Origin of the sequence: Kribbella sp. NPDC003557 (assembly GCF_040610805.1) — a bacterium.
Classification (GTDB): Bacteria; Actinomycetota; Actinomycetes; order Propionibacteriales; family Kribbellaceae; genus Kribbella.
The window spans coordinates 440,667-496,617 of sequence record NZ_JBEXMY010000003.1 but is presented as its reverse complement, the minus strand read 5'-3'; the positions used below and the strand labels follow the sequence as shown (position 1 = coordinate 496,617).

General features: G+C 70.1%; 56 protein-coding genes (2 of these 56 only partly in view). 32 read left to right on the top strand and 24 right to left on the bottom strand.

The window, feature by feature from the left end:
* Positions 1 to 498, top strand: the 3' portion of a protein-coding gene (locus ABZW60_RS14240) for a DNA-3-methyladenine glycosylase I (protein WP_355476742.1). The gene continues 63 nt to the left of window position 1, outside the view; the window shows 498 of its 561 coding nt (coding positions 64-561); the start codon falls outside the window, past its left edge; it ends in the stop codon at positions 496 to 498.
* Positions 499 to 689: 191 nt separating this feature from the next.
* Here ABZW60_RS14240 and ABZW60_RS14235 read toward each other — a convergent pair whose 3' ends face one another.
* The 3 genes from ABZW60_RS14235 to ABZW60_RS14225 are packed head-to-tail and all read right to left on the bottom strand — an operon-like array spanning position 690 to position 4,511.
* On the bottom strand, positions 690 to 2,810 hold the full coding sequence (locus ABZW60_RS14235) for an alpha/beta hydrolase-fold protein (protein WP_355476740.1): 2,121 nt from the start codon (positions 2,808 to 2,810) through the stop codon (positions 690 to 692).
* Between the two features lie 47 nt (positions 2,811 to 2,857).
* Positions 2,858 to 3,649, bottom strand: a complete 792-nt coding sequence (locus tag ABZW60_RS14230; RefSeq protein WP_355476738.1) for an enoyl-CoA hydratase-related protein — start codon at positions 3,647 to 3,649, stop codon at positions 2,858 to 2,860.
* A gap of 43 nt (positions 3,650 to 3,692) precedes the next feature.
* On the bottom strand, positions 3,693 to 4,511 hold the full coding sequence (locus tag ABZW60_RS14225; protein WP_355476736.1) for a PaaX family transcriptional regulator C-terminal domain-containing protein: 819 nt from the start codon (positions 4,509 to 4,511) through the stop codon (positions 3,693 to 3,695).
* Positions 4,512 to 4,678: 167 nt separating this feature from the next.
* On the opposite strand from ABZW60_RS14225, the gene ABZW60_RS14220 reads away from it, so the two are divergent.
* Positions 4,679 to 4,846: a DUF3117 domain-containing protein gene (locus tag ABZW60_RS14220; protein WP_355476735.1), complete on the top strand. Its 168-nt coding sequence runs from the start codon at positions 4,679 to 4,681 to the stop codon at positions 4,844 to 4,846.
* 142 nt (positions 4,847 to 4,988) lie between these two features.
* On the top strand, positions 4,989 to 6,509 hold the full coding sequence (locus tag ABZW60_RS14215) for a leucyl aminopeptidase family protein (RefSeq protein ID WP_355476733.1): 1,521 nt from the start codon (positions 4,989 to 4,991) through the stop codon (positions 6,507 to 6,509).
* A gap of 16 nt (positions 6,510 to 6,525) precedes the next feature.
* On the opposite strand, the gene ABZW60_RS14210 is transcribed toward ABZW60_RS14215, so the two are convergent.
* A complete protein-coding gene (locus ABZW60_RS14210) occupies positions 6,526 to 7,506 on the bottom strand; it encodes an alpha/beta hydrolase (RefSeq protein WP_355476731.1) in 981 nt (326 codons plus the stop codon).
* A 73-nt stretch (positions 7,507 to 7,579) separates the two neighbouring features.
* Here ABZW60_RS14210 and ABZW60_RS14205 point away from each other — a divergent pair, with 73 nt between their 5' ends.
* Both ABZW60_RS14205 and ABZW60_RS14200 read left to right on the top strand, forming a co-directional pair.
* Positions 7,580 to 8,131 (top strand): TetR/AcrR family transcriptional regulator, encoded by a 552-nt coding sequence (locus tag ABZW60_RS14205; protein ID WP_355476729.1) that lies wholly within the window; start codon positions 7,580 to 7,582, stop codon positions 8,129 to 8,131.
* Between the two features lie 27 nt (positions 8,132 to 8,158).
* Positions 8,159 to 9,019, top strand: coding sequence for a helix-turn-helix transcriptional regulator (locus tag ABZW60_RS14200; RefSeq protein ID WP_355476727.1), 861 nt, complete (start codon positions 8,159 to 8,161; stop codon positions 9,017 to 9,019).
* Here ABZW60_RS14200 and ABZW60_RS14195 read toward each other — a convergent pair.
* The 3 genes from ABZW60_RS14195 to ABZW60_RS14185 all read right to left on the bottom strand — a co-directional run bounded on the left by ABZW60_RS14195 (position 8,991) and on the right by ABZW60_RS14185 (position 12,019).
* Positions 8,991 to 10,229: a hypothetical protein gene (locus tag ABZW60_RS14195; RefSeq protein WP_355476725.1), complete on the bottom strand. Its 1,239-nt coding sequence runs from the start codon at positions 10,227 to 10,229 to the stop codon at positions 8,991 to 8,993. The two genes, ABZW60_RS14200 and ABZW60_RS14195, sit on opposite strands and share 29 nt — an antisense overlap.
* 70 nt (positions 10,230 to 10,299) lie before the next feature.
* On the bottom strand, positions 10,300 to 11,457 hold the full coding sequence (gene glgA, locus ABZW60_RS14190; RefSeq protein ID WP_355476723.1) for a glycogen synthase: 1,158 nt from the start codon (positions 11,455 to 11,457) through the stop codon (positions 10,300 to 10,302).
* A gap of 19 nt (positions 11,458 to 11,476) precedes the next feature.
* Entirely contained in the window at positions 11,477 to 12,019 is a 543-nt protein-coding gene (locus ABZW60_RS14185; protein ID WP_355476721.1) for a GNAT family N-acetyltransferase, read from the bottom strand.
* Between the two features lie 64 nt (positions 12,020 to 12,083).
* Here ABZW60_RS14185 and glgC point away from each other — a divergent pair, with 64 nt between their 5' ends.
* The 8 genes from glgC to ABZW60_RS14145 are packed head-to-tail and all read left to right on the top strand — an operon-like array spanning position 12,084 to position 20,033.
* Positions 12,084 to 13,367: a glucose-1-phosphate adenylyltransferase gene (gene glgC / locus ABZW60_RS14180; protein ID WP_355476720.1), complete on the top strand. Its 1,284-nt coding sequence runs from the start codon at positions 12,084 to 12,086 to the stop codon at positions 13,365 to 13,367.
* Positions 13,364 to 14,599 (top strand): kynureninase, encoded by a 1,236-nt coding sequence (gene kynU, locus ABZW60_RS14175; RefSeq protein WP_355476718.1) that lies wholly within the window; start codon positions 13,364 to 13,366, stop codon positions 14,597 to 14,599. The genes glgC and kynU overlap by 4 nt, the downstream gene beginning before the upstream one ends.
* Positions 14,596 to 15,894 (top strand): NAD(P)/FAD-dependent oxidoreductase, encoded by a 1,299-nt coding sequence (locus ABZW60_RS14170; protein WP_355476716.1) that lies wholly within the window; start codon positions 14,596 to 14,598, stop codon positions 15,892 to 15,894. Before kynU ends, ABZW60_RS14170 begins: the two co-directional genes overlap by 4 nt.
* Positions 15,891 to 17,393, top strand: a complete 1,503-nt coding sequence (locus ABZW60_RS14165; RefSeq protein WP_355476714.1) for a 2-hydroxymuconic semialdehyde dehydrogenase — start codon at positions 15,891 to 15,893, stop codon at positions 17,391 to 17,393. The genes ABZW60_RS14170 and ABZW60_RS14165 overlap by 4 nt, the downstream gene beginning before the upstream one ends.
* Entirely contained in the window at positions 17,390 to 17,803 is a 414-nt protein-coding gene (locus ABZW60_RS14160; protein WP_355476712.1) for a RidA family protein, read from the top strand. Before ABZW60_RS14165 ends, ABZW60_RS14160 begins: the two co-directional genes overlap by 4 nt.
* A 3-nt stretch (positions 17,804 to 17,806) precedes the next feature.
* A complete protein-coding gene (locus ABZW60_RS14155) occupies positions 17,807 to 18,322 on the top strand; it encodes a 3-hydroxyanthranilate 3,4-dioxygenase (RefSeq protein ID WP_355476710.1) in 516 nt (171 codons plus the stop codon).
* On the top strand, positions 18,319 to 19,314 hold the full coding sequence (locus ABZW60_RS14150) for an amidohydrolase family protein (RefSeq protein ID WP_355476708.1): 996 nt from the start codon (positions 18,319 to 18,321) through the stop codon (positions 19,312 to 19,314). Before ABZW60_RS14155 ends, ABZW60_RS14150 begins: the two co-directional genes overlap by 4 nt.
* A complete protein-coding gene (locus ABZW60_RS14145) occupies positions 19,311 to 20,033 on the top strand; it encodes an alpha/beta hydrolase (protein WP_355476706.1) in 723 nt (240 codons plus the stop codon). Before ABZW60_RS14150 ends, ABZW60_RS14145 begins: the two co-directional genes overlap by 4 nt.
* Positions 20,034 to 20,036: 3 nt before the next feature.
* On the opposite strand, the gene ABZW60_RS14140 is transcribed toward ABZW60_RS14145, so the two are convergent.
* The 3 genes from ABZW60_RS14140 to ABZW60_RS14130 form a co-directional block, all read right to left on the bottom strand.
* Positions 20,037 to 20,981, bottom strand: a complete 945-nt coding sequence (locus tag ABZW60_RS14140) for a Fic family protein (protein ID WP_355476704.1) — start codon at positions 20,979 to 20,981, stop codon at positions 20,037 to 20,039.
* 109 nt (positions 20,982 to 21,090) lie between these two features.
* Entirely contained in the window at positions 21,091 to 21,780 is a 690-nt protein-coding gene (locus ABZW60_RS14135; protein WP_355476703.1) for an O-methyltransferase, read from the bottom strand.
* A gap of 148 nt (positions 21,781 to 21,928) precedes the next feature.
* The gene (locus ABZW60_RS14130; protein WP_130384025.1) at positions 21,929 to 22,711 is read right to left on the bottom strand and encodes a DeoR/GlpR family DNA-binding transcription regulator; all 783 of its coding nucleotides are present in this window, start codon (positions 22,709 to 22,711) and stop codon (positions 21,929 to 21,931) included.
* 119 nt (positions 22,712 to 22,830) lie between these two features.
* Here ABZW60_RS14130 and ABZW60_RS14125 point away from each other — a divergent pair, with 119 nt between their 5' ends.
* Positions 22,831 to 23,706, top strand: a complete 876-nt coding sequence (locus ABZW60_RS14125; RefSeq protein ID WP_355476702.1) for an SIS domain-containing protein — start codon at positions 22,831 to 22,833, stop codon at positions 23,704 to 23,706.
* Here the strand turns inward: ABZW60_RS14125 and ABZW60_RS14120 are convergent.
* Complete coding sequence (locus ABZW60_RS14120; RefSeq protein WP_355476700.1) at positions 23,693 to 24,280, bottom strand: GNAT family N-acetyltransferase; 588 nt, start codon at positions 24,278 to 24,280, stop codon at positions 23,693 to 23,695. The two genes, ABZW60_RS14125 and ABZW60_RS14120, sit on opposite strands and share 14 nt — an antisense overlap.
* Complete coding sequence (locus ABZW60_RS14115; RefSeq protein WP_355476698.1) at positions 24,273 to 25,442, bottom strand: MFS transporter; 1,170 nt, start codon at positions 25,440 to 25,442, stop codon at positions 24,273 to 24,275. Before ABZW60_RS14115 ends, ABZW60_RS14120 begins: the two co-directional genes overlap by 8 nt.
* Positions 25,443 to 25,518: 76 nt before the next feature.
* Between ABZW60_RS14115 and ABZW60_RS14110 the strand changes: the two genes are divergently transcribed.
* The 5 genes from ABZW60_RS14110 (at position 25,519) to ABZW60_RS14090 (ending at position 30,147) form a co-directional block, all read left to right on the top strand.
* Entirely contained in the window at positions 25,519 to 26,049 is a 531-nt protein-coding gene (locus tag ABZW60_RS14110; protein WP_355476696.1) for a CGNR zinc finger domain-containing protein, read from the top strand.
* Between the two features lie 220 nt (positions 26,050 to 26,269).
* Positions 26,270 to 27,523, top strand: coding sequence for an extracellular solute-binding protein (locus tag ABZW60_RS14105; RefSeq protein WP_355476694.1), 1,254 nt, complete (start codon positions 26,270 to 26,272; stop codon positions 27,521 to 27,523).
* A 34-nt stretch (positions 27,524 to 27,557) separates the two neighbouring features.
* Complete coding sequence (locus tag ABZW60_RS14100; protein ID WP_355476692.1) at positions 27,558 to 28,400, top strand: sugar ABC transporter permease; 843 nt, start codon at positions 27,558 to 27,560, stop codon at positions 28,398 to 28,400.
* Positions 28,397 to 29,269, top strand: a complete 873-nt coding sequence (locus tag ABZW60_RS14095; RefSeq protein ID WP_355476690.1) for a carbohydrate ABC transporter permease — start codon at positions 28,397 to 28,399, stop codon at positions 29,267 to 29,269. Before ABZW60_RS14100 ends, ABZW60_RS14095 begins: the two co-directional genes overlap by 4 nt.
* The gene (locus ABZW60_RS14090) at positions 29,266 to 30,147 is read left to right on the top strand and encodes an NAD(P)-dependent oxidoreductase (protein WP_355476688.1); all 882 of its coding nucleotides are present in this window, start codon (positions 29,266 to 29,268) and stop codon (positions 30,145 to 30,147) included. Before ABZW60_RS14095 ends, ABZW60_RS14090 begins: the two co-directional genes overlap by 4 nt.
* Here ABZW60_RS14090 and ABZW60_RS14085 read toward each other — a convergent pair.
* Complete coding sequence (locus ABZW60_RS14085) at positions 30,120 to 31,115, bottom strand: LacI family DNA-binding transcriptional regulator (protein ID WP_355476686.1); 996 nt, start codon at positions 31,113 to 31,115, stop codon at positions 30,120 to 30,122. The genes ABZW60_RS14090 and ABZW60_RS14085 overlap by 28 nt on opposite strands.
* Positions 31,116 to 31,217: 102 nt before the next feature.
* Between ABZW60_RS14085 and ABZW60_RS14080 the strand changes: the two genes are divergently transcribed.
* The 7 genes from ABZW60_RS14080 to ABZW60_RS14050 all read left to right on the top strand — a co-directional run bounded on the left by ABZW60_RS14080 (position 31,218) and on the right by ABZW60_RS14050 (position 38,771).
* Entirely contained in the window at positions 31,218 to 33,977 is a 2,760-nt protein-coding gene (locus ABZW60_RS14080; protein WP_355476684.1) for a sugar-binding protein, read from the top strand.
* A gap of 65 nt (positions 33,978 to 34,042) precedes the next feature.
* Positions 34,043 to 34,264, top strand: a complete 222-nt coding sequence (locus ABZW60_RS14075; protein WP_355476682.1) for a biotin/lipoyl-binding carrier protein — start codon at positions 34,043 to 34,045, stop codon at positions 34,262 to 34,264.
* Positions 34,265 to 34,423: 159 nt separating this feature from the next.
* Positions 34,424 to 35,122: an RNA polymerase sigma factor SigE gene (sigE, locus tag ABZW60_RS14070; protein ID WP_355476680.1), complete on the top strand. Its 699-nt coding sequence runs from the start codon at positions 34,424 to 34,426 to the stop codon at positions 35,120 to 35,122.
* Positions 35,119 to 35,724: a zf-HC2 domain-containing protein gene (locus ABZW60_RS14065; RefSeq protein ID WP_355476678.1), complete on the top strand. Its 606-nt coding sequence runs from the start codon at positions 35,119 to 35,121 to the stop codon at positions 35,722 to 35,724. Before sigE ends, ABZW60_RS14065 begins: the two co-directional genes overlap by 4 nt.
* 3 nt (positions 35,725 to 35,727) lie before the next feature.
* Positions 35,728 to 36,780, top strand: coding sequence for a transcriptional regulator (locus tag ABZW60_RS14060; RefSeq protein WP_355476676.1), 1,053 nt, complete (start codon positions 35,728 to 35,730; stop codon positions 36,778 to 36,780).
* A gap of 6 nt (positions 36,781 to 36,786) precedes the next feature.
* Positions 36,787 to 38,364 (top strand): trypsin-like peptidase domain-containing protein, encoded by a 1,578-nt coding sequence (locus ABZW60_RS14055; protein WP_355476674.1) that lies wholly within the window; start codon positions 36,787 to 36,789, stop codon positions 38,362 to 38,364.
* A 68-nt stretch (positions 38,365 to 38,432) separates the two neighbouring features.
* The gene (locus tag ABZW60_RS14050; RefSeq protein ID WP_355476672.1) at positions 38,433 to 38,771 is read left to right on the top strand and encodes a sec-independent translocase; all 339 of its coding nucleotides are present in this window, start codon (positions 38,433 to 38,435) and stop codon (positions 38,769 to 38,771) included.
* 6 nt (positions 38,772 to 38,777) lie between these two features.
* Here ABZW60_RS14050 and ABZW60_RS14045 read toward each other — a convergent pair whose 3' ends face one another.
* On the bottom strand, positions 38,778 to 39,188 hold the full coding sequence (locus ABZW60_RS14045) for a hypothetical protein (protein ID WP_355476670.1): 411 nt from the start codon (positions 39,186 to 39,188) through the stop codon (positions 38,778 to 38,780).
* Positions 39,189 to 39,278: 90 nt separating this feature from the next.
* On the opposite strand from ABZW60_RS14045, the gene ABZW60_RS14040 reads away from it, so the two are divergent.
* Complete coding sequence (locus ABZW60_RS14040; RefSeq protein WP_355476668.1) at positions 39,279 to 39,860, top strand: helix-turn-helix domain-containing protein; 582 nt, start codon at positions 39,279 to 39,281, stop codon at positions 39,858 to 39,860.
* On the opposite strand, the gene ABZW60_RS14035 is transcribed toward ABZW60_RS14040, so the two are convergent.
* From ABZW60_RS14035 to ABZW60_RS14010, 6 genes are all read right to left on the bottom strand, one after another.
* Positions 39,843 to 40,388 (bottom strand): GNAT family N-acetyltransferase, encoded by a 546-nt coding sequence (locus ABZW60_RS14035; protein WP_355476666.1) that lies wholly within the window; start codon positions 40,386 to 40,388, stop codon positions 39,843 to 39,845. The two genes, ABZW60_RS14040 and ABZW60_RS14035, sit on opposite strands and share 18 nt — an antisense overlap.
* A 15-nt stretch (positions 40,389 to 40,403) precedes the next feature.
* Positions 40,404 to 41,549, bottom strand: coding sequence for an Mrp/NBP35 family ATP-binding protein (locus ABZW60_RS14030; RefSeq protein ID WP_355476664.1), 1,146 nt, complete (start codon positions 41,547 to 41,549; stop codon positions 40,404 to 40,406).
* Between the two features lie 77 nt (positions 41,550 to 41,626).
* The gene (locus tag ABZW60_RS14025; RefSeq protein ID WP_355476662.1) at positions 41,627 to 42,190 is read right to left on the bottom strand and encodes a hypothetical protein; all 564 of its coding nucleotides are present in this window, start codon (positions 42,188 to 42,190) and stop codon (positions 41,627 to 41,629) included.
* A gap of 4 nt (positions 42,191 to 42,194) precedes the next feature.
* On the bottom strand, positions 42,195 to 43,088 hold the full coding sequence (gene htpX, locus ABZW60_RS14020; RefSeq protein ID WP_355476660.1) for a zinc metalloprotease HtpX: 894 nt from the start codon (positions 43,086 to 43,088) through the stop codon (positions 42,195 to 42,197).
* 43 nt (positions 43,089 to 43,131) lie between these two features.
* A complete protein-coding gene (locus ABZW60_RS14015) occupies positions 43,132 to 43,659 on the bottom strand; it encodes a DUF1003 domain-containing protein (RefSeq protein WP_355476658.1) in 528 nt (175 codons plus the stop codon).
* The gene (locus ABZW60_RS14010) at positions 43,649 to 44,920 is read right to left on the bottom strand and encodes a CBS domain-containing protein (protein WP_355476656.1); all 1,272 of its coding nucleotides are present in this window, start codon (positions 44,918 to 44,920) and stop codon (positions 43,649 to 43,651) included. The genes ABZW60_RS14015 and ABZW60_RS14010 overlap by 11 nt, the downstream gene beginning before the upstream one ends.
* A gap of 89 nt (positions 44,921 to 45,009) precedes the next feature.
* On the opposite strand from ABZW60_RS14010, the gene ABZW60_RS14005 reads away from it, so the two are divergent.
* Positions 45,010 to 45,978, top strand: a complete 969-nt coding sequence (locus ABZW60_RS14005; protein WP_355476654.1) for a helix-turn-helix domain-containing protein — start codon at positions 45,010 to 45,012, stop codon at positions 45,976 to 45,978.
* Between the two features lie 97 nt (positions 45,979 to 46,075).
* Positions 46,076 to 49,723 (top strand): S8 family serine peptidase, encoded by a 3,648-nt coding sequence (locus ABZW60_RS14000; RefSeq protein ID WP_355476652.1) that lies wholly within the window; start codon positions 46,076 to 46,078, stop codon positions 49,721 to 49,723.
* Here the strand turns inward: ABZW60_RS14000 and ABZW60_RS13995 are convergent.
* Entirely contained in the window at positions 49,720 to 50,235 is a 516-nt protein-coding gene (locus tag ABZW60_RS13995; protein ID WP_355476650.1) for a hypothetical protein, read from the bottom strand. The genes ABZW60_RS14000 and ABZW60_RS13995 overlap by 4 nt on opposite strands.
* 125 nt (positions 50,236 to 50,360) lie before the next feature.
* Here ABZW60_RS13995 and ABZW60_RS13990 point away from each other — a divergent pair, with 125 nt between their 5' ends.
* The gene (locus tag ABZW60_RS13990) at positions 50,361 to 51,323 is read left to right on the top strand and encodes a CoA ester lyase (protein WP_355476648.1); all 963 of its coding nucleotides are present in this window, start codon (positions 50,361 to 50,363) and stop codon (positions 51,321 to 51,323) included.
* Here the strand turns inward: ABZW60_RS13990 and ABZW60_RS13985 are convergent.
* Together ABZW60_RS13985 and ABZW60_RS13980 are read right to left on the bottom strand one after the other, a co-directional pair.
* Positions 51,320 to 51,895 carry a VOC family protein gene (locus ABZW60_RS13985; protein ID WP_355476646.1) on the bottom strand — a complete coding sequence of 192 codons (576 nt, stop codon included), beginning with the start codon at positions 51,893 to 51,895 and terminating at the stop codon, positions 51,320 to 51,322. The genes ABZW60_RS13990 and ABZW60_RS13985 overlap by 4 nt on opposite strands.
* A 74-nt stretch (positions 51,896 to 51,969) precedes the next feature.
* Positions 51,970 to 52,620, bottom strand: a complete 651-nt coding sequence (locus ABZW60_RS13980; RefSeq protein WP_355476644.1) for a peptidylprolyl isomerase — start codon at positions 52,618 to 52,620, stop codon at positions 51,970 to 51,972.
* Between the two features lie 131 nt (positions 52,621 to 52,751).
* Here ABZW60_RS13980 and ABZW60_RS13975 point away from each other — a divergent pair, with 131 nt between their 5' ends.
* Complete coding sequence (locus ABZW60_RS13975; RefSeq protein ID WP_355476642.1) at positions 52,752 to 54,203, top strand: serine/threonine-protein kinase; 1,452 nt, start codon at positions 52,752 to 52,754, stop codon at positions 54,201 to 54,203.
* A gap of 271 nt (positions 54,204 to 54,474) precedes the next feature.
* Complete coding sequence (locus ABZW60_RS13970; protein ID WP_355476640.1) at positions 54,475 to 55,665, top strand: acyl-CoA dehydrogenase family protein; 1,191 nt, start codon at positions 54,475 to 54,477, stop codon at positions 55,663 to 55,665.
* 70 nt (positions 55,666 to 55,735) lie between these two features.
* On the opposite strand, the gene ABZW60_RS13965 is transcribed toward ABZW60_RS13970, so the two are convergent.
* Positions 55,736 to 55,951, bottom strand: the end of a protein-coding gene (locus ABZW60_RS13965) for a winged helix-turn-helix domain-containing protein (protein WP_355476638.1). Its footprint extends 801 nt past the window's final position; only the last 216 of its 1,017 coding nucleotides appear in the window; its start codon lies beyond the right edge, outside the window; its stop codon occupies positions 55,736 to 55,738.

The following is a 55,951-nucleotide window of genomic DNA, read 5'->3' as shown; positions in this document are numbered from 1 at the left end:
GTCGAGTATCACGACACCGAGTGGGGCAAGGAGATCCGCGACGACATCGGCCTGTTCGAGCGGATGACGCTCGAGGGGTTCCAGTCGGGCCTGTCGTGGATCACGATCCTGCGGAAGCGGGAGAACTTCCGCTCCGCGTTCGCCCGGTTCGATCCGGAGACGGTCGCGAAGTTCGGGGACGCGGATTTCGAGCGGCTGATGGCCGACCCGGGGATCGTCCGCAACCGGCTGAAGATCAACGCGACGATCTCGAACGCCCGTGCGCTGCTCGACCTGGCCGACGGTGAGTTCACCGAGCTGCTCTGGTCGTTCCGGCCGGCCGAGCACCAGGCGCCGAAGACGCTCGCCGACGTTCCGGCGACCACACCGGAGTCCGTGGCCATGTCGAAGGCCCTCAAGAAGAAGGGTTTCGTGTTCGTCGGACCCACCACGGCGTACGCGTTGATGCAGGCCACCGGCATCGTGAACGACCATCTGACCACCTGTATAGCCCGGTAATCTGCGTGCACGTGCAGAAGCCTTTTGCATCTGCAAAAGGGATTTTGGCGGAAACCGAAGACAAACGGCTGAACGAGTTGTGCTCCGGCCACTGAACGTGATGAGGTGTTCAGCGGGCTCCCCGACTGTCAGGTGGTTGTCCGGCCGTGACTCGCCCGGCCGGAACGCGGTCGTGGGGCCCACCAAACGTTTTACGGCAGCTTGTTCGTGCCGTCCGAGGTGAAGGCGGTCCGGAACACGTCGGTTCCGGTCAGCCCGCTCAGCTGAGTGCCGGCGGAGGTCGTGGTGAGGTAGAGATTCGCTTCGGCGTAAGCATCTGCCGCGTCGTCCTCCGCCGTGCCGAACTGTCGCGTCCACGCACGCGTGCGATCCGGTGCGTACTTCGCCAGCACACCGTCGAACTTGCCCAGTGGTGCGACCAACGATCCGTCCGTGAACCCGCCGACATAGACAGCGCCGCCGGCATCCACCGCGACTGCCGCGCCCTTGTCGTTCCCGGTCGTTCCGAACTGGTCCCGCCACGTCAGTACGCCGTCCGCGTCGGCGCGAGCAACCACGATGTCCTTGTCGCCGTTCAACGGCCCCGCGAAATCGCCCGCGGTATAGCCCGCCAGATAGACGCCGCCCGCCGGATCGGCCGCCATACCCCACACCTCATCGGACGCCGACGTGCCGAACTGCTTCGTCCACACCGCATCGCCTCCGGACGAGTAGCGCGCGACAAATCCGTCGACGCCGCCTGCCGGCGTACCGAGTTGGCCGGCCGTCATCCCGGCCAGGTAGACCGAGCCGCCCGACACCGCGACCGCCATCCCCTTGTCCTCGCCCGCGCTCCCGGCCTGCCGCAACCAGACCTGCTTCCCGTCGGCGTCGAGCCGCGCGACGAACACGTCCTTGTCGCCCTGGTTCGCGCCGCCCAGCGCACCCTTTGTGTACCCGCCGACGTACACCGCGGTCCCGTCGACAGCCACCGAGTAGCTCCGATCCGCCACCCCCGGTACGCCGAACTGCGTCAGCCACCGCCGATTCCCGTCGGCGTCGTACTGCGCCACGAACGCGTCGTCGGTCGTGTTCCCCGGATGCGCACCGTCCAGGTCGCCGTTCGTGTACCCGGTCACCACGACACGCCCGTCCGCATCCACCGCGACGCCGTACGCGCGGTCGGTCCCGCTCGTGCCCAGCGACCGCGTCCACGCGCGCGAGCCGTCGGCACCGAACTTCACCAGCGCGACATCCGTCCCGCCCGCGGACGGCTGCCCGTCCAGCGCACCGGCCGCGGCGACCGCCTGGTAAATGTTGCCTGAGGCATCGGTTGCGATCCCGCCGGCGCGGTCGTCGCCCGCCGTACCGGTGATCGCGGCCTGCATCGGTGTCGCGGGCGGCCTGCCGAGGTACTGGAAGATGTACTTCGCGCCGTCGGCGAACGTCGGGCCCCACACGTCCCAGTCGTGCCCGCCGTCGACGACCCGGAACTCCGATGTCAGCGTCGGTACCCGCGACGCCTGGTTGAACACCACGTGCGCCTCGAAGTCGAGGTCGTGCGTGGCGTCGATCGGCTTCGGGTTCTTGTACTCGTCGTCGCCGACCGCGATGTAGAGGTGCGACCGCAGCCCGGTCGCGGCGAACGACTTCAGCGCGGCCGGCCAGTTCAGCTTCAGGTACGTCGCCTCCACGAACGGGTCCTTGCCCTTGCCGAAGGCACCGAACTCGCGGGTGCTCGAATCGCCCGGCGGCAGCGGGACGTACACCGCCGGGCTGAGCGCGATCGCCGCGCCGAACAGGTCGGGGTGCGCGAGCGAGTACCGCAGCGCGCCGGCGCCGCCCATCGAGTACCCGGCGATCGCCCGTCCGGTGCGGTCCGCGATCGTGCGGTACGTCGCGTCGACGTGCGGCACGAGATCCTTGAGCAACGCTGTCTCGACCGGCCGGCCCGGGTCGGCGCCCGTGTAGGCCGAGTCGACGTACCAGCTCGCCCGGCTGCTCCACGGCGCGTCCGGCATGATCGCGATCGTCGGCGGGATCTCGCCGCTGCCGATCAACTCGTCCAGCCGGCTCTTCACCTGCGTCCAGGCACTCATCGAGTCGCCGCGGCCGTGCAGCAGGAAGATCACCGGGTACCGCTGCGCCGACGCGTCGTACCCGGCCGGCAGGTAGACGTTGTAGTTGATGTCCTCGCCGAGCGTCGCCGACCGCACGGCCGCCGGCGCGACGGTGCCGGGCTGGGCGGCGGCCGGCGCCGCGGTGGAGCCGGGTACGACGAGACTTCCGACCAGCGTGGCGGCGGTCAGAACAGGCAGCAGCAGTTTCCTCACAGGTCAGGTTGTAATCGCTTACGTAAACGATTACAAGACCTGGAGGCTCAGCGGCCGGTGAAGGTCGGCTTCTGCTTCGCGACGAAGGCGTCGACGGCGTTGCGGTGGTCGTCGGTGGCGCCGGTGAGCTGCATCCTGGTCGCTTCGAAGGCGATCGACTCGGCCAGCGTGTGGCTCGCCGAGTAGCCGATGGACTGGCGGACAGCACCGTAGGCGACGGTCGGCCCGACCGCGAGCTTCCCGGCCAACTCGGCGACCGCGCTGTCCAGGTCCGCGGCCGGGACGACCGAGCTGGCCAGTCCGAGGTCGAGGGCCTCGGCCGCCGGGATGGTGCGCGGGAAGTACAGCAGTTCGAGCGCCTTCGCCTGGCCGATCAGGCGCGGCAGCGTCCAGGAGATGCCGGTGTCGCACGACAGCGCGATGCCCGCGAACGCGACGTTGAAGCCCGCGGTGTCGGCCACGATCCGGAAGTCGCACGCGAACGCCATCGACGCGCCGGCGCCGGCCGCGACGCCGTTGACCGCCGCGATCACCGGCTTCGGCATCTCGGCGAGCGCCAGCGCGATCGGCGCGTAGTGGTCCGGCACCGTGCTCCACAGCGCGGCCTGGTCGTCGGCCCGCAGCAGCCCGATGTGCTCCTTCAGGTCCTGCCCGACGCAGAACGCCCGTCCGGTCCCGGTCAGCACGACGACCCGCACGGCCGGGTCGTCGGCGGCGGCCTGGATCGTGTCGCGGAGCAGGACCTTCGTCGGCGTGTCGAGCGCGTTCATCGCGTCCGGCCGGTTGAGGGTGACGGTCGCGACACCTTCGGCGACGGCGTACGTGACGGGATCACTCATCGTGGTCAGCTCCTTGACGGTCAGTGAGATTCAGCGGAGATTTTCAGTGCTGGGTCAGACAGTTGTCGACGAAACGCCCGGCCGCGGGGCTCAGTCGTTCGGCGTGGAAATCGAAGAACGCGGCGGCCTTCGTCCCGGCCCAGCCGGCCGGCAGCAGCTCGTCCGGAAGTCCCGGATCCCGGAACAGGAACTTGCGCCATTCGTGCACCAGTTCGGACCGTACGGCGAACGCTTGCTCGTCGCCGGTCTCGGTGCCGGCGGCGTCCACGAGCGCCTTCGCGTCGATCAGCCAGGCCTCGTACGACGCGCCGAGTTCGTCGAGTTTCCAGACCCTTCGGGCGAACGCGGGAGCGCCGCTGTCGACGGGGGCGCGGAACCGGTCCGCGGCGATACCTTCCATCGCGAGGATCTGGTCGACCTCGGCGTCGTTGCGCAGCCCGACCCAGGCGCCGTCGGACAGCGGAGCCCAACCCAGGAAGGAAAGTTGGCCCGCCAGTTGGTCGCGGCGCCGGGCGTTCGGGACCTCGCGCAGGATGCCCAGGTGCCAGTGCCGGTCCCAGTCGCCCGGGCCCTCGGAACCGGCCGCCACCGGCGTGCCGTCCGGCGCGGTCCGGTAGATCCGGGCGGCCGCGTCGTCGAGGCGGCGACGCGCCCGGGCGGACAGTGCGTACCCGGGCTGGCCGTCGATCCGGGCAGGCTCCAGCCAGCCCTGCCGGACCATCCTGGAGACAGCTGTCCGGACCGCGGGCGGATGGACCCCGAGCGGCGCGAGCAGCCGGACGAGAGCGGCGACCGGGGCCTGCGCACCTCGCGCGCGCAGGTGGTCGCCGTACAGGTCGAAGAGGGCTGAACGGGCGTGCACAAGACTCGAGTCTGCCGTATGGTGCACGGCTCTGGCCCGGGATCGGGAATAATGGGGCCTGATACACACTGCGATACGCGCCGACGGCGCATCACCGCAACGGCGCCGGCGACGGAACGTCTGCGCGGTGTCGTCGCTCAACACCGACACTGGGAAGGGGTGCGCGCATGGCGGCGATGAAGCCGCGGACGGGCGATGGTCCGCTCGAGGTCACCAAGGAGGGCCGCGGGATCGTGATGCGGGTTCCGCTCGAGGGCGGCGGCCGGCTCGTCGTCGAGCTCAATGCCGAAGAGGCGACCGAGCTCGGGAACGCACTGAAGGCCGTCGTCGGCTGATCACATCCTCCGGGGGTGACCTTCGCCCCTGCCTTTCACCGACCCCGGTGGGTGCCGCTCTTTTCGGCACCGGCCGGGGTCGTTACGGTTTGCTCTGCCCTATTTGTTCGCCCTGTCTGATCAAACAGTGAGGTTCGACCCAGTGGCTCGCCGCAGCAGCTCGTCTCCTTTTCCCAGTCTCCCGGTCGTCGCCTGGCAGCCCGGTCTGCCGGTGCACGGGTCGTCGACCTGGGTGATCGTCGTCGGTGCCGAGGACGGGCTGCCGGCGGCCGCGAAGGAGGCGGGGGAGCGGCTCGGCGTCGACCTCGACCGGTTGCTCGAGGTGCAGCGCGACACCGGGTTCAGCCCGTCGGCCGGCGCCACCGCGGCGTACCCGCTGCTGACCGGAGACGTCACCGAGATCCTGCTGGTCGGGGCCGGTGACGTGAGCGCCAAGGCCCTGCGACACGCCGGGGCGGCGGTGGCGCGGTTCGGCCGCGGCAAGGACGAACTCACCACTGTTGTTGCCGAAGGCATCGACGATGCGAGGCTGCAGGCGTTCGCCGAGGGCGTGGTGCTCGGCTCGTTCTCGTACACGCAGAAGACGGTCGACACGGGCAAGCCCGCGGTCGGCACGGTGACGCTGACCGACGGGTCGGCCGCCGAGCGGCAGCCGGTGCTCGACCGCGGTGCCGTGATCGGGCGCACCGGCTGGCTGGCCCGGCAGCTCGCGATCACCCCGTCGAACGAGAAGGACCCGGCCTGGCTGGCGGCGCGCGCGACCGAGGTGGCCGCCGCGACCGGTCTCGAGGTGACGGTCTGGGACGAGAAGAAGCTCGCCGCCGACGGTTTCGGCGGCATCCTCGCGGTCGGTCAGGGCTCGAGCCGGCCGCCGCGGTTCGTCCGGCTCGACTACACACCGGCAGGCGCGACCAAGAAGACGCCGTACGTCGTGCTCGTCGGCAAGGGCATCACCTACGACACCGGCGGCCTGTCGCTGAAGCCGCGCGAGGGCATGGTGTCGATGAAGCGCGACATGACCGGCGGCGGCTCGGTGATCGCGACGATGTCCGCGCTGCGCGACCTCGGCGCGAACGTCCGGGTGACCGGCCTGGTCTGCGCCGCGGAGAACATGCCGTCGGGTTCGGCGTACCGTCCGGACGACGTGATCCGGCACTTCGGCGGCCGCACGACCGAGGTGAAGAACACCGACGCCGAGGGCCGCCTGGTGCTCGCCGACGGGCTCGCGTACGCCGTCCAGGAGCTGAAGCCCGACGTCCTCGTCGACATCGCCACGCTGACCGGCGCGATCAAGGTGTCGCTCGGCGCGATGCTGTACGGCGGCATGTTCGCGACCGACGACGCGCTCGCCGACAACCTCGCCGACGCCGGCCGGGTGTCCGGCGAGGAGCTGTGGCGGATGCCGCTGCCGGCCGAGTACGAGGAGCTGATCTCGACGCCGATCGCCGACTCGGTGAACAGCTCGAAGGGCCCGGGCTCGATCACGGCGGCGCTGTTCCTGAAGGCGTTCGCGGGCGACGTCCCGTGGGCGCACCTCGACCTGTCGTCGATCGCCGAGTCCCCGTCCGACCGCTTCGAGTACTCCGCCGGCGCGACCGGCGCCGGCGCCCGCCTGCTCAGCACCTGGCTGGCCTCCGGCACGCCGACGTCCGGTATCGGCTGATCGGTGCTTGCGGCAACTATCTGAACCGGTCCCGGAGGAACTCCACGACGCGGTCGCGGGCCGGGCGCGCTTGCGGGACCAGGCCGGGCATGCTGATGAACGCGTGGCCGGCCTTCGGGTGCTCGCTGACCGCGACCTCGGTGCCGGCCTCCCGCAGGCGTTCGGCGTAGACGCGGCCGTGGTCCGCGACCGGGTCGAGCGCCGGGATCACCACGAGGGTCGGCGGCAATCCGCCCAGGTGGTCGGCGTACAGCGGTGACAGCGGACGCGGATCGGTCCCCTCCGGTACGGCGAGGCGCCGGAAGAACTCGAGCCCCTCGCGGGTGAGGGTCGGCGTGTCGGGGTACTGCGCCACCGAGTCGTAGTCGAGCGCGGTCGAGGTCACGTCGACGCACGGGTTGACCAGCACCTGCGCGCGGAGCGACAGTCCCGCGTCACGGGCCCGCAGCGCGGACAGCGCGGCAACCATCGAGCCCGCGCTCTCGCCGGCGACCGCGACGCGGGTCGGGTCGATTCCCCAGTCGGAGGCGTGCTGGAACACGTGCCGCAGCACGTCCCAGCCGTCGTCGACCATCGCTGTCAGCGGGGTCTCGTGGTCCATCAGCCGGTGCTCGACGGAGATGACCACGGCGGACGCCCGCGCGGCGACGTTGCTGTTGATCCAGTCGCACTGCACCGCGGTGCCCACATAGCCGCCGCCGTGAACGTGCAGGACCAGCGGCAGCCTGCCCGAGTTCTTCGGGCGGTGGACCCGGACCCGGATCGTGCGGTCGGCGAGCCGGACCTGCTGCCAGTTGATCGTCACGCCGCTGTGCGGGATGCCGGTGAGCAGCCGCGCGAAGCGGGAGTTGACGATCCGGCTCGCGACTTCGCCGAAGGCGGCGAGGTCGGCGGGCGTCATCGACCGGTAGTCGGGCTCCTTGCGGACCGAGTAGACCAGGCGGACGCCGAGTGGTGCCCGCTGCGCGGGTGGGGTCAGGGTGGCGGATCTGTGCATCGGGCACCGTCCTCGCGGTTTCGCTACGACTAGTATCGATACTGAAGGTAGCATAACTCGATAGGGTGGGCCCATGGCTCCCAGCGCCCGGCCGCCCGGCCGGCCCCGTTCGAGTGTCGACGCGGAGGTGTTCGCGGCGACGCTGACGACGATCCACGAGCTCGGGTACACCCGGGCCACGGTCGACCGGATCGCGGCGGCGGCCGGGATCGCGAAGACGACGATCTACCGGCGGTGGCCGTCCAAGGGCGCGCTGGTCACCGCGTGCCTGGTCGATGCCTTCGGCCCGCTTCCGCCGGCCGGCCGGGACCGCGAGCAGGACCTGGCCGCGGCGGTCCGCTTCGGGGCACGCCGGATCGCCGAGCCGGGGATCGCGGCGGCGTTCGCCGGCGTGTTCACCGACGCGATCGGCGATCCGGAGCTGCGCCAGATCCTGTCCACCCAGCTGCAGGACCCGTACCGCCAGGTGCTGACCGAGTCACTCGGGTTGTCCGAGCAGCGCGTGCTGTTCTTCATCGACGTCGTGATCGGCACGCTGCTGCACCGCATGGGTATGACCGGCGAGCCGATGGTCGAGTCCGACGTCGAGGCCCTGATCGCGATGCTCCAGCGCGAACTCCGCTAGCGCGCGCCCCGGTCTACCGTGGACGTCATGGAGAGTACGAACGCCTTGGGCGACTACCTCCGGGCCCGGCGCGAACAGGTGCGGCCCGAGGACGTCGGCATCCGGAGCATCGGCGTGCGCCGCGTCCCCGGGCTGCGGCGCGAGGAGGTCGCGCTGCTCGCGGGCATCAGCTCGGACTACTACCTCCGCCTGGAGCAGGGCCGGGACCGCAACCCGTCGGTGCAGGTCCTCGAGGCGATCGCAGGCGTCCTGCGCCTGGACGCGGACGCCACGGCGTACCTCCTCGGGCTCGCCCAGGAGCGCTCCGCCCCGAGGCCACGGCCCCGGGGCGAGGAGGCGCCGGAGAGCATCGTCGAGCTGATCAGCGGGTGGCCGAACAACCCGGCGTACGTGCAGAACAAGTACACCGACGTCCTCGCGGTCAACGCGCTCTGCACGGCGCTCTCACCGAACTACGCCGTCGGCGTGAACCTGCTCTCCGCCGTCCTGCTCGACCCCCGCGAGCAGGACCTGCGCCGGGACTGGGACGAGCTGACCGAGGAGGGCGTCGGCGCCCTGCGCTCCGAGCTCGGCCCGAACGTCGACGACGCCCGGCTGACGGAGTTGGTGGGCGAGCTGTCGGTCCGCAGCGAGCGGTTCCGGCAGCTGTGGGCCCGCCACGAGGTGCGGCCGCGGCGTGGCCGGCTGAGCAAGCTGACCCACCCGGAGGTCGGCGACCTCGACCTCCGGTCGGACAAGCTGACGATCGGCGGCACCGACAACGTCACGCTGGTCGTCTTCCACGCCGTGCCCGGATCCCGAGACGAGGAGTCGCTCGCCCTGCTGGGCAGCCTGGTCGCACCGCGCGAAGAGCCGAGCGTCAGGCCCAGCGAGCATAGGCCCGAATGATCTCCGGGTACGCCGTGAACGCCGTCCCGACATGGTCGACGGCACCCATCGAGTGCACCGTCACATGCGCGCCGCGCGAACGCAGGGAGGTCGCGCACACGTCGGCGTTCGCGGCCACCACGTCGGTGTCCTTCGTCCCGCTGTAGAGGTGGACCGGGACCCGCGGCGTCCAGTCCTGGCAGATCCGGTCGGCCTTCCGCAGCGCCTGCAGGAACCGGCCGGTGGGGTGCTGCAGCCGCGCGGCGAACTCCGGCGTGAACAGCTTCTCCGGCGAGTCCGGCAGCCCGGCCACGATCTCCGCGTCGGAGTGCGTCCCGTCGAACAGGCCCTCGACCGTCTCCGCGTAGGGCGCCCGGAACGCGGTGCGCGGGTCTTCGTACAGCCCGACGGTCCGGTTCCACGCGGTCACGAAGTACGCGAGGTAGTACGTCGCGGTCGGCGGCAGGACGCGACCGTCGAACGCGGCCGGCAGTTCCGTGCCGCGCAGGTCGTACGGCCCGGCGACGGCGCGGATCCCACCGAGGCGGAACGGCCCGACCTCCCCGCGGCTCAGGGCGCGGCCGAAGCCGATCGAGGCCCGGCCGCCCTGCGAGAACCCCGTCACCAGCACGTCATGCTTCAGCGCCACGCCGTGCCGGGCGGCGAACGTCCGCGCGGCGAGCAGCAGGTCGGCCGAGGCCGAGGTCTCGGTCTTGGTGTCGACGTACGGATGCGGGCCCGGCCCTGATCCGAGGCCCAGGTAGTCCGGCGCGACGCCGACCAGCCCCTGGCCGGCGAACAACGCCGTCACCAGCCGGTCCGTCGAGGTGTCGTCGGCGGACGCGACGTCCGCCTTGCCCGCGAGCGTGCCGTGCAGGTACTCCACGACGGTCAGCGCACCGCGCCGGCCGTCCGGCAGCACGACGATGCCGCTGGCCGTCGTCGGTCGCCCGTCGTGATCGACCGTTCGGTAGATCACCCGGTACGCCGTGACGTCGTACGACGCCCGCGGCGCGCCGGGGAAGTCGGCCGCCGCCGCGTCGAGCTGGGCCGCCGTCAGGTGAGCGATCGGGGTCGCCGAGACGACCGCACCGCGCAGACCCAGGACTGTCGAGTGGGCGGGCCGGCTCGTGGCCGGCAGGCTCACGGCGCCGTAGGCGGACAGCGGGAACGCGAGCAGCGCAGCGGTCGCGAGCGTGGCGGCGACAGGTTTCGTCAGGCGAGAAGTCATGGCTCAACCCAACCGCCGCCGGCCGGCTCACAGAATGGTGCGAAGCCCCGGACCCCGGGTGGGGTTTCCCCTACCCGAGCAGGTTCGAGTACAGCTCGACGGTGCGTTGCGCGACGGCGTCCCAGCCGAATTGCGAGACCGCGCGGTCCCGGCCGGCCTTGCCCATCGCCGACGCCCGGGACGGATCGTCGACCAGGGCGTTGATGCCGTCCGCCAGGCCGCGCTCGAAGGTGTCGGTGTCGTTCTCGTCGTACGGCACCAGGATGCCGGTCACGCCGTCGTCGACGACCTCGGGGATACCGCCGACCGCGCTCGCGACGACCGCGGTCTCGCAGGCCATCGCCTCCAGGTTGACGATGCCGAGCGGCTCGTAGATCGACGGGCAGCAGAACGCCAGCGCGTGCGTCAGCACCTGCCGGACCTCTTCGCGCGGCAGCATCTCGGAGACCACGAACACGCCGTCGCGGGCGGTCCGCAGATCCTCGATCAGCGCGTCGGTCTCGGCCTTCAGCTCGGCCGTGTCGGCCGCGCCGGCCAGCAGGACGAGCTGCACGGACGGGTCCAGCCGCAGGCCCGCGCGGAGCAGGTGCGGCACGCCCTTCTGCCGGGTGATCCGGCCGACGAACGTCACGTACGGCCGGCTCAGGTCGACGCCGAGCCGCTCCAGCACGTGCGTCGACGGATCCGGGCGGTAGAAGTCCGCGTCGATCCCGTTCGAGATCACGTGCACCTTGGCCGGGTCGATCGACGGGTAGCAGTCGAGGACGTCGGTCCGCATCCCGCGGCTCACCGCGACCACTGCGTCGGCGGCCTCGTACGCGGTCCGTTCGGCCCAGCTCGACAGCCGGTAGCCGCCGCCCAGCTGCTCGGCCTTCCACGGCCGGCGCGGCTCGAGCGAGTGCGCGGTGACGACGTGCGGTACGTCGTACAGCAGCTTGGCCCAGTGGCCCGCCATGTTCGCGTACCAGGTGTGTGAGTGCACGAGCTGTGAGCCGCCGACCGCGGCGGTCATGGTCAGGTCGGTGGACAGGATGCGCAGCGCCGCGTTCGCGTTCGGGATCCGCGGGTCGTCCTCGGAGTGCGCGGTCGCGCCCTGCCGGGGCTCGCCCATGCAGTGCACGTCGACGTCGACCAGCCGGTGCAGTTCGCGGACCAGGAAGTCCACGTGCACCCCCGCCCCGCCGTACACGTCCGGAGGAAACTCACGCGTCAGAATGGCGACCTTCATAAGCTCCGACCATAGGTCATCAGACGAGGTGTGTCGGCACCCAGAAGCGCAGCTTTCCGTGTCGTTCGTCTTCCAGTTCGCCACCAGCTGCCTCGATCACCTTGCGCGACGCGGTGTTGTCCAGGTCGCAGGTGACCAGGGCCGGGTCGATGCCGAGCCCGGCGGCGAGCGGGAGGGACTGGGCGAGCATCTGGGTGGCGTGCCCGTTGCGGCGGGCCGACGGGCGGACGAAATACCCGATGTGACCGCCGACCTCGACCAGCGCCGGGGTCAGCTCGTGCCGGATCGAGAGCCGGCCGAGGAACTCGACGCCGTCGACGAACCACAGCACGGTCTGGTGCACGAACCCGGCCGGCAGCACCGTCGCCGGATCGGCCTCGGCCCGGATCGACTCCACCATCCGGTGGAACTCGTCCGGGTCGGCGGCCTGCTCCCGGGTCCACTCGACGTCGTCGGCGAGCGACCGGGTGCCGAGCCAGCGCTCATGATCCGGGCCGAGCTCGTCCCAGGCCGCGAGGAACGAGCGGTGAACGGCGACGGACGGAACGATGAGGATCGGCATCCTCACAGTGTCGCGACGCGCGCAAACGCTTATGTACCGAAGCATCGAGAGCTAAGGTGCGGACATGGCAAAGGCGCCCAGTGTTCTCGGAATCGTGCTGGCCGGTGGCGAGGGGAAGCGGTTGATGCCGCTGACGGCGGACCGGGCCAAACCGGCCGTGCCGTTCGGCGGCAGTTATCGCCTGATCGACTTCGTGCTGTCGAATTTGGTCAACGCCGGCTATCGAAATCTCTGTGTGCTGACCCAGTACAAGTCGCACTCGCTCGACCGGCACGTGACGCTGACCTGGCGGATGTCGACGTTCCTCGGCAACTACGTGACGTGTGTCCCGGCCCAGCAGCGGCTCGGCCCGCAGTGGTACCAGGGCAGCGCGGACGCGATCTACCAGTCGATGAACCTGATCAACGACGCGGACCCGGAGTACATCGTGGTCTTCGGCGCCGACCACGTGTACCGGATGGACGCCTCGCAGATGGTCGCCGCGCACATCGAGCGCGGGAACGGCGTGACCGTGGCCGGGATCCGGGTGCCGCGCGTCGAGGCGACCGAGTTCGGCGTCATCAAGACCGGCGCGGACGGTCAGGTGATCGAGGAGTTCCTGGAGAAACCGGCCGACCCGCCGGGGCTGCCGGACTCGCCGGACGAGACGTTCGCGTCGATGGGCAACTACGTGTTCACCCGGGACGTGCTGGTCGAGGCGCTGCGCAAGGACGCCGCGAACCCGGCGTCGCGGCACGACATGGGCGGCGACATCGTCCCGATGCTCGTTGCCGAGGGCAAGGCGGGCGTCTACGACTTCAAGGACAACGACGTACCGGGCGCCCTGGACCGGGACCGTTCGTACTGGCGCGACGTCGGCTCGCTGGACTCCTACCACGAGGCCCACATGGACCTGGTGTCGATCCAGCCGGTGTTCAACCTGTACAACCACGACTGGCCGATCTTCACCTCGCACCCGCAGCTGCCGGGGGCGAAGTTCACCGACAACGCGACCGTCGGCGAGTCGATCGTCTGCCAGGGCTCGATCGTCTCCGGCGCGCATGTGGACCACTCGGTGCTCGGGTCGAACGTGATCGTCAGCGCCGGCGCCGACATCCAGCGCTCGGTGATCATGGACAACTGCAAGATCGGCAAGAACGTCGTGCTGAAGAACGTGATCCTGGACAAGAACGTCATCGTCCCGGACGGCACCGAGATCGGCGTCGACCAGGACTACGACCGGGAACGCGGGTTCACCGTCTCCAAGGGCGGCGTGACGGTGCTCGGCAAGGGGCAGGTCATCGAGCCCCCGAAGGCCACGACCGCCGATGACGCCGATCACGCCGCCGACGAGGTCGCCGAGGCGTGAGCACCGAGGCCGAGGCGCTGCAGCTCGATGCCGCGGATCCCGGGCACCGGGAGCTCTTCGACGTACCGCCGGCGCAGGGCGGTGACTACCCCGAGGTGGCGTACTTCGCCGGCAACTCGTTGGGGCTGCGGCCGAAGGCGACCCGGGCCGAGCTGCTCGAGGATCTCGACTCGTGGGCCGCGCTCGGGGTCGAAGGGCATCGCGACGCCGGCCGGCCCTGGTTGCCGTACCACGAGCTCCTGACGGGTCCGGCGGCGCGGCTGGTCGGCGCGTTGCCGAGCGAGACGGTCGTGATGAACACGCTGACCGTCAACCTGCACCTGTTGATGGTGTCGTTCTACCGGCCGACGCACTCGCGGCACCGGATCGTGATCGAGGACTCGGCGTTCCCCTCCGACAGTTACGCCGTCCGGTCGCAGGTCCGCTTCCACGGGTACGACCCGGAGGACGCGGTGGTCCGGTTGCGCCCGCGGCCGGGGGAGAACAGCCTGCGGACGGCCGATGTCGTCGAGCAGCTCGGCGGCGACGTGGCGCTCGTCCTCCTGGGCGGCGTGAACTACCTGACCGGTGAGCTGATGGACATCCCGATGATCACCAAGGCCGGTCACGCGGCCGGTGCGGTGGTCGGGTGGGACCTCGCGCACGCGGCCGGGAACGTGCCGCTGGCGTTGCACGACTGGGACGTGGACTTCGCGGCCTGGTGCTCGTACAAGTACCTGAACTCCGGACCGGGCGCGATCGCCGGTGCGTTCGTGCACGAGCGGCATCTCGGCGGGGACCTGCCGCGGTTCGAGGGCTGGTGGAGCACGGAGGCGAAGACGCGGTTCGAGATGACGCCGGAGTCGCGACCGCCGGCGACCGCGGACGCGTGGCAGGTGTCCAACCCGCCGATCTTCGCGATGGGCCCGGTGCGGACGTCGCTGGAGATCTTCGACCGGATCGGTATCGAGGTGCTGCGGGAGCGGAGCGTGCGGTTGACGGCGTACCTGGACAGACAGCTCGCCGGCGTGGCCGAGGTCATCACGCCGACGGACCCGGCGCGCCGCGGGGCGCAGCTGTCGTTGCGGGTCGGCGGCGGTGCCGGGGGGCTGTCACGGCGGCTGCGGTTCGAGTACGGCGTGATCGCGGACTCGCGCGAGCCCGATGTCCTGCGGCTCGCGCCGGTGCCGTTGTACTCGACGTACCACGACTGCTGGCGGGCGGCGACGGCGTTGGCCGAGGTGATGGCATGAAGATTGCGATCGTGGGGGCCGGGCTGACCGGGTCGCTGCTGGCGTGTTTCCTGGCGCGGCGCGGGCTGACCGTGACGCTGTACGAGCGCCGGCCGGATCCCCGGGTCGCGCAGGTCGAGCGCGGCCGGTCGATCAACCTGGCCATCTCCGAGCGCGGCCTGGACGCGTTGCGGCGGATCGGCCTGGTCGACCAGGTGATGGCGGACGCGCTGCCGATGAAGGGCCGGATGATCCACCCGGTGACGGGGCCGCTGGACTTCCAGGCGTACTCGGCGTCGGGGGACCGGGCGATCAACTCGATCAGCCGGGGCGCGCTGAACAATGCCCTGCTCTCGGCCGCGGCTGCCGCCGACGGCGTGACGGTCGAGTTCGAGCACCGGCTGGTGGAGCTCGATTCGGCCGCCGGGCAGCTGGTGTTCGCGACACCGTCCGGGAAGGTCTCGGTGACGGCCGACGTGGTGCTCGGCGCCGACGGCGCGGGCTCCGCGGTCCGCGAGCAACTGCTTGCCGAAGGCATCGTCGCGGAGGACGTGGACTTCCTCGACTACGGGTACAAGGAGTTGTCGATCCCCGCTGCGCGCGGTGAGTTCGCGCTGGATCCCGGGGCCCTGCACATCTGGCCGCGCGGCACGTCGATGATGATCGCGCTGCCGAACCCGGACCGCTCGTTCACGTGCACGCTGTTCTGGCCGGCCGGGTCGTTCGACGCGCTGACGACGGCGGACGGGATCTCGGCGCACTTCCGTGAGCACTACCCGGATCTGTTGCCACTGGCGCCGGAGCTGGTCGACGACTACCTGAACAACCCCGTCGGCGTCCTCGGCACCGTGCACACGCTGCCGTGGCAGGCTCACGGGCGGACGGCGTTGCTCGGCGACGCGGCGCACGCGATCGTCCCCTTCTACGGCCAGGGCGCGAACTGCGCGTTCGAGGACGTCGTCGAGCTGGACCGCTGCCTCGACGACACGGGCGGCTCGTGGGCGCGGGCGCTGCCGCTGTTCGAGACGCGACGCCGGGAGAACACCGAGGCGATCGCGGAGATGGCCCTGGCCAACTTCGTCGAGATGCGCGACAAGGTCGCCTCCCCGGTGTTCAGGCTGCAGAAGCAGGTGGAGCACGCCCTCGAGCGGATGCTCCCCGGCCGCTACGTCTCCCGCTACGAGCTGGTCTCCTTCTCGACCACGCCGTACGCCGAGGTCCGGCGCCGGGTCCGCCGCCAGCACCAGCTCCTCGGTGCCGGGGCGGTCGCGCTCGGCGGCGTACTGCTCGGGCTGGTTCGGAGGCGACTGCGGTGAGCTTGTGGACGCCTGAGTTGCTGACCGGACAGCCCGCGGGTGTCGGGGTGCTGCGGCACTTCGTCGGCGGCGCGTTCGTGGAGAGCGCCTCGCGGTTCGCGAAGGCCTCGCCGGTGACGGGGGAGCAGATCTTCGACGTGTGCGAGGCCGACGCCTCGACCGTGGACGCGGCGGTGGACGCGGCTCGTGCGGCGTTGCGCGGTCCGTGGGGGCGGATGAGCGAGCAGGAGCGGGCCGTCGTACTGCGGCGCGTGGCGGACGGGCTCGAGCGGCGGTTCGAGGACCTGGTGGCGGCCGAGGTCGGTGACACCGGCAAGTCGATCAGCCAGGCGCGGACGCTGGACATCCCGCGCGGTGCGGCGAACTTCCGCGCGTTCGCGGACTTCGCGACGACCGTGCCGACCGAGTCGTACGCGACGACGCTCCCCGACGGGCGACGGGCGTTGAACTATGCCGTCCGCAAACCGGTCGGTGTCGTCGCCATCGTCGTCCCGTGGAATCTTCCGCTGCTGCTGCTCACCTGGAAGGTCGCGCCGGCGCTTGCCTGCGGCAACGCGGTGATCGTGAAGCCGTCCGAGGAGACGCCGTCGTCGGCGACCGTGCTCGCCGAGGTGATGGCGGAGGCCGGCGTCCCAGACGGTGTCTTCAACCTGGTGCACGGCTTCGGCCCGTCGTCGGCGGGGGAGTACCTGACCCGGCACCCGGGCGTGGACGCGATCACGTTCACGGGCGAGTCCGCCACCGGTACGGCGATCGCGAAGGTCGCGGCGGACCGGGTCAAGGCGGTGTCCTTCGAGCTCGGCGGGAAGAACGCGGGCCTGGTGTTCGCGGACGCCGACCTGGACGCGGCCGTCGAGGGATCGGTCCGCTCGGTGTTCACCAACGGCGGGCAGGTGTGCCTGTGCACCGAGCGCCTGTACGTCGAACGCCCGGTCTTCGAGCAGTTCACGTCACGGCTGGCTCGGCGGGCGGAGGAGTTGACGTACGGCTGGCCGGCCGACGAGAACACGATGAACATGCCGCTGATCTCCAAACAGCACCGCGACAAGGTCCTCTCGTACTACGACCTCGCCCGGGCCGAAGGCGCCGACGTCCTGGCCGGTGGCGGCGTACCGACCTTCGGCGACGCCCGCGACGGCGGCTGCTACGTCCAGCCGACCGTGGTGACCGGACTGCCGGCCGACGCTCGGACCAATCGTGAAGAGGTGTTCGGGCCGATCTGCCACATCGCGCCGTTCGACACCGAAGAGGAAGCCTTCGCCCTCGCCAACGACAGCGACTACGGACTGGCGGCGACCGTCTGGACCCGCGACGTCGGCCGGGCCCATCGCGCCGGTGCGGCCCTGGACGTCGGCCTCTGCTGGGTGAACACCTGGTTCCTCCGCGACCTGCGCACGCCGTTCGGCGGGGTGAAGCTGTCCGGCGTCGGACGCGAGGGCGGGCGGCACTCGGTGGACTTCTACACCGAGACCACGAACGTCTGCGTGGAGCTGTCATGACCGTCGTGCCCGGGAAGGCCACGCCGCGGGGCCGCTTCCCGCATGTGAAGGTGCAGAACGGTTTCGCGTTCGTTTCGGGGACGTCGAGCCGGCGGCCGGACAACTCGATCGCCGGGGCCTCGGTCGACTCGCTCGGGACCGTGTCGCTGGACATCCGCGAGCAGACCCGGGCGGTGCTGGAGAACATCCGCGACATCCTGACGGCGGTGGGGGCGGGACTCGAGGATCTCGTCAGCGTCACGACGTACCTGGTGTCGATGAACGACTTCGGGGGGTACAACGAGGTGTACGCCGAATTCTTCGACGACTCCGGGCCGGCCCGGACGACCGTCGCAGTGCATCAGCTGCCGCATCCCCAGCTGCTGATCGAAATCCAGGCCGTAGCGGCGATCCCGCACGAGGAGGAGTGACACATGGTCAACCTGGAGTCGACGAACTTTCCGCAGTGGATCGAGGAGAACAAGCATCTGCTGAAGCCGCCGGTCGGCAACAAGCAGATGTTCCCGACCGGGGACGACTTCATCACGATGGTGGTCGGCGGCCCGAACCAGCGCACCGACTTCCACGTCGACCCGTACGAGGAGTTCTTCTACCAGATCTCCGGCGAGCTCAAGGTGAACGTGATGACCGACGACGGCCCGGCGACCGTCGCGGTGAACGCCGGTGAGATGTGGGTGCTGCCGCGGAACATGCCGCACTCGCCGCAGCGCGGGCCGAACTCGATCGGCCTGGTGATCGAGCGGGTCCGCGAGCCGGGGGTGCTGGAGAAGTTCCGCTGGTACTGCGGCAACTGCAACGGGATCGTCCACGAGGTCGAGCTCCAGGTCACCGACATCGTCGCGGACCTGCCACCGGTCTTCACCGCGTTCTACGACAGCGAGGAAGCCCGGACCTGCCCGAACTGCGGCACGGTGCACCCGGGTAAATGACCGTCGACGTCCACACCCACCTGGTACCGCACGGCTGGCCGGACCTCGCGGCCGCGTGCGGCGGGGACGGGTGGCCGTGGTTGCGGATCGACTCCGAGCGGGCCGCGATGATCATGGTCGGCTCGACCGAGTTCCGCCCGATCGGCCCGCAGGCCTGGGATCCGGCCGTCCGGCGGGCCGACATGGATGCCGACGGCATCGATCTTCAGGTGGTGTCGCCGACGCCGGTGTTCTTCGGGTACGAGCGGCCCGCGGCGCAGGCCGTGAAGCTGGCCCGGATCTTCAACGACCTCACCCTGGAGACGCTGGCCGGCGACGACCGGTTCGTGCCGTTCTGCCAGGTGCCGCTGCAGGACCCGGACCTGGCCTGCGCCGAGCTGGACCGCTGCCGGGCGGCCGGTCACGCGGGCGTGGAGATCGGCAACCACGTCGACGACAAGGATCTCGACGACGCCGGCATTGTTGCCTTCCTCAACCATTGCGCGGAGACCGGTACGCCGGTGCTGGTGCATCCGTGGGACATGCCGGGCGGCCCGCGGCTGGACCGCTGGATGGCGCGCTGGCTGACCGGCATGCCCGCCGAGACCCACCTGTCGTTGCTGGCGATGATCCTGGGCGGGGCGTTCGACCGGTTGCCGCCGTCGCTGCGGATCTGTTTCGCCCACGGGGGCGGCAGTTTCGCGTTCTGGCTGGGCCGGCTGGAGAACGCCTGGCACCGGCGCGGCGATGTCGTCCGTGGTTGCTCCGAGCATCCACCGTCGGCGTACCTGGACCGGATCCTGGTCGACACGGTGGTGTTCGAATCAGCGCCTTTGCGGCTCCTTGTCGATACCTTGGGGGAAGACCGCGTTCTGGTCGGCAGTGACTATCCCTATCCACTGGGTGAGCGGCCGGTCGGGGAGGTGGTACGGAAGGCCGGCTTCCTGACCGCGGAACAGCAGCAGATGTTGCTGACGTCGAACGCCCTGCGTTATCTCGGGAGGTCTGAATGAGTGAGGACCGATCGGTACTGTCGCGGAAGGCGCCGGAGCCGGACGAGGAACTGCGGTACGGCGACCACGCGGACCAGGTGATCGACTCCTGGCACGCGAAGGAGTACCGGCCGCTGCTGGTGTTCCTGCACGGCGGCTTCTGGCGGCCGGAATACGACCGGGTGCACGCCCGCTCACTGGGCGCGGCACTGTCCGACCTGGGATGGCCGGTCGTCTCGGTGGAGTACCGCCGCGAGCCCGGCAACCCCGACACCACCACGGCCGACATCCGCACGGCGCTGGACGCGCTACCCGATCTGGTGGACGTCCACGCGGGCTACGTGCTGATGGGCCACTCCGCAGGCGGCCAACTGGCGCTGTGGGCCGCCTCCACGCTCAACCCGGTCCGGCTGCGCGCTGTCGTCGCACTGGCGCCCGTGGCCGACCTGCTGATGGCCGACCAGCGCATGATCGGCGACAGCGCAGTCCAAGCGTTCATCGGCGGCGGCGTCCGGAACGACCTGGACCCGGTCCACCTCCCGGCCTCGATCGCCCCTGTGACCCTGATCCACGGCACGAACGACACCGTCGTCCCCATCGCCATCACCGAGTCCTACTTCGCCGCCCACCCCACAGCCCATTTCCACCGCGTCGACCACTGCGGCCACTACGAACTGATAGACCCCCAGTCCGACCCCTGGCACGACGTAACCACCGAACTGACCCGCCTGACGAGCTGACAGTCATTCCAGATCGGGGATGCGCCGCCAGACTGCGCCGCGCCCCGTTCCTTCGGGACTGACCTTCTGCTCGTTCTTCAGCTCCTCCAGGACGAGCCGGATGGTCTGATCGCTGATTCCCGGCAGGGCCGTGCGGACGTCTGCCAGGCGGAAGACCGGGGCCGCATGCTTCAGCACGTGTGCGCGAACCCGGTCCTGCTTCGTTCCTCCACTCCTGTCTGCGGCAGCCCGGCGGGCAAAGACCTGGTACGCCGACGCCAGGACGTCCACGAAGTACGACAACCACGGCCAGGGATCCGCCTTGTCGTCGTGCCAATCATCGGTGGAACGCAGGAGAGCCGCGTAGTACTCGTCGGCAGAGTCGGCGATGAGCTGTTCGAGAGAGACCCATCGGCAGACCTCGTAGCCGCCGTCGATCAGCAGCGCGTTCGTCAGCGCACGGGCGACTCGGCCGTTCCCGTCGGCGAACGGATGGATGACGAGCAGGTCCAGTACGAACAGACCGACGAGGAGGACCGGATGATGTCTTCCGTAGGCCTGCGCATCCCGGTACCGGGCGATGAGGTCGGTCAGGTAGTCGGCGGTCCGCGCTGCTGGGACAGGCACGAACCTGACCGTTGTACTGCCGTCCGGTGAACGATCGACGACCAGGTTGTCATCTGTCTTGAGCTGTCCTCCTGGGTACGCCGTCTCGGACCAGAGCAACCGGTGGAGATGCAGCAGAAGACCGATGTTCAGCGGGTGCCAGTCTTCCTGGAACAGATAGTCGAGCGCCTTGCGGTAGCCGGCCAGTTCCTGCTCGCTCCGGTTCCGGAGCACCCCGGCCTTGCCTTCGATGATGCGCTCGGCCCGCGCGGCGTCGGGTACGACAACACCTTCGATGGCCGACGACGCGGTGATGCTCTGGATACGCGCGCGGTTGGCGAGCTCGGTCAACAGAGCCGGCAACTGATGCCGGTACAGCGCCTCACTGCTCCCAACCGATGCCGACCAGCAAACGTACTAATCAGGACCGAGATTAGTACGTTTGTAGGTTCTCTTAGTGGGTTCCTGCGCGCTACTTCAGGCGTTTGGCGGCGGTGAGGAGGCCGTCGGAGGTGGGGAGGAGGGCTGAGACCAGGTTGTCGTCGTCGCGGACGGCGCGGATCAGGTCTCGGAGGGCCATGGTGTCGGGGTCGCGGTGGGCGGGGTCGGCGACGCGGCCGGCGGTGAGGACGCCGGCGAAGGCGACGATGCCGCCGGGGCGGAGCAGCCGCAGGGCCTCGTGCAGGTACGCCGTGTTCTCGCGCCGGTCGGCGTCGCAGAAGACCAGGTCGTAGTGACCGTCGGTGAGCCGGGTGACCACGTCCAGCCCGGCGCCGGCGATCAGGCGGAACCGGTTCGACGCGACGCCCGCGTCCAGGAACGTCTTGCGCGCCAGCCGCTGGTTCTCCGCGTCGATGTCGACCGTGGTGAGGGTGCCGTCGGACCGCATGCCGCGCAGCAGCGCGAGCCCGGAGACGCCGGTCCCGGTGCCGATCTCGACGACCGCCTTCGCGCTCACGCCGGCGGCGAGCAGGCTCAGCGCGGCGGCCGCGCCGGGGCCGATCGGGACGACACCGCTGTCCGCGGCGCTCGCCCGCGCACCGGTGACGACTTCGTCCTCACCGGTGTAGTCCTCGGCGTACGCCCAGGACGTCGGGTCGATGCCGGTGGCGATGGCGTCCTCCCAGTGGTCAGCGAAGTGATCTGCGGCTGCGGTACCCATGCTGAACCGAAGCCTAGCGGTTGGAGGTCCGCTTTCCGTGCTGCACGCGCGGAGGCTGCGCACTCTTGCTCATAACCAGCTTGCCCTGATCAGATATGATCGTCTCTAAGAGACGTGACTCACCTGATGAGGGAGGTGCGGAGTGAGCTCAGGCGCGGATGACGTCGATACCGGCTTCCTTGAAGACGGCGAGCTGGCTCTCGTCGGCCTGGGCGTCGGTGACGAGCGTGTCGATCTCGCTGAGCTCGCAGATCCGGGCGAAGGCGCGCTGCCCGAGCTTGGAGGAGTCGGCGACCACGACCACCTTCGCGGCCCGGCTGACGATCAGCTGGTTGATGTTCGCCTCGCCCTCGTGGTGGGCGGTGGCGCCGGTCTCGTCGATCCCGTCGACGCCGATGAAGGCGATGTCCAGGGACAGGTCGGACAGGATCCGGTGCGACAGCGGCCCGATCATCTCGTAGGACTGCGGCCGTGCCACCCCGCCGGTCAGCACCATCTTCACGTGCGGCCGGACGATCAGCTCGTTGGCGATGTTCAACGCGTTCGTGACGAGGGTGAAGGCCGGCTCGCCGTGCTCCGCGGACAGCTCCGGCCGGGTGGCCAGCGTCCGCGCCACCTCGGAGATCGTGGTGCCGCCGTTCATGCCGATCACCATGCCGCGGCGCACCAGCGTGGCTGCCGCCTGCGCGATCCGCTGCTTCTCGGACGCGAAACGCGCAGTCTTGTAGCGCAGCGGCAGGTCGTACGACACCGCGTTGGCGACCGCGCCGCCGCGGGTCCGGGTGAGGAGTTGCTGCTTGCCGAGATGGTCCAGATCACGCCTGATCGTGGCCGCGGACACGTGCAACTGCTCGGCGAGCTCGTCGACGTCGATGGCGCCCTTCTCGGCGAGCGACTCGAGCAAGGTGTTGAGGCGTTCATAACGCTTCACCCGGGGCTCCTCCTTCACACAATCGGTCAGCCGGGTGGCGGCTGGTTGGCACCATTCGATCACGTTCGAGCAGTTTCGACCATGACAAGTGCGGAGACGACATGACGCAGCAGCCATTTGTGAGCACTGAGATCGCCACTCAGCCCGACCTCTGGCGGCAGGTCTCGGAGGGTTTCGCGCAGTACGACAGCGCACAATTCCGGGCACTTCCGAAGGCCGGTCAGCGGGTCGCGGCGGTCGGCTGCGGCACCTCCTGGTTCATGGCGATGGCCTACGCCGCGCTCCGCGAGGACCTGGGCCAGGGCGAGACCGACGCGTTCGCCGGCTCGGAGTTCCCGGCCGGCCGGTCGTACGACGCGGTCGTGGTGATCAGCCGGTCCGGGACGACGACCGAGGTGCTCGACCTGATCCGGGACACCGACCTGCCGACCGTGGCGATCACCGCGACCGCGGGCTCGCCGATCTTCGACCTGGCCGACCAGACCATCCTGCTGGACTTCGCCGACGAGCAGTCGGTCGTGCAGACCCGGTTCGCGACCACCACGCTCGCGCTCTTGCGCGCGTCGCTCGGTGAGGACCTGTCGAAGGCCGCTGCGGACGCTCAGACCGCACTGACCGTCGACGTCGACGACCTGGCCAAGCTCGAGCAGGTCACCTACGTGGGCACGCGCTGGACCGTCGGGCTCGCGCACGAGGCCGCGCTGAAGCAGCGTGAGGCGGCGTCGGCCTGGACCGAGGCGTACCCGGCGATGGACTACCGGCACGGCCCGATCGCCATCGCCCAGCCCGGCCGCGGTGTCTGGGTCTTCGGCGAGGCGCCGGCCGGTCTGCTGGACGACGTCGCCGCCACCGGCGCGACGATCGTGCACCACGCCGACCTGGACCCGATGGCGTCCCTGGTGGTCGCTCAGCGCGTCGCGGTCGCCAAGTCGCTCGCCCTCGGCCTCAACCCGGACCAGCCGCGCAGCCTGTCCCGCTCGGTCATCCTCGGCTGACCGCAGCGGTCATAGGCGCTCTGAGCGTCCAACCCAGGGCGGTGTAGAGCGCGCGCCCGTCCTCTGTCGCCACCAGTACGCCGGTCGTCGCGCCGGCGTACTGCGCGGCGCTCGACAACGCGGTCATGACGCTGCGACCGAGCCCCCGCCGCCGGTGCTGTGGCGACGTCTCGATCTGGTCGAACACCGCAGAGTCCCCGGTGAGCGCGGCCTTCCCGCTTGCCGCCACTGAGCCGTCGGCCGCCGTCACGGTCGCCTCGACGATGGCGCCGCGCCGCCTGTGCGTCAGCTCGTACGCCGGTGGAACCGTTGCCGGAGCAGGGCTCAGACGGCTGGCCATGAGGTACTCCCGCGGCTGGACCTCCCAGCGAGCGTCCAGTGCGACCTCACCGCTGATCTTGAGCCAGGTGTCGGGTCGGCGCAGCCCGTCGACCAGCTCGGCGTCGTACGCGTGCAGCACGTACCGGACCGCATGGCCCGGGAGCCCGACGTCGATGCGGTAGCCACCCTGCAGCTGGACCGGAGCCGGGGTGTTGCGGGAGATGGTCCAGCCGTGGACCCAGGCATCAAGCATGAACCGGAACCTTTGCGGTGAGGGTGGACAGGCGGCCGAGGCCTGCGGCGGCCAGGAGCCCGACGGCGACGATCAGCAGGGTTGTCCTGGTGCCGAGGATCGGTACGAGCAGACCGGCCGTGGCCTGGCCCAGGGCGGACGCACCGACGCGCAGGCTGGCGGCCGTCGTGCTGACGCGCCCCTGCAGCGCCGCCGGGCTGTACTGCTGCCGCGCCGCGAACATCGCAGGCAGCGTGGGCCCTTCGAGCAGTCCGGCCAGGAGCGCGAGCAGCAGCAGTACGGCGAGCGACGGTGCGAGCGACCACGTGCTGAGGACAAGGCCGTAAGCGCCGACCGACAGCATCACGACGTACTCCGGTGGCCAGCGAGACTGCAGACGGCCGAGCAGCAGGGCTGTGGTGACGCTGCCGAGCTCGACCGCTGTCCACAGGTAGCCGGCCGCGGACTCCGGCCGGCCGAGCTTCACCATGTGCAGCGGCAATGCGATGAGCAGCATGCCCGTGAAGCCCATCAGCAGAGTCGTCGTGACCGTCGACGCACGCAGGCGTGGGGTGTGGACCAGATGGCGCAGACCGCCGACGACAGAGGCCAGGAACGGCTCACCGCCTGCGCCGCTCGGCGGGAGCGCGGGCAACCGGCTGATCGCGACGATGCTGAGTCCGGCGGCGACCACGATCACCACGACGGCCGCGTCGACCGAGACCGCGGCGGTGATGGTGGCCGCGGTCGCCGGTCCCGCGATCGCGGCGGCGCTGAAGCTCACGGACTCGAACGAGTTGGCGCGAGCCAGGCGCTCCGGGCGGAACAGGCTGGGCAGCATGCTCGTGAACCCGCCGCTCACCATCGGCAGGGTGGCCCCGGCGACCGCTGCGAGCGCCGGCGCGATCCAGTGCGCACTGTTCCCGACGACCAGCAAGAGAGCGATCATGACGGCTGCCAGCGTTGCCTGGTTGGCGGCGAGCGCGCTCCGCCGGTGCGGCGTCCGGTCGAGCCAGGCGCCGAGCAAAGGCCCGGTGACGATCGCGGGCAGCGCGTACGCGGCGCCGGTGATGCCGGCGAGCGCGGGGCTGTCCGTACGATCCAGCACGAGCAGGACGAGCGTGAAGGCGACCATCTCGTCGGCGAGCCGGGCGAGCGTCGCGGCCAGGTAGTAGCTGAACACCCCGCGCTCGCCTCCTGTTACGTGAAGATCAGTGTTACGCGTTACGCTAGCAAAGACGTTACGACGAGGAGAAGGTGTGGACATTCCGGCTCCCGACCGGCTGGTGCGGCTCGCGGTCGACCTGGTGAACACCCGCACGCTGTCGCCGGAGCGCCTGACGTCGCCGGCCGCGGTGCGTGAGTTCCTCGTCGAGCACGGTGAGTCCGGCCCGATCACGCTCGACGACGCGGATCTGGTCGCGGTCCGGGCCGTCCGGGAGCGGATCCGGCCGGTGTTCCACGCCGATCCCGCCGCGGCGGCACGGGTGCTCAACGACCTGCTCGAGGAGTACGCCGTGCGCCCGTACCTGTCCGACCACGACGGTTCGCCGTGGCACCTGCACGTGGCGAAGCCCGGGGCGACGTGGGCCGAGTGGCTGGCCGCGACGACCGCTCTGGGGCTGTCGAGCTTCGTCGCCGGGCACGGGTTCCAGGCGCTCGCGGTCTGCGCGGCGGCCGACTGCGAGCGGGTCTTCGCGAACGCGGCGGAGAAACGGCCGCGGCGGTTCTGCACACCGCGGTGCTCGAGCCGCACGCGGGTTGCGTCGTACCGCGCCCGTCAGGGCTGAATTCCAGCGAGAGCGAAACCAGTTTCGCCCGAGGTCTGGTATTTGCGAAAGCGCTTGCGCTACTCTGCGGAACGGTCGGCGTGCCGATCGCCATCCCCGCAGAGGAGTTCCGATGAAGAGGTTTGCCATCCGTTGTGCTGCAGGGCTTTCCGTGCCGTTCTTGCTCGTGGCCTGCTCCAGTGCGCCGTCGTCCGGCGGCGGTTCCAGTTCCCCGGGGCAGGTGACGCTCACGGTGGGTGACCGCCCGAGCAGCTCCGATCCCGCCAACCGGGCGTCCTTCGACAAGAAGGTGGCCGACTTCCAGCAGGCCAACCCGGATATCAAGCTGAACCCGGTCGAGACCATCTGGGACGCGACCACGTTCCAGGCGCAGGCCGCCGGCGGCCAGCTGCCCGACGTGCTCAACGTGCCGTTCACCGAGCCGCAGGGCCTGATCGCCCGCAAGCAGGTCGCCGACCTGTCCAAGGTGCTCAAGGACGACGGCCTGCTGGACGAGCTGAACCCGAACGTGCTGAAGATCGCCCAGGACCGGTCCGGCAACGTGTACGCCGTACCGACCGCCGCTTACTCGGTCGGCCTGGTCTACAACCGCGACCTGTTCACGAAGGCCGGACTGGACCCGGACAAGCCGCCGGCGACCTGGGACGAGCTGCGCGCCGACGCCAAGGCGATCGCGCAGAAGACCGGGCAGGCAGGCTACGCACAGATGACCACGAACAACACCGGCGGCTGGATGTTCACCACCCAGACGTACGCGTTCGGCGGCTCGATCGAGAACGAGGACGGCAGCAAGGCGACGTTCGACGACGCGCCGTCCAAGGCCGCGCTGCAGTTGCTGCACGACATGAAGTGGACCGACAAGTCGATGGGCCAGGCGGTGCTCTACGACATCGACGGGATCTCCAAGGCGTTCGCGGCCGGCAAGATCGGCATGTTCATGTCCGCGCCGGACGCGTACCGCACGCTGGTGCAGACGAACGGCCTGAAGGCCTCGTCGTTCGGCATCGGCCCGATGCCGCAGCAGGGCGGTGACCACGGCACGCTCAGCGGTGGCAGCGTCCAGATCGTCAGCCCGACCGCGACGGACGCCGAGAAGGCCGCGGCGGTCAAGTGGATCAAGTTCGCCTACCTGAACAAGTACGTGAACGAGGACGCGGCCGTGACGAGCGCCAAGAACGGCGTGGCGGCCAAGCTGCCTGTCGGCACCCCGGGTCTCCCGGTGGTCGCGGCCGACCAGTGGTCGAAGTACCAGGGCTGGATCAAGCCGTACGTCAACGTGCCGCTGGAGAACTTCGCGCCGTACACCAAGGTGGCGGCCGACCAGAAGATCATCGCTGAGCCGCCGGTGAAGGCTCAGGAGGTGTACGCCGCGCTCGATCCGGTCGTGCAGACCGTCCTGGGGAACGCGAAGGCCGACATCCCGGCACTGCTGACCAAGGCGGCCGGCACGGTGAACGCCAAGCTCGGGCGCTGAGTTGCTCCGCCGCCTGCGCAACGGAGTGCCGGCAGTGCTGTTCGCGCTGCCGGTGCTCCTGGTCTTCCTGGTGTTCTCCTGGGGCCCGATCGTCAAGGGCCTGGTGATGAGCGTTCAGCAGACCAATCTGATCGACCCGGTGAAGTGGGTCGGGCTGGAGAACTTCCGGTACGTGCTGACCGACCCCGCGGTCGGCCAGGCGTCCCTGAACACGCTCTGGTTCACCCTGCTGGCGTTGCTGTTCGGCTTCCCGGTCCCGGTGCTGCTGGCGATGTTCCTGTCCGAGCTGCGCGGCCGGTCCTGGCTCTACACGATGCTGGCCTACCTGCCGGTGATCACGCCTCCGGTGGTCGCCATCCTGCTCTGGCGGTTCTTCTACGACCCGTCGCCCAACGGGATGTTCAACTCGATCCTCGGCGCTGTCGGACTCGGACCGTACCTCTGGCTGGACAGTCCGGGCTCGGCGATGCCGTCGATCGTGCTGGAGGCGACCTGGGCGGGTGCCGGCAACGCGGTGATCATCTACCTGGCCGCGCTGACGTCCGTCCGCCCGGACCTCTACGAGGCAGCCGAGCTGGACGGTGCCGGAGTGGTACGCCGGGTGTGGCACGTCATGCTGCCGCACCTGCGCAGCGTCCTGCTGCTGATGCTGCTCCTGCAGGTGATCGGAACGATGCAACTGTTCACCGAACCACTGCTCTTCACCGGCGGTGGACCACAGGGGTCGACGATGACGATTCTGCTGCTCATCTACAACTACGCCTTCGTCAACGGCGACTACGGGGCTGCCACGGCGCTGAGTGTGCTGCTGGCGCTGGCCCTCGCCGCTCTGTCGGCGGTGTTCCAGTTGGCCACGCGTGGCTGGAGCACCGAGTGAGTGTGCTGTCGGATGCGGACCGCAAGCTGACCCGGATCCGTGTGCCGTTCGTGATCGGACAGGTCGTCGTACTGGCCGGGCTGCTCGTGGCCGGACTCGGGCCGTTGCTGTGGTTGCTGAAGGCAGCGATCTCGCCGACGCAGGACAGCATCCGGTCGCCGCTGGCGTGGTTCCCGTCCGGCCAGGTGCAGTGGGGGAACCTCGCCACCGCGTGGCAACAGGGCCACATCGGCTACTACCTCGGCAACACCGCCATGATCGCGGCCGGTACGGCGCTGGCGTCGCTGATCGTCTGTACGACGGCCGGCTACGTGCTGAGCGTGCTCCGGCCGCGTTGGGGCGCGCTGCTCTCGGCGGCGATCCTGGCCACGCTGTTCGTGCCGCACATCGTCTCGCTCGTACCGCTGTACCTGACCGTGCTGAGAGTGCCGGTGGTGCACGCCAACCTGACCAACACGTTCTGGGCGGTCTGGCTGCCACCCGCGGCCAGTGCGTTCAACGTGCTGATCGTGAAGCGGTTCTTCGACAGCATCCCTCGTGAGTACTTCGAAGCGGCCCGGATCGACGGTGCCGGCTCGATCCGTGTCTTCACCTCGTTGGTGCTCCCGTTGTCGCGGCCCATCCTCGGGGTGGTCGTGCTGCTGAGCATCATCTCTTCCTGGAAGGACTACCTGTGGCCCCTGCTGGTGCTGACCAATCCGGATCTGCAGCCGGTCTCGGTGGCGTTGCCGAAGATCGCCAAGGTGACGGAGCTCAACATCCAGTTGGCAGGCCTGTTCCTGGCGCTGCTGATCCCGGTGCTGCTGTTCCTGGTCTTCCAGCGAGCATTTCTGCGTGGCGTGGGCCTGTCTGGGGGGATCAAGGCGTGAAGCGTGTTCTCGTCACCGGTGCGGACGGCTCGATCGGCCGGGCCGCGGTGGACGGCCTGCACGCCGCCGGGTACGACGTGACCGGCCTGTCGCTGCGCTACGACCACAGCAGTACGGCGGACCGCGCGCTGGTCGGCGACGCGCGGTCGGCGGGCGACGTGGCGGCGGCGCTCGACGGTGCGGACGCCGTACTGCATCTGGCCGCGATCCCGCATCCCAGCCTGGGGACGCCGGAGGAGGTGTTCGAGAACAACGTCGCCGCGACGTTCAACGTGCTGGCTCAGGCGGGCCAGGCCGGTGTCGGCCGGGTGGTGATCGCGAGCAGCATCAACGCGTTCGGCGTACCGATGAACGTGAACGCGGTGGAGCCGGCGTACTACCCGCTCGACGAGGAGGTGGAGGCCGACATCGCCGATGCCTATTCGCTGTCCAAGAGCGTCGACGAGCAGAGCGCCCGGATGGCGTGGCGGCGCTGGGGGACCAACGTGATCGCGCTGCGCTTCCCGTTGGTGAAGAGTCGCGACGAGCTGTTCAGGTTTCGCGGCATGGTCGAGCGCGACCCGTCCGGCATGGCCCGGGAGGGCTGGGCGTACCTGGACCTGCGCGACGGCATCCGGGCCGTCATCGCGGCCCTGGAGTCATCGGCCGCCGGCGCGCATGTGGTCGGTCTGGCGGCGGACGACATCCTCATCGACCGGCAGACCGGCGAGCTGCTGCGCGAGTACGCCCCGAACGTGCCGCTGCGACGGCCGGTGCGGGGACGGGCGGGTCTGGTCGACACCACGCGGGCCCGGGAACTGCTCGGGTTCAGCCCGCGCTACTCGATCCACGACGGCGACCAGGACGAGGATCAGGTGGTCTTCGCGGTCACGACCTGAGGGGCGACGTAGCGGACGCCGGGCTGCGGGTCCGGGTCGAGGAGGTGGGCCGCCACCTGCCGGCCGATCTCCTCGAGGCCGACGTCGATCGTGGTCAGGTGCCGGGAGACCCGCTGGTCGTGCATCAGCTGCTCCCAGTTGTCGACCCCGATCAGCGCGACGTCGCCCGGCACGTCCCGCCCGGAAGCCCGGACGGCGCGCTCGGCGCCGCGGCCGATCGCGTCGCTGCCGCAGAAGATCGCGTCCACGTCGGGCGCCTCGGCCAGCAGCTCGGCGACCGCCTCCTCGCCCCAGTCCTCACGCCAGCGGCCGAAGCGCACCGGGCTGGCCCAGCGCAGCCCGGCCTCTGCCAGGACTTCCTCGGCGCCGGCCGCGCGCCGCTGGGCGGCGTTGTCGTGCGGCTCCGCGGTGATGTGGGCGATCCGCCGGCGGCCCTTGGACAGCAGGTGCCGGACGGCGAGGCGGCCGATCTCCTCGTCGTCGGCGGTGATCGTGACGTCGTCGGGGTCCTCGGTGAACGTGAACGCGTAAATCACCGGCACGTCGAAGCGGCTGGTCAGCGACGGGCTCGGGAACGACGTCCCGGTGCCGATCACGATCACGCCGTCGATCCGGCGGGCGCGCAGTTGCAGGATGCTCTCGGTGACGTCGCGGTCGCCGATCCGCGCGTCGTACAGCAGGATCGCCTGTTCCTTGGCGCCCAGCTCGGTCGCGGCGGTGGCCAGCACCACGCGGGTGAACGGGTTCGAGGCGCGGTGGGTCAGCACGCCGATGGTCTGGCTGCGGCCGCGGGCGAACGAGCGGGCCAGGGCGTTGTGCCGGAAGCCGAGCCGGTCCGCGGTCGTGCGGACGTGCTCCCGGGTCGCCTCCGAGATCCGGTCGGTGCCGTTCAGCGCCTTGGAGGCCGTCGACAGCGAGACACCGGCCGCGGCGGCGACGTCGGACAGCGTGATCACCTGATCGGCCATGTGCTCATCGTAGTCAGCTCCGAGCCGTTGACACGGGGCTCGCCGGGGGATCAGGGTGTGATTTGCGAAACCGCTTTCGCTTCCTCTGGGAGGAGAAACTCCATGACCCGTCGCCGCTCCGGCGCAGCCAGTCTTCTCACGGCCGGTCTGCTGCTGGCCGCCGTACTTCAGTCACCCGCCCGCGCGGCCACGACGGCCGCGCCGACTCTGACCATCACGCCGAGCACGGTGGGCAACACGTTCACCGTCGGGCAGCAGGTGCAGCTGGGCTTCAGCACCGACGCCACCACCGTCAGCTGGACGGTTCGCGACGCGGGTGGCACCGAAGTGGCCAAGGGCTCCGCCCCGGCCGCCACGCTCAACGGACAGCTCACCCTGCCGATCAGTACGCCCGGCTGGTACCAGACCGACCTGACAGCGGTCGGGGCCGACGGTGCGACGACGCTCGGCGGCACTGACTTCGCCGTACTGACGCCGCACGACTTCTCGACGTCCACCGACACCCGGATCGGTGTCGCCGGTGCCCTGGCGTTCGGCGGCGCGGCCAACCCAGGGCTGGAAGCCGTCCCGTTGATGGCCAAGGGCGGGATCTCCACCGACCGCGACGAGGCGTTCTGGTCGGCCGCGGAGACCACGAAGGGCGTCATCCAGTTCCCGCAGCGCTACAAGGACTACAAGGCCGCGCTGGACGCCAACAACATCGACTTCCTGAACATCCTCGACTACGGGAACACGCTGTACTACCCGGACGAGGCGCCCGCCACCGACGAGCAGCGCGAAGCCTTCACCCGGTACGCCGTCGCGGCCGTCGACCAGTGGGGGACCGAGCACACGACGTACGAGCTGTGGAACGAGTGGAACCTGCGGGACCCGAACGGCGCGGCCAAGGCCAGCCCGGAGAATTATGTCGCGCTGCTGAAGATGGTCAGCGCAGCGGTCCGGGCGAAGCACCCGGACGTGAAGCTGACCGGTCCGTCGCTGGCCGTCATCAACGACTGGCAGGGCTGGTTCACCAAGTTCGCCGACCTCGGCGGGCTGGACTACGTGGACGCGGTGACCATCCACCCTTATGTGCAGCCGCTCGACCCGGAGGCCTCGGTCACCTACGTCAACACCATCCGCAACATCATCGCGGCGCACGGCTCGACGAAGCCGATCTACATCAGCGAACAGGGCTGGGCGACCGGTACCAACCCCAGCGCGGTCTCGGAGCCTGCCCAGGCGCGTGACTTGGTGCGCGGCAACTTGTTGGCCTACGGCAACGGTGTGGCGCGCTACAGCTCCTACAACTTCATGGACTCGGGGACGGACCCGTCGAACGTGGAGCACCGGTTCGGCCTGGTGCGCAACCGGCTCGACGCACGCGGCGCGCTGGTCCCCAAACCGTCGTACGTCGCCACCGCCGTCCTCGCCCGGCAGATCGACGAGCTCCCGCTGATCGGCCAGACCCGCTTCGGCAGCAACGGGTACGACGTGGCGTTCAACGCGGGAGGCGGCCAGAGCGTCCACGCCGTCTGGTCCACCACGCCGGGAGTCATTGCTGCGACGGCACCTGCCGGCTCGACCGTCCAGGTGACGAGCCTGTACGGCGTCGAGACCACACTGACCGCGGACGCGGGTGGCCACGTCTGGGTGACCGCCGGACCGGACCCGGTCTATCTGAAGGGCGCGATCACCGGACCGATGCTGCCTTCAGGCCGCTTCGCGCTGTCGGTCGGCCAGGAGATCGCCGGGGACCCGGCCACCGGCACACTGACGTTCACCAACCCGGACCCGGTCACCCACGCGTTCACGGTCTCCGCGGGTGGTGCCGAGACCAGCGGCTCGGTGGCGCCCGGCGCCACGGCCACCGCGCCGTTGACCTACCCGGCGCAGGAGTCGACCGGACCGCGGATGTACTCCGCCAAGGTGACGGTCGACGGCCACGCGGTCGCGGTCATCTCTGCGACGGGCACCGCGACACCACCGTTGTCCGTCACGGGCTCACACGTGCTCAACGGCAGCGGCCAGGGCCTGCTCCGCTTCCGCGTCACCAACGCCTCTGCCCACGACCTGCCGATCGCAGGGTTGGACTGGGCATCCGGTACGGCGTCCGGCACATTACTGGCCGACACCACGGTGGCCGCGCACGCCACGGTCCAGGCTGATGTCCCCCTGCCGGCGGCGTCGACCTGGTCGGCCGGTCTCAGGCGCACCGGTCTGGCCGACATCAAGGCGTCCGGCAAGTTGGTGCCGGTCACGTCGCCGACGGTCGCGAAACGCCACGCGGTGACGCTGGACGGTGTCATCGACCCAGCGGTCGCCAGGCAACCCGCCATCGCGCTGGAAGGCACGGGCACGCCGCCGGTGACCGGCTGGGGTGGGCCGAGTGACCTGTCCGGGTCGTTGTGGCTCACACACGACGACCAGAACCTGTACCTGTCAGCCAAGGTCACCGACGACGTGTTCTCCCAGCCGAACCGTGCGGGCAACATCTGGGGCGGGGACGGGATCCAGCTCGGTATGACAGCCGGTGCGCCGGGTGAAGCAACAGTCACGCAGGAGATCGGCGTGGCGCTGACGGACGCCGGTCCGGTCGACACCTGGCGCTGGACGCCGACCTCCCAGACCGGTACGCCGCCCGGTGTCCAGGCCAAGGTGGTGCGGGACGAGGCCACGCACACGACGACGTACGAGATCGCCGTGCCGTGGACGACGCTTGGCTTCGCGGCCGAGGACCGGCTCGTGTCGGCCACCGTGGTGGTCAACGAGAACGACGGCACCGGACGGCGCGGCTGGCTGACCTGGGGCAAGGGCGTCGCCGAGACCAAGAACCCGGCGCTGTTCAACGCTGTCCGGCTCGACCCCGCTGCGTGCCAGTGACCGGCGCACTGGCCCGGTCCGCCTAGGATCAGGTCAGCGGAATCCGGGACTGCGAGGAGTGCGAGTTGAGTCACACCGTGCTGGCCGAGCTGGTGGCCAACGTGCTGAAGGTCACCGCGAAGGCCGGGGACACGGTGGGACCCGACGACACCCTTGTCATCCTGGAGTCGATGAAGATGGAGATCCCGGTGCTGGCCGAGGTGACCGGCACCGTCTCCGAACTGAAGGTGGTCGAGGGCGAGGTCGTCCGCGACGGGGACCCGATCGCTGTGATCGAGGAGACATAGTTCAACCGAAATGACCTCCAAGGCGTCATGTGTAGTGAGGGCACCGGCCGGGAACTTCCGGCCGGGGCACCGCGTTGAGCCGACGTACAGCGAACCCACGGAACTCAGGGTCGAACCCGGGTTCTCCCGACGTGCGCAGAGGACGGTGACCGCGGCACCATGGCCTTCACGCTCATTGCCGAGAGGACCCAGGGAGGCGTCGCGGTGAAGCCGTTCGACACCCCGGCCGTGTCGTCCGGGCGGTCGGTCCCCGCACCCCAGCAGGTGCCGGACGTACCGGATGCACTGCCGTCGTGGGACGAGATCGTCCGCACCCACTCCGCCCGCGTCTACCGCCTGGCCTACCGGCTGACCGGCAACAAGCACGACGCCGAGGACCTGACCCAGGAAGTGTTCGTCCGGGTCTTCCGCTCGCTGTCGTCGTACACGCCGGGCACCTTCGAGGGCTGGCTCTACCGGATCACCACGAACCTGTTCCTGGACGGCGCCCGCCGCAAGCAGCGGATCCGGTTCGACGGCCTGCCCGAGGACGCCCACGACCGGCTGCCGGCCAAGGGCGAGGGGCCGGCCGAGAAGCTGGACTCCGACCTGTTCGACCACGACGTGCAGGACGCGCTCGACGCGCTGCCCGAGGACTTCCGCGCGGCCGTGGTGCTGTGCGACATCGAAGGCATGACGTACGACGAGATCGCGGACGTCCTGGACGTGAAGCTCGGCACCGTCCGCAGCCGCATCCACCGCGGCCGGTCGATGCTGCGCAAGCACCTGGAGCACCGCGCCCCGCGGTCCGGTCAGACCCGGGTCGGCGGCCCGCCGGTCGACGGCGGCCTCTTCGGCGACGGGGGTGACCTCGCATGACGCATCCGCTGGACAAGCTGAGCGCTGTCGTCGACGGCCAGCTCGACCACGACTCGCGTGAGAAGGTCCTGAGCCACCTGGTCGGCTGCGACACCTGCCGTGCCGAGGTGGACGCGCAGCGCCGGCTGAAGGCGCGGATGGCCGCGCTGGAGACGCCGGATCCGTCCACCGACCTGATGCAGCGCCTGATGGGCGTCTCGTCGTTCTCGACCGAGCCGCGCGAAGAGGTCCGTCCGGTGGTCACGCCGGTCAGCCTGTTCCCGCAGCGCTCCGCGTTCCCGGCCGGGCGTAGTACTGGCGGCACCCGGCCCGGCGTCGCTCGCGGCACCCGGTCCCGCCGCCGCGCCGGCGTCCTCGGTGCAGCCGGCTCCGCCGCCGCGGTCGCTTCCCTGCTCGGTACGGCGTTCGTCGTCGGCGACCCGGCCCGCTCGGAGCAGCCCCCGACGCTGCAGCCCCCGGTGGCGAGCTTCTCGTCCGACCACGCGAGCACCAGCAGCGGTGCCCCGTTCGCGGACCCGGTCGCGCTGCTGAACTCCTACAACGGCGCGGGGTACGCCGGGCTGAACCCGACGCTGCGCCCGGTGGCCCTGACAGGACGCTGACCGGTGAGCCTGTCCCGGCTCGCCGTGCTGGTCAGCACCGCCCTGATCGGCTTCGGCCTGCCCACCTCCGCGGCCGCCGCGCCGGCGCTGATGAAAGCAGACTCGCCGACCGCGGTCAGCTGGCTGCAGCGAGCGGCCGCCGCACCGAACCACGTCTCGTACCACGGGACGCAGATCATCACGTCCTGGGGACCGCAGGGCTCGAGCTCCGCGATGCTGGACATTGTGCACGCGGCGTCGCAGGGCTCCGAGATCAGCGTGCTCGGCTCGTCGGCCCCAGGCGCCAAGGCGTTCGTGCAGCGCGCCACCACCACGGACGCCGCGGTCGACGGCGGCCCGCTGGCGTTGCTGCAGGCGACGTACCAGCTGGTCGACAAGTGCTGCACCGACCTGATCGGCCGGAGCGCGGTGCTCGTCGAGGCGCTGCGGGCCGATCAGACGCTGGCGGCCAAGTTCTGGATCGACAAGGCGTCCGGGCTGCTCCTGCAGCGTCAGCTGTTCAGTGCGGACGGTAAGACGATGGTGCGAGCCACCGTGTTCACCGAGCTGGAGATCGAGGGCTCGGAGTTCCTCAGCCATCTGCCGCCGATGCTGCCCAGCGGCGTCGAGGCGGTCGGCATGGGCAAGGTCGGCAACCTGCGCTCCGAGGGCTGGGTCTGCGCGCCGGAGCTGCCCGCCTCCCTCAAGCTGTACGACGTCCACCAGGACACCACCAACGGCTCCCTGCAGTTCTCGTACTCCGACGGGCTGTTCAACGTCTCGCTGTTCGAGCAGCGCGGCACGCTGGACCCGGCCGCCGTGGAGGGCTTCAGCAGCACCGAGAGCCCGGGCGTCTACGTGCGCTACGGCATGCCGTCGTACGTCGTGTGGTCGTCCGGCGGGATCGTCTACACGCTGATCGGGGACCTGCCGCCCGAGCAGCTCGGACACGTCGTCGGGTCGTTCCCGCACGAGCTGCCGGTCAAGCTGAGCGCGATCCAGCGACTGGGTACCGGACTGGCCAAAATCGCGACCTGGCTCACTCCGATGGGTGCACTTTCGCCGAAGCTGGGATAATCGAAGGTGGAACCTCCTCCGGTTGCCGCAGGGGGCTCCATCGACGACCACGACGACGATGAGGCGGACACCGTGACCAGCGACGACGCCGAGCCGACAGTTCCGAACCCGGCGACCGCGGATCCGACCGCGGTCCTGCCCGCCGCGCCTGCCGCGAACGGGTCCGCCGGGGCCGCCCCGAGCGGGAACGGGCAACCGGCCGGTCCGCCGCTGACCGCCTTGACGCCGCCGGAGCCCGGTGCGGGCACGATGCCGCTGCGCACGCCCGGCTCGGACGCGGCGTACCGGCAGACGAACGGCGGGCAGTCGAACGGTGGGCAGTCGAACGGTGGCCGGTCCACCACACAGCGCAGCTTCGGGCGTCCCGAGCCGCAGCAGAACTTCCGCCCGGTCTACCCGGGACAGGCCTGGCCGACCGAGCAACCGCAGTACCGGCCGACGTACGTGCCGCCGCCACCGGCCGACTGGCACCAGCAGCAGGCCCGGTCGTACGCGGCGGAGCCGCACAAGCTGAACAGGGTCGTCACGATCGCCGCCCTGGTCGCCCTTGTCATCGGCGTCCTCGCCGGAGCCGGCGCGGCGACGGCCGTGGTCGCCCTGAGCGGCAACGACACCCCGATCGCACAGCAGCCCGAGCCGCCCGTCGGCACCGGGGCCGACCCGAAGATCCGCACCGGCTCGGTGTCCGCGGTCGCCTCGACCCTGCTGCCGAGCGTCGTGCAGCTGAAGGTCGAGGGCTCGGACAACTCCGACGCCACCGGGTCCGGGTTCGTGATCGACAACGTCGGCCACATCCTGACCAACAACCACGTCGTCGCGGCCGCGGCCAAGGGCGGCTCGATCCAGGTCGTCACCAACGACAACAAGACCGCGACCGCGCGGCTCGTCGGCCGCTCCCCGGCCTACGACCTGGCCGTCGTCCAGGTGGCCGGCCTGACCGCGCCGTCGGTGCAGTTCGGCCGGTCGGACCAGGCGGTCGTCGGGCAGGACGTGGTCGCGATCGGCTCGCCGCTCGGCCTGGCCGGCACCGTCACGTCGGGCATCATCTCGGCGAAGAACCGCCCGGTGACCACCGGCGACGACACCGGGCAGGCGTCGTCGTACATCAGCGCGCTGCAGACCGACGCCGCGATCAACCCCGGCAACTCCGGCGGCCCGCTGGTCGACATGAACGCGCGGGTGATCGGGGTGAACTCCGCGATCGCCACCGTCCGCGGCTCCGAGGACGGGCAGAGCGGGAGCATCGGGCTCGGGTTCGCGATCCCGATCGACCAGGCCCGGCGGACCGCCCAGCAGCTGATCGCCACCGGTAAGGCGTCGTACCCGGTGATCGGCGCGAGCGTGGACATGACGTTCGAGGGCGGCGCCCGGGTCAGCGCGGTCAGCCCCAGCTCGCCGGCCGCGCGGGCCGGTCTGCGGGTCGGCGACGTGATCACCGCGGTGAACAACGACCCGGTCGACAGCGCCGAGGTGCTGATCGTCGCGATCCGGACCCACCAGCCCGGAGAGGCCGTGCGGCTCGCCTACGAGCGCGGCGGACGGTCCCGAACGGTTACGCTCACTCTCGCCCAGCAGATCGGCTGACGCCCCGTGCTCGGAGTCGGGATACCCTTGTCGGCGTCCGAGGCGATGTACAGGAGTGAGGTGGGGACATGTTCGGCATCGGGCCACTCGAACTGGTCGTGATCGCGATCGTCGCCGTACTCGTCTTCGGGCCGGACCGGCTGCCGGAGTTCGCGCGGACGGCGGGGCGGCTGCTGCGCCAGGTCCGCCAGATGGTCACCAACGCGCAGAACGACCTGCGCAACGAGCTCGGCCCGGAGTACGCCGATCTCGAGCTGCAGGACCTGAACCCGAAGAACTTCGTCCGCAAGCACCTCCTCGACCCGATCGAGGACGAGGCGAAGCCGGTGTCCACCGACTTCACCGACACCGCGCCGGCGCGGCTGCCGGCCGGCGCGAAGCCGCCGTTCGACCCCGAGTCGACCTGACCCTGCTCACGTCCGCCGGACGAGCAGGAAGCCCCCGGCGAGAACGGGCAGGAGCGCGAGCACGCCCCACAGCGGCGGGAACGGGTGCACGCCGTACTCCGTGACGAGCAGCAGGACCAGTCCTGCCGTCAGGGTGAGCAGGATCGCCAGTACGGCGGCACTGACCGCGATCGGCCGCGGCGTCCGCGCGAGAGCGACGACCAGCAGCCAGACGAGCGCGTTGAAGACGGCGACGCCGTACACCAGGCCGTAGACCGTGCCGGACGAGATCGTCTTGCCGTACGGCGCATAGGCGGCCGCGGCGTGGTCGAACAGGCTGCGACCGCCTGACTGATCCACGATCGCGACGACGGCGAGCACGAGCGAGAGCCCGACCGCGAGCAGCGCCGTGCGTTTTTCTGAAAGTGACTGTCTCATGCAAGTGACTGTACGAACGGCGGTTCGGTGTGGTCAAGAGTTTTAGACAGTGACTTGCTCAAGCGCGTAACTGTCTCTTAGGGTCGGGGTATGGCTACCGGTCTGCGGCAACGCTGGCGCGAGAAGGCGCGGCGGACGATCCAGGAGCGGGCGCTCGACCTGTTCGACGAGCGCGGCTTCGGCGCGGTGACGATCGAGGAGATCGCCGCCGCGGCCGAGGTGTCGCCGTCGTCGGTCTACCGCTACTTCGGCACCAAGGAAGGCCTGATCGTCGCCGACGAGTTCGACACGATGAGCGAGGAGGCGCTGACGGAGCTCTTCGACCCCGGGGACCCGGTCGGCACGATGACGCGGATCGTCCGCGACTACGAGGCGGTGCCGGCCGGCGGCGAGCCGGCCCCGTGGCGGCGGATCCGCTACTTCTTCAAGGAGCCTTCGGTGCGGACGGCGTTCTGCGCCTCGCTGGATCGCGCGAGCCGGCGCATCGCGCCGCTGATGGCCGGCGGCGGCTTCACCGAGACGCAGGCCCGGGTGGCCGCGAACGCCCTGGTCTTCGGGTACTTCGCGGCGTTGGAGCAGTGGTACGTCGACGGCGGCGTGCGTCCGGTCGCGGAGTACGTCGAGGACGGTCTCGCGCCGTTGCGCCCGATCTGGTCAGTCGGTGATCAGTAGGTCGTAGGTGACCTTGTCGTCGACGCGGGTGGCGATCTGGAACGCGGCGCGTTCGGTGCCGACATGCCGGAAACCGGCCTTCTCGGCGGTACGACGGGCGGCCGTGTTGGTGGCCGCTGTCCGGATGAAGAGCCGCCGGCCGCCGAACCCGCCGTCGTCCGGCGCGGCGAAGTACCAGCGGGCGACGGCCTGGACCGCCTCGCTCATCACACCGCGGCCCTGCGCCTCGGGGTGCATCCAGTACCCGACCTCGGCGTCGCGGACCTCGCCCCGGGTGTGGATGCCGAACAGCGTCAGGTTGCCGAGCCCCTGATCGGTCGCGGCGTCCGCCACACACCAGTTGAACCGCTTCCCGGCGGACGCCTGCTCGGCCATGTCCTTCAGCCAGAAACGCGCGTCCTCGACGGTGAAGGGCTGCGGGATGAACGGCAGGAACTGCGCGGTCGCCTGGTTGGTGCGGGCGGCAGCGATCCGTTCGACCTCGTCCTCACGCCACCTGCGCAGGCGCAACCGTGCCGTCTCCAGCACCGGGTGGAACACGCGTCAGCGGCCGGCGGGGGACAGGCCCAACTGACGGCCGAGGAGACCGCGCGGCTTGCCGCCCAGCGTCTGCGCGATCTTGCCGAGCACCTGCGCGGCCGGCGTGTCCGGGTCCGCGGCGGCGAGCGGCTGGCCGAGGTCGCCGCCGGAGCGGAGCCGCTCGTCCAGCGGGATCTCGCCGAGCAGCGGGATCGGGTAGCCGAGGCGTGCCGACAGGGTCTCCGCGACCCGCGTCCCGCCGCCGGAGCCGAAGATCTCGATGCGGTGCTCGGGACCGCAGTGCGGGCAGGGCAGGTACGACATGTTCTCGACCACGCCGGCCACCCGCTGGTGCACCATCTGCGCCATCGTGCCGGCCCGCTCGGCCACCTCCGCGGCGGCCTCCTGCGGGGTGGTCACGACGATCACCTCGGCGCTGGTGAGCCGCTGGCCGACCGAGATCGCGATGTCGCCGGTGCCCGGCGGCAGGTCGAGGAGCAGGACGTCCAGGTCGCCCCAATACACGTCCGCGAGCATCTGCACCAGCGCGCGGTCCAGGATCGGGCCGCGCCACGCGACCACCTGGTCGCGCTTCGGCTTCAGCATGCCGATCGAGATCACCTTCACGCCGTGCGCGGGCACCGGCATGATCATGTCGTCCACAGCGGTCGGCCGCTCGTCCGCGACGCCGAACATGGCCGGCACCGAGTGTCCGTAGATGTCGGCGTCGAGAACGCCCACCGACAGGCCCTGACGAGCCATCGCGACCGCCAGGTTCACCGTCACCGAGGACTTGCCCACGCCGCCCTTGCCGGACGCGATCGCGAACACCTTGGTCAGCGAGTCGGGCCGGGAGAACGGGATCTCCTTCTCGGCCACGCCGCCGCGCAACTGGGTCTGCAGGGCCGCGCGCTGCTCGGCCGACATCACGCCGAGGTCGATCTCGACGCCGGTGACGCCGTCCAGCTTGCTCACCGCGGCCGTGACGTCGCGCCGCAGCGTGTCCTTCATCGGACAGCCGGCGACGGTCAGCAGGAGGCGGACCGCGACCACGCCGTCCTCGCGCACGACGACGGACTCGACCATGCCCAGATCCGTGATCGGTTTCTTGATCTCCGGGTCCAGCACACCACCGAGCGCCGTGGTCACCTGATCAGCAGTGGGAGCCATGCCCCAAGGCTACGTGCTCGCCCCAGTCGCCCCGACCGCAGTCCGTGTGACGTAGGTCCGGGAAGGTGAACCTAACTTCAGAGACCGGGCGCGCCGTAGATCGGGAACCACCGGGACAGGTCCTGCTCGAAGTTGAGATCCGCGCCGACGACCGACTTGATCTGCAGTTCCTTGGCGTTGTCGCGGCGGTCGGCGCCGACCGGGACGAACGGGTACCAGGAGCCGCGTTTGTAGAGGTAGACCAGGCCCAGCGACTGGCTGCCGTCGGTGAAGGCGACGAGCGTGCAGAGCAGGGCGTTGCCGAAGCCCGCGTCGACGAGGGACGTGTTGACCGCGTGCAGGTCGGTGACGAGGGTCTCGAGGTCGTCGGGAGCCGTCTCGCGGACCAGCCAGGTGAAGCCGTACGAGTCCGTCGTACTCGAGAACTTGGCGTTGTCCAGCGCGAGCAGCTTGTCGACCTCCTCGCGAAGGGCCGTGAACCCGCCGCCCTCGGCCGCCTTGAAACACACCGACCCGCTACCCGTCGGGCGGTAGCCGGCCGCGGTCTCCAGGGTGATCGCGGCCGACGGAAGCGAGAACAGCTGATCGAGATTCGGCGGCACAGCCTTGCTGCGCCCGAGCAGGATGTCGAGAAGTCCCATGTGTCTAAGCTTGCTCGCCCAGCTCGCGGGAGAGGGCACCGAGGCGGTCGAGGCGTGTCTCGAGCGCGGGGTGCGTCGAGAACAGCGACGAGACGCTCTTGCCGGACAGGGCCGGGGCGAAGAAGAAGGCGTTGAACGCCTGCGCCTGGCGCAGGTCGCGGGACGGTATCCGGGCGATGTCCCCGCTGATCTTCGTCAGCGCCGACGCCAGCGTCGACGGTCTGCCGGTGAGGATCGCGCCGGCCCGGTCCGCGGCCAGTTCGCGGTAGCGCGACAGGGCCCGGGTGAGCAGGAACGAGATCGCGTACACGGCCACCGACACCGCGATGATCGTGAGGACGACGAGCGCCGCGTTCTGGTCCCGGTTCCGCCCGAGGCCGCCGTACAGGCCGAAGCGGGTGATCAGGCCGGCCAGGACGCCGAGGAACGACGCGATCGTCATCACCGCGACGTCACGGTGCGCGACGTGCGAGAGCTCGTGCGACAGCACACCCTCGAGCTCGTCGTCGTCCAGGCGGCGCATGATGCCGGTGGTCACGCAGACGACCGCGTTCTTCGGGTTGCGGCCGGTGGCGAACGCGTTCGGCAGGTCGACGTCGGCGATCGCGACCCGCGGCTTCGGCATGTCCGCGAGCGCGCACAGCCGGTCGATCGCGCCGTGCAGCTGCGGCGCCTCCTCGGGTGTCACGATCCGGCCGTGCATCGCGTACAGCGCGACCCGGTCGGAGAACCAGTACTGCGCGAACAGCATGCCGCCCGCGATCACCACGGCCAGCACCGCGCTCTTGGTCAGCGCGATCAGCAACCCCACGAAGCCGACGTACAGCAGTCCGAGCAGGAAGCCGGTGATCAGCATCCGGCTGGACAGCCCACGATCAGGAGCGAACCGAGTCTTCATCCCCACGTCCTTCTTCTCACCTGATAGCGAGCGTAGCTCGGGGTCAAACCCGGTCGTCCTCGCGTGTGTCCAGGTCGGCGAGCAGCGAGCGGAGCTCGGAGCGCAGGAAGTCCCGGGTGGCGACCTCACCGACCGCCATCCGCAGCGAGGCCATCTCGCGGGCCAGGAACTCCATGTCCGCCCGGGTCCGGGCGTCCACGTCCCGGTCCCGCTCGTACTGCACCCGGTCGCGAGCCTCCTGCCGGTTCTGTGCGAGCAGGATCAGCGGGGCGGCGTACGACGCCTGCAGGCTGAGCGCCAGTGTCAGGAAGATGAACGGGTACTCGTCGAAGCGCAGGTTCCCCGGCGCGAAGATGTTCCAGCCGACCCAGAACAGGATGGTCGCGGTCATGTAGACCAGGAACTGCCCGGTGCCGAGGAACCGCGCGATCCGCTCCGACAGCCGCCCGAACGCGTCGGCGTCGTACACCGGCCGCGGGACGAAGGTCCGCCGCCAGTCCCGGGGGACGTCGAGCCGCGTGCTGCCGCGGAACATCCGGCGCTCGTCCATGCTGCGGTCGTCACGGGGCATCGTGGTCCACCTCCTGCGGCTCGGGATGGTCGTGTTCGCGCCAGTCGTCGGGCAGCAGGTGGTCGAGGACGTCGTCGACCGTCACCGCGCCGATCAGCCGGCCCTCGTCGTCGAGCACCGGCGCGGCGACCAGGTTGTACGTCGCCAGGTACTTGCTGACCGTGTTCAGGCTGTCGTCGGGCCGCAGCCCGTCGAGGTCGGTGTCCAGGACGGCGGACACCAGCTCCGACGGCGGCTCACGCAGCAGCCGCTGGATGTGGCCGATCCCGATGAACCGTCCGGTCGGCGTCTCGAGCGGCGGCCGGCAGACGTAGATCATCGCGGCGAGGGCGGGACTCAGCTCCGCGTTGCGGACGCGGGCCAGCGCGTCGGCGACCGTGGCGTCCACCGGCAGGATGACCGGCTCCGACGTCATCAGACCGCCCGCGGTGTGCTCCTCGTAGGTCAGCAGCCTCCGGACGTCCTCGGCCTCGTCGGGCTCCATCAGCGTCAGCAGCCGCTCGGCCGTCTCGGTCGGCAGCTCGGCGATCAGGTCGGCCGCGTCGTCCGGGGACATCTCCTCCAGCACGTCGGCGGCCCGTTCGGTGTCCAGACCGTCGAGGATCTCGACCTGGATGTCCTCGGGCAGCTCCTCGAGCACGTCGGCCAGCCGCTCGTCGTTCAGCGCGACCGCGATCTCCTTGCGCCGCTTGGCGGACAGGTCGTGCAGTACGCCGGCCAGGTCCGCCGGCCGCATCGACTCGAACGCGGCCAGGATGTGTGTCGCGCCCTGTCCCTCCTCGACCTGCGTGAAGCCGCTGACGTCGCTCCAGTCGAGCACATGGGTCTGACCGCGGCGCCGGAACCGTTTGGAGCCCTCCCGGACCGCGACCTTGGTCAGCATCCAGTCCCGGGCCCGCCACTGCTCCATCGCCATGTCGAACACCACCGCGGTGGCGCCGGTGTCGGCGATGGTGACGGTCCGGTCGAGCAGCTCACCGAGCACCAGCACTTCGGTCGCGCGCTGCTCGAACCGGCGCATGTTGAGCAGTCCGGTCGTGACCACGTGGCCGACGTCGACCGACGTGACCCGGGTCATCGGCAGGAAGATCCGGCGCCGGGTGAACACCTCGACGACCAGGCCGAGCACGCGCGGCGGCTGGTCGCCCTGACGCATCATGGCCACCACGTCGCGGACCTTGCCGACCTGGTCCCCGTTGGGGTCGTACACCGGCAGACCCGCCAACCGAGCGACGTAGACCCGCGACGGTGATCCGCTCATGTCCGAAGGCTAACCCGCGGAGGCCGCGTCCCGGCCGAGGACGCTTCGTAGACTTTGTTTCTCGGGCAAACAATCGAAGTGGGGTGGGCATGCTGGGATCCACCGGGCTCGGCTCCGACGACGAGGCGACCTACCTGGATCTGATCCGGCGGGGAGCGGCGTCCTTGGTGGACCTGGCCGCACGCGTCGGGCGTCCGCTGCAGGAGGTCCAGCGCGCCGTCGACGTACTCCTCAGCGAGGGTTTCGTGCACCGGACGCCGCCACCGGGCGAGCTGATCGTGCCGGTGCCGCCGGAGCTCGCCGTGGAGCAACTGATCCTGCGGCAGGAGGAGGAGTTCGACCGGATCCGCAAGGCGGCGTACCGGCTGGCGGCCGAGGCGACCCGGCAGAGCGGGGCGCGGCGGACCGAGGAGCTGATCGAGATCGTCAGCGGGGAGACGGCGGTCGGCCTGGCGTTCGACCGGGTGCAGCGGACCGCGCGGAACGAGATGCGCGAGCTGGTCGCCCCGCCGTACGTCGCCTCGGCGGAGGTGAACAATACGCAGCTGGCCCGACAGGGTGCCGGTGTGACGTATCGGGTTGTCTACGACAGCTCGGCGCTGGGCGACGCGGTGCTGGCAGCAAGCGCGGTCAGCCACGTGCGGGCGGGTGAGCAGGCCCGGATCGCGGACGAGCTCCCGACCAAGCTGGCGATCGCGGACCGGGAGCTGGCCCTGCTGCCGCTGGACTGGGCGACACCGGCGCAGGACGCGGCGCTGCTGGTGCACCCGTGCAGCCTCCTGGACGCCCTGGTCGCGCTGTTCGAGACCGTGTGGAATCGGGCCAGCCCGTTGTCTGTGACCGAGTCGGACCGGCTGGAGGCCGACGAGGCGATGTCTGCCGAGGACAGGCACCTGCTGTCGCTGCTGGTCGCCGGGCTGACCGATGACGCGGCCGGCGCACGCCTCGGCATCAGCCGCCGTACTGTCGCCCGACGGGTCCAGCAGCTGATGGAGCAGACCCACTCCCGCTCACGGTTGCAGCTGGGCTGGCACGCACGCGACCGCGGGTGGCTCTGACCGGATTGGTCGTGACCGCTTTGCGCCAGGCAGATCCGTAGCAGCCGGGCCGGGGCGCCGCATGTAATGCGGACAATCCCCTGAGCTTGGAGTTTCCGTGTCCCTCCCAACGCCCTTTCGCCGTGGGTTGACCGCCCTCGGCGCGGCCGTGCTGGCGCTGACCGCCGTCACGATGCCGCAGGCCGGCGCGGCCCGGCCGGCGGCCGGTGTGCAGCCGCCGAGCCAGCGTGGCAGCACGCCGCCGCGCACCGTCACGCTGATCACCGGCGACAAGGTCACCGTGACCACTGTCGCCGGTCGCCCGACGGCGACCGTGAGCAAGCCGAACGGCGGCCCGGCCGGTGCGCACATCATGGCCGTCGGCAACGATCTGTACGTCTACCCCGACGCAGCCCTGCCGTATCTCGCGTCCGGTGTCCTCGACCAGCGCCTCTTCAACGTCACCGGGCTGCTCGCCGACGGGTACGACGACGCGCACAGCGACGGCACGCCGTTGATCGTGTCGTACGCCCCGGGGCGCAAGCAGGCCCCGCCGGCGGGTGCACGCCAGACCCGCGTGCTGACCAGCATCAAAGGTGCCGCCATGACCGCCGACCACGACCAGGCCGCGTCGTTCTGGTCGTCGTTCACCGGAGGCACCACGGCAGCCCGGACCGGGATCGCGAAGGTCTGGCTGGACGGCAAGTCCAAGGCGACGCTGTCCGACACCACCGCCCAGATCGGCGCGCCGGAGGTCTGGCAGGGCGGCAACACCGGCCAGGGCGTGGACGTCGCCGTCCTCGACACCGGTATCGACGCCGCGCACCCGGACTTCGGCGGGCGGATCGTTGCCTCGCAGAGCTTCGTCCCGGGCAAGGACGTGACCGACCGCAACGGTCACGGGACCCACGTCGCCTCCACCATCGCCGGCACGGGTGCCGCGTCCGGCGGGAAGGAACAGGGCGTCGCGCCCGGCGCCGGACTGCACATCGGCAAGGTCCTCGACGACGACGGCGGCGGCCAGGACTCCTGGATCCTCGCCGGGATGGAGTGGGCCGCGCGCGACCAGCACGCCAAGGTGATCAGCATGAGCCTCGGCTCCGGGCCGACCGACGGCACCGACCCGATGAGCCAGGCGGTCAACACGCTGAGCGCGGAGACCGGTGCGCTGTTCGTGATTGCCGCGGGCAACTCCGGACCGGACCCTTTCAGCGTCTCGGCGCCGGGTGCCGCGGACGCGGCCCTGACCGTTGGTGCGGTCGACGGTGCCGACCGGCTGGCGTCGTTCTCCAGTCGTGGCCCACGACTCGGTGACAGCGGCCTCAAGCCGGACCTGACCGCGCCGGGCGTCGACGTACTCGCTGCACGATCGCAGTACTCGCCGGAGGGTGAAGGGTCGTACGTCGCAATGAGCGGTACGTCGATGGCCACGCCGCACGTCGCCGGAGCGGCCGCGTTGCTGGCGCAGGCACACCCTGACTGGACCGCGCAGCAGTTGAAGGACGCACTGGTCAGTACGACCAAGACCACGGTGCAGTACAGCCCGTTCGCTGCAGGCACCGGCCGGCTGGATGTGGCGGCTGCGGTGCGCAGCACGTTGTACGCGTCAGGCTCCGCCTTCGCTGCGGTCAAGTGGCCGTACCCAGCGAGCGGACTGGTGCAGAAGGACGTGACCTACACCAACAGCGGTGCTGAGCCCGTCACGCTGAACCTGTCCCTCAAGAACCAGGGCGTCCCGGCCGGTCTGTTCACGCTGACGACTCCGCAGATCACGGTCCCGGCTCACGGGACCGCGACGGTCGGTGTTGTGAGTCACCTCGAGTTGGCGGCCGATGACGGCACCTACAGTTCGATGCTCACCGCCACGGATGCCGGCGGAGCGATCCGCGCCCACACCTCGATCGGCGTCAGCAAGCAGAGCCAGCGGGTGAAGCTGTCGCTGCGCGCGAAGGACCCGCACGGCGCGCCGTCGTCAGGTGTCGTCGTCCTGAAGGACATCAGGCGGGACGTGGTGCCGCAGGTGTTCATGGTCGACGGCAGCCTCGACGTCGACGTCCGACCGAGCACCTACGCCGGGTGGATGTACGCCGACGTCCGCGGCCTGGACGGGCCGCACTCGCTGGGCCGTGCTGTCATCAGCCAGCCGGAGGTCGACGTCACCGAGGACACGACGGTCACGTTCGACGCGGCCGGCCTGCGCAAGGTCGCGGCGGTCACGCCGTTGCCGACCGACAACACCTATGTCCGGCTCGACCAGTACCGCAGCTACGGCGACCTGCATCGCTTTGTCGACACGTACCAGCTCGAGTGGTGGATCTACGACTCGCTCTGGGCGACGCCCAGCCACAAGGTCACGCAGGGCTCCTACACCTTCGCGACTCGCTGGCGTCAGGTGCAGCCTGCTCTCACCGTCGGCTCGTTCGACAGCGTCGTCCAGAGCTGGTCGCCGAAGCTGCCTGCGGGCGTCGGCAACTACCCGGTCGCGTATGTCGGCACAGACCCGGCGAAGTACACCATCCGCGGCAAGATTGTCGTTGCTCAACGCAACGATGCGGTACCGCCGACAGCGCAGGCAGCGGCGGCCGCGAAGGGCGGCGCCAAGCTGCTGCTGATCCTGAACGACGGATACGGCCCGCTCGACTCCTGGGCCGACCTGCCCCAGGAGGAGGCGCCGGCGCTCCCGGTCGCTTCGCTCAACACCGATCAGGGCAAGCAGTTGCTGGCACAGCAGCCCAAGTTGCTGAAGCTCGTGTCGCACCCGTACCCGGAGTACCTCTACGACCTCGTCCAGCACCACGAGGGAGCGGTGCCGAAGGACCCGGGCTACCGGCCGACCGCACGTGATCTCGCGCGGATCGACGAGTCGTTCCGGGACACCAAGCCGGGCGACGCACTCGACGTCCGGTTCGACCTGTCGGCCGACCTGACGTGGGCAGTAGGCGCCGCATCGACACCAGTGCCGGCGCAGGGCGACCACACCGCCTGGGTCACGGCGTCGCCGAAGGTCAAGTGGCTCAGCATGGCCGCGGTACCGGACCTGTCACAGCAGGGCTCGTCGTTGTCGTACCGCGCCGGCAGCACGACGAAGGAGACCTGGTTCAGCGGCATCCAGCGGCCACGGCTGCTGAGCGACAATGCGTTGTCGACACCGCCGTCACGGGTCGGCGACCTGATGAGCGTCTTCACCCTGCCCGGTTTCGCCGACTCCGGTCCGCACCAGGGCATCGTGTACGACGTGGGCGCACCGGTCACCTCGGCGTTCTACCAGGGAGACACGCTGCTCGGTGAAAGCACTGACATCCTGACCGTCGAGGTCGCACCGGAGCCGCTGCCGTACCGGCTTGTCGTGGATACGAAGCGCGACCTGCCGAACCGGCCGTACTCGCCGTCCACGCACACCGAGTGGGGCTTCACCTCGAGTCAGGCCGACTACGCGAACCTGGAGACGCTGCCGCTGCTCCAGCTCGACTACTCGATCGCAACGGACCTGTCCGGTCGGGCCAAGCGTCACGCCGACCTGACGGTGACGCCCTCGCACCTGCCCGGCGCTGTCGACACCGGCAAGGTCAGCACGGCGACCCTGGAGCTGTCGTACGACGACGGCGCCACGTGGCGACCTGTCCGGCTGCAGCGATCCGGGTCGGGTTGGCGCGGGCGGATGGACGCGCCCGCATCGGCAGACTATGTGAGCGTGCGAGCGACGGCACACGACAGCGCTGGCAACAGCGTGAGCCAGACCGTGCAGCGCGCCTTCGGGGTCCGCTAGCTGAGTTTGGGGCGGCGGCGCACGGGACGGTGCAACGTCGTCGGCGGCTTGCCGCGGGTCGTGGCTCTGGTCGGCACCGGAGCCTCGGCCCGCGGCGTCGCGTCGTACCGGCCGGCCGTCTCGCTGATCTCACCGGTCGGCTCCAGGACGAGGATGTCGGCCTGGCTGCGCCAGCGGTCGAGCTGGGTGTCCAGGTCGGCTGCGTTGAGACGCTCGGTGCGGAGCACTTGCGCCGCCGCGGTCCACTCGTCGGTCGCGGGGTCTAGCCGTCGTACCCTGGCCTGCCAGCTCGCCAGCCGGCTGGTGGCGGGCTTGGCCGGGACGACGACCGCCACCGAGGAGGCCGCGGCGAGTCCCGGCAGAGGCTGCTCCGCCCCGTCGGCCGAGTCCGCCAGGACGACGTACTGCCCGTCGATCGTGGCGAACCAGGCAGGGACCGGCCGACGGCCGTCCCACGCCAGCCAGACGAGCCCCGCCTTCTTCATGACGCCCGCGATCTCCTCGTTGCTCACAGGTCCGAGTCTCCCACGGTGAATCGGGACACACTCGGAAGGGAAGTGAGCCGGGTCACCGGGACAGCGGCGGCCGACGCCGTACGCTGCCGGTGACCGGTGGGTAACCGAGTGGAGGTCGGCTGATGACGGAACAGGTGCTACGGAGCAGGCGGTCCTGCCTGGCCACGCCGGGGTCGAACCCGCGGTTCCTCACCAAGGCGAAGGGGCTGGACGCGGACCAGGTGTTCCTGGACCTCGAGGACTCGGTCGCGCCGCTGGCCAAGCCGGACGCCCGGAAGAACATCGTCGCCGCGCTGAACGAGGGCGGCTGGGGCACCAAGCTGCGCGTCGTCCGGGTGAACGACTGGACCACCGAGTGGACCTACGCCGACGTGATCGAGGTGGTCGGCGGCGCCGGCGCGAACCTGGACTGCATCATGCTGCCGAAGGTGCAGACCGCCGAGCAGGTGGTCGCGCTCGATCTGCTGCTCACGCAACTGGAGAAGGTGCACGGGTACGAGCCGGGCCGGATCGGCATCGAGGCGCAGATCGAGAACGCGCTCGGCCTCACCAACGTCAACGCGATCGCGACCGCGTCGCCGCGGGTCGAGACGATCATCTTCGGCCCGGCGGACTTCATGGCGTCGATCAACATGAAGTCGCTGGTGGTCGGCGAGCAGCCGCCCGGGTACGACGTCGGCGACGCGTACCACTACATCCTGATGCAGATCCTGATGGCCGCCCGCGCGCACGGCAAGCAGGCGATCGACGGGCCGTACCTGCAGATCAAGGACGTCGACGGCTTCCGCCGCGTCGCCGGCCGGTCGGCGGCGCTCGGCTTCGACGGCAAGTGGGTCCTGCACCCCGACCAGATCGCCGCCGCGAACGAGGTCTACTCACCGCGCCAGGACGACTACGACCACGCCGAGAACATCCTCGACGCCTACGACCACTACACCTCGGCCGCCGGCGGCGCCCGCGGCGCGGTGATGCTCGGCGACGAGATGATCGACGAGGCCAGCCGCAAGATGGCCCTCGTCATCTCCGCCAAGGGCCGCGCCGCCGGCCTGACCCGCACCGACATCTGGCAGCCGCCGGCCGACTAGACCTGCGCCATCAACGCGAGCGGGTGGCCGTCCGGGTCGGTGAAGAAGACCATCCATTCCTCGACACCGTTGTCGTGCGTGTGGATCAGGTGCGGCGCGTTCTCGAACCGCACGCCGCGCTCGCGCAGTTCGTCGTACGCCGCCTGGATGTCGGCGACCCGGAAGTACAGGCAGGACGGCTCACCCACCGGGCCGTCGTTGGCGCTCAGGAACAGCCGGGTGCCGCCGCAGTCGAAGAACGCCAGGTCGCCGAAGGTGTACAGGTGCGGAAGCCGCAATACGTCGCGGTAGAACTCGACCGCCCTGCCGATGTCGCTGCACGGGCGGGCGATCTGCCCGATCTCGCCAAGCTGCACCATGTCCGGGCCTCCCTGTTTTCGCAACGCGCTGTCGAAGGGCACTCCGCGCCAGGTTCGCAGCTCGGCCCGGCGAGCCAGGCCGAGCTTCTGCAGTGCGTTCGCGACGTGGAACTTGACCGCGTCCACGCTGATCCCGCGGCGCTGCGCGATCTGCCGGTTCGACAGGCCGTGGCGCACCATGTCCACCACCCGCCACTCGGCGGGAGTCAGCACGTCCGGGTGTCTCGGCCGACCGCGGTTGCCCACAACGACAAGCTAGCGCCGCAAGCGGCGAATTACCCTCCCCCTCAGCGGGCCCAGACCTGGTAGATCCGGATCGGCTTGGCCGGCGGGCCGTCCTGGTCGGGGTCGGCGATCCCGGCGGCGACCATCCGGTCGAAGGTGGACATGCCGGCGATCACGTGCCCGAGCACCGTGTAGTTGGGCGCGATGTTGGCGAAGGAGTGCACGACGAAGAACTCCGAGCCGTTGGTGCCCGGTCCCTGGTTGCCATAGGCAACGGTGCCGCGCGGGTAGGTCTCCTGGCCGGTGACCTCGTCCGGGAACTTGTACCCCGGCCCGCCTTCCTCCTGGCGGTAGATGTCACCGCACTGCAGGACACCCAGGCGGGACGAGTTCGTCAGCCGGAAGCACTGCGTCGCGTCGTAGAACCGGCTCTTCACCAGGTGCACGAAGTTGTGCACGCCGCACGGCGCGTTGGAGCGGTCCATCCGGACCACGAACGGCCCGTAGTTCGTCACGAAGTACACGTCGACCGTGCCCTTCGCGCGGGCGACCGGGGACGGGACCCGGACCGGCTTGGCGGCCGGGTTCTCGGGGGTCGGCGTGAACTCGCACTTGGCCACCGGTCGTGACGTGGGTGCCGCGGAGGCGGTGGTCGTGGTCAGCGTCGTCGCGACCAGTACGGCCGCGATCAGGGCGGGAATCGATCGCTTCATGCGACACACCGTAGTACCTCGATCGCGCTCCGCAGAGCTTTCTGGAGGCTTTCTGAAGCTTTCCGGCCCGGACTCGCCCATCCGGCCCATCCCGCCTAAGGTGATCCGGTCCGCTGCGGAAGGTGTATGTGTTGAACGGCGAGGTACTGGCAGGTCGGTACCGGTTGCTGACCCTGCTGGGCAGGGGCGGTGCGGGTGAGGTGTGGCAGGCGGAGGACACGGTCCTCGCGCGCCAGGTGGCGGTGAAGCTGCTGCGCAGCCTCGACGGCGACCCGATGGACGCGGTCGAGCGGTTCCGGGCCGAGGCTCAATCAGCCGCTCGATTGACGCATCCGAACGTGGTCGCGACGTACGACGTCGGCACCGAGGGCGATCACGTCTTCCTGGTGATGGAGCTCGTCAAGGGCCCCGACCTCGCCAAGCTGATGCGGACGTCGGGCCTGCCGACCGCGGGCATGGTCGCGACCATCGCCACCCAGGGCGCCCGGGCGCTGGACGCCGCGCACGGGGCCGGGATCGTGCACCGCGACGTGAAACCCGCCAACCTGCTGCTGGCTCCCGACGGCACGCTCAAGATGACCGACTTCGGCATCGCCAAGCGCGCCGGCAACGAGACGACCGCACTGGGCGTCCTGCTCGGTACGGCGTCGTACGTGTCGCCGGAGCAGATCCGTGGCGAGCAGGCCACCCCGGCGAGCGACTGGTACGCGTTCGGCTGCGTGCTGCACGAGCTCCTGACCGGTACGCCGCCGTTCACCGGGCCGACCGCGGACGCGGTGATGCGGCAGCACCTCGACGCACCGCCGCCGCCGATCATCCGTAGCGATGTGCCCGCCGAGCTGGCGAACCTCGTGACGCACTTGCTGGCCAAGAACCCGGCGGACCGCCCGTCCTCGGCCGATGACGTGGCCGCACTCCTCAGCAACGCCGCACTCCTCAGCAACGCCGCCAGCACGCAGGTGCTCGCCATCACACCGGGGGCCGCGGCTGAGGAGCCGCTCGACATCGGGCACTGGGAGGACGAGCCCAGCTCGCACCGTGCACCCAAGAAGGCCTTCCCGCTCGCCAAGGTCGGCATCGGCGCCGCCGTGGTGCTCGCAGCCATCAGTGGCCTTCTCCTGCTGCGTGAGGGCGTGTCCAACGACACCCCGAAGGCGCAGGCGGTCACTACGCCGTCCGTGCCGGTGCAGAAGGCCACGACCGCTCCGAAGACGACGCCCACGCCCGAGGCGACGACGCCCACTCCGACCAAGACGACGCCGACGAAGAAGCCGAAGCCCAAGCAGACGCAGAACCCGCAGGCGATCCTGGTCCAGCGGCTGCGCACGCTGGCCGCACAGGTGCGCGCGACGCAGCAGGGCAGCCGCAGCAAGGCACCGCGGGAGGCCGCGCACGACCTGGACCAGGCCGCCCAGGCGATCGACCAGGGTGACACCGAGTCCGCCGCGGAGCACTTCTACGACGCGCGGCGCACGCTGTTCGAGGCGCAGCAACGCCACCGCTGGCAGGCGACACCGGAGATCGCCGCGCTGTTCCAGACCATCGGGCAGGCACTGCCGCGTCCCGACCGCGGCGGCGAGTGAGGCACGCGACCTTCCCCGGGTGGCCGGTGTCACAGCGGGTGTCACCGTGGTGCCGGGATGCTGTGAGGGGGTGGCTGATGGTTCCACGCCTACTGCGGGGCACTCGGCACGGCACCTCGCCGCACGGGTGCAAAGGCCACGATGCTCCGCATCGAGACCTTCGCCCCCGCACGCCGATGCACCGCACCGAGCACCTCCTCGCGACGGCGTGGAACCATCAGCCACCCCCAACCGCGATACTCGCGGGTAAGCCGGCCGAAGGAGACGCACGATGAGCAGGTTGCAGCAGACCGACGGGCTGACCGACGTCCAGGAGGAGATCCTGAAGACGGTCCGGGCCTTCGTCGAGGCCGAGATCCTCCCGGTCGCGACCGAGCTCGAGCACCGCGACGAGTACCCGACCGAGATCGTCGAGGGCCTCAAGGAGCTCGGCCTGTTCGGCCTGATGATCCCCGAGGAGTACGGCGGCCTCGGCGAGTCGCTGCTGACCTACGCGTTGTGCGTCGAGGAGATCGCCCGCGGCTGGATGAGTGTGTCCGGCATCATCAACACCCACTTCATCGTCGCCTACATGCTGCTCCAGCACGGGACCGACGAGCAGAAGCAGAAGTACCTGCCGCGGATGGCCACCGGCGAGGTCCGCGGCGCGTTCTCGATGTCCGAGCCGGGCTGCGGCTCGGACGTGTCCGCGATCAAGACCAAGGCCACCCGCGACGGCGACGGCTACGTGATCAACGGCCAGAAGATGTGGCTGACCAACGGCGGCTCGTCGAACCTGGTCGCGGTGCTGGTCAAGACCGACGAGGGCGCGGACTCGGTCTACAAGAACATGACCACGTTCCTGGTCGAGAAGGAGCCCGGGTTCGGCGAGGTCGACAAGGGCCTGACGGTGCCGGGCAAGATCGAGAAGATGGGCTACAAGGGCGTCGACACCACGGAGCTGGTGTTCGACGGCTACCGGATCGACGCGGGGCAGGTCCTCGGCGGCGTACCGGGCAAGGGCTTCTACCAGATGATGGACGGCGTCGAGGTCGGCCGGGTGAACGTGGCCGCGCGCGGCTGCGGTGTGGCGCGCCGGGCGTTCGAGCTCGGCATCTCGTACGCACAGCAGCGCGAGACGTTCGGCAAGAAGATCGCCGACCACCAGGCGGTGCTGTTCCGGCTGGCCGACATGGCGGTCAAGGTCGAGGCCGCGCACGAGCTGATGGTGAAGGCGGCGCGCAAGAAGGACAGCGGCTCCCGCAACGACTTCGAGGCCGGCGTCGCGAAGTACCTGGCCAGCGAGTACTGCGCCCAGGTCGTCGAGGACTCGTTCCGTATCCACGGCGGCTACGGCTTCTCCAAGGAGTACGAGATCGAGCGCCTCTACCGCGAGGCCCCGATGCTGCTGATCGGCGAAGGCACCGCCGACATCCAGCGGATGATCATCGGCCGCCGTCTACTGGAGGACTACAAACTCTGACCCGGCGCGCTGGGTCGACAGGCGGGGCGGTGCCGGTCGGCCCAGCGCGCGATGGGGCAGGGTTCGGGGGCTAGGCGGGTATGTGGGACCGCGGCCGGGGACGGCCGGAGCCGTAGCCGGACAGCAGCCAGATGCCCAGCTGGGTGATCTCGTGGCGCACCGACGCGCCGTCGCGGCGGGTGGTGATCAGGCCGGCCTCACGCAGGACCGTCGCCTGGTGGCTGGCAGCCGCGGGGGAGATGCGGCAGCGCTTGGCCAGCTCGGTCGTCGTACAGCCGCTGACGGC

What these genes read in the sequence shown, in the direction of transcription:
- ABZW60_RS14230 (WP_355476738.1), bottom strand. Translation starts at nt 3,649, where the DNA reads ATGAGTGATCCCGTCACGTACGCCGTCGCCGAAGGTGTCGCGACCGTC.
- ABZW60_RS14220 (WP_355476735.1), top strand. Translation starts at nt 4,679, where the DNA reads ATGGCGGCGATGAAGCCGCGGACGGGCGATGGTCCGCTCGAGGTCACC.
- ABZW60_RS14210 (WP_355476731.1), bottom strand. Translation starts at nt 7,506, where the DNA reads ATGCACAGATCCGCCACCCTGACCCCACCCGCGCAGCGGGCACCACTC.
- ABZW60_RS14205 (WP_355476729.1), top strand. Translation starts at nt 7,580, where the DNA reads ATGGCTCCCAGCGCCCGGCCGCCCGGCCGGCCCCGTTCGAGTGTCGAC.
- ABZW60_RS14200 (WP_355476727.1), top strand. Translation starts at nt 8,159, where the DNA reads ATGGAGAGTACGAACGCCTTGGGCGACTACCTCCGGGCCCGGCGCGAA.
- ABZW60_RS14195 (WP_355476725.1), bottom strand. Translation starts at nt 10,229, where the DNA reads ATGACTTCTCGCCTGACGAAACCTGTCGCCGCCACGCTCGCGACCGCT.
- glgA (WP_355476723.1), bottom strand. Translation starts at nt 11,457, where the DNA reads ATGAAGGTCGCCATTCTGACGCGTGAGTTTCCTCCGGACGTGTACGGC.
- ABZW60_RS14185 (WP_355476721.1), bottom strand. Translation starts at nt 12,019, where the DNA reads ATGCCGATCCTCATCGTTCCGTCCGTCGCCGTTCACCGCTCGTTCCTC.
- glgC (WP_355476720.1), top strand. Translation starts at nt 12,084, where the DNA reads ATGGCAAAGGCGCCCAGTGTTCTCGGAATCGTGCTGGCCGGTGGCGAG.
- ABZW60_RS14170 (WP_355476716.1), top strand. Translation starts at nt 14,596, where the DNA reads ATGAAGATTGCGATCGTGGGGGCCGGGCTGACCGGGTCGCTGCTGGCG.
- ABZW60_RS14160 (WP_355476712.1), top strand. Translation starts at nt 17,390, where the DNA reads ATGACCGTCGTGCCCGGGAAGGCCACGCCGCGGGGCCGCTTCCCGCAT.
- ABZW60_RS14155 (WP_355476710.1), top strand. Translation starts at nt 17,807, where the DNA reads ATGGTCAACCTGGAGTCGACGAACTTTCCGCAGTGGATCGAGGAGAAC.
- ABZW60_RS14150 (WP_355476708.1), top strand. Translation starts at nt 18,319, where the DNA reads ATGACCGTCGACGTCCACACCCACCTGGTACCGCACGGCTGGCCGGAC.
- ABZW60_RS14145 (WP_355476706.1), top strand. Translation starts at nt 19,311, where the DNA reads ATGAGTGAGGACCGATCGGTACTGTCGCGGAAGGCGCCGGAGCCGGAC.
- ABZW60_RS14135 (WP_355476703.1), bottom strand. Translation starts at nt 21,780, where the DNA reads ATGGGTACCGCAGCCGCAGATCACTTCGCTGACCACTGGGAGGACGCC.
- ABZW60_RS14120 (WP_355476700.1), bottom strand. Translation starts at nt 24,280, where the DNA reads ATGCTTGATGCCTGGGTCCACGGCTGGACCATCTCCCGCAACACCCCG.
- ABZW60_RS14085 (WP_355476686.1), bottom strand. Translation starts at nt 31,115, where the DNA reads ATGGCCGATCAGGTGATCACGCTGTCCGACGTCGCCGCCGCGGCCGGT.
- ABZW60_RS14080 (WP_355476684.1), top strand. Translation starts at nt 31,218, where the DNA reads ATGACCCGTCGCCGCTCCGGCGCAGCCAGTCTTCTCACGGCCGGTCTG.
- sigE (WP_355476680.1), top strand. Translation starts at nt 34,424, where the DNA reads ATGGCCTTCACGCTCATTGCCGAGAGGACCCAGGGAGGCGTCGCGGTG.
- ABZW60_RS14065 (WP_355476678.1), top strand. Translation starts at nt 35,119, where the DNA reads ATGACGCATCCGCTGGACAAGCTGAGCGCTGTCGTCGACGGCCAGCTC.
- ABZW60_RS14050 (WP_355476672.1), top strand. Translation starts at nt 38,433, where the DNA reads ATGTTCGGCATCGGGCCACTCGAACTGGTCGTGATCGCGATCGTCGCC.
- ABZW60_RS14045 (WP_355476670.1), bottom strand. Translation starts at nt 39,188, where the DNA reads ATGAGACAGTCACTTTCAGAAAAACGCACGGCGCTGCTCGCGGTCGGG.
- ABZW60_RS14040 (WP_355476668.1), top strand. Translation starts at nt 39,279, where the DNA reads ATGGCTACCGGTCTGCGGCAACGCTGGCGCGAGAAGGCGCGGCGGACG.
- ABZW60_RS14030 (WP_355476664.1), bottom strand. Translation starts at nt 41,549, where the DNA reads ATGGCTCCCACTGCTGATCAGGTGACCACGGCGCTCGGTGGTGTGCTG.
- ABZW60_RS14025 (WP_355476662.1), bottom strand. Translation starts at nt 42,190, where the DNA reads ATGGGACTTCTCGACATCCTGCTCGGGCGCAGCAAGGCTGTGCCGCCG.
- htpX (WP_355476660.1), bottom strand. Translation starts at nt 43,088, where the DNA reads ATGAAGACTCGGTTCGCTCCTGATCGTGGGCTGTCCAGCCGGATGCTG.
- ABZW60_RS14015 (WP_355476658.1), bottom strand. Translation starts at nt 43,659, where the DNA reads ATGCCCCGTGACGACCGCAGCATGGACGAGCGCCGGATGTTCCGCGGC.
- ABZW60_RS14010 (WP_355476656.1), bottom strand. Translation starts at nt 44,920, where the DNA reads ATGAGCGGATCACCGTCGCGGGTCTACGTCGCTCGGTTGGCGGGTCTG.
- ABZW60_RS14005 (WP_355476654.1), top strand. Translation starts at nt 45,010, where the DNA reads ATGCTGGGATCCACCGGGCTCGGCTCCGACGACGAGGCGACCTACCTG.
- ABZW60_RS13990 (WP_355476648.1), top strand. Translation starts at nt 50,361, where the DNA reads ATGACGGAACAGGTGCTACGGAGCAGGCGGTCCTGCCTGGCCACGCCG.
- ABZW60_RS13980 (WP_355476644.1), bottom strand. Translation starts at nt 52,620, where the DNA reads ATGAAGCGATCGATTCCCGCCCTGATCGCGGCCGTACTGGTCGCGACG.
- ABZW60_RS13970 (WP_355476640.1), top strand. Translation starts at nt 54,475, where the DNA reads ATGAGCAGGTTGCAGCAGACCGACGGGCTGACCGACGTCCAGGAGGAG.